General features: G+C 68.8%; 43 protein-coding genes and 2 pseudogenes (1 of these 45 cut by a window edge). 22 read left to right on the top strand and 23 right to left on the bottom strand.

Annotated features, from left to right (window positions below):
• The 5 genes from ACFZDK_RS23155 to ACFZDK_RS23175 form a co-directional block, all read left to right on the top strand.
• A partial coding sequence (locus tag ACFZDK_RS23155) for a serine hydrolase (RefSeq protein ID WP_390975142.1) occupies nt 1–1860 on the top strand: 1860 nt, incomplete at its 5' end.
• A gap of 208 nt (nt 1861–2068) precedes the next feature.
• Nucleotides 2069–3913: an MFS transporter gene (locus ACFZDK_RS23160; protein ID WP_390975144.1), complete on the top strand. Its 1845-nt coding sequence runs from the start codon at nt 2069–2071 to the stop codon at nt 3911–3913.
• 302 nt (nt 3914–4215) lie between these two features.
• On the top strand, nt 4216–4566 hold the full coding sequence (locus ACFZDK_RS23165) for a hypothetical protein (RefSeq protein WP_390975145.1): 351 nt from the start codon (nt 4216–4218) through the stop codon (nt 4564–4566).
• A gap of 144 nt (nt 4567–4710) precedes the next feature.
• The gene (locus ACFZDK_RS23170; RefSeq protein ID WP_390975147.1) at nt 4711–5568 is read left to right on the top strand and encodes a hypothetical protein; all 858 of its coding nucleotides are present in this window, start codon (nt 4711–4713) and stop codon (nt 5566–5568) included.
• Nucleotides 5569–5792: 224 nt separating this feature from the next.
• Nucleotides 5793–7454, top strand: a complete 1662-nt coding sequence (locus ACFZDK_RS23175) for an N-6 DNA methylase (protein WP_390975148.1) — start codon at nt 5793–5795, stop codon at nt 7452–7454.
• Between the two features lie 26 nt (nt 7455–7480).
• On the opposite strand, the gene ACFZDK_RS23180 is transcribed toward ACFZDK_RS23175, so the two are convergent.
• The 5 genes from ACFZDK_RS23180 to ACFZDK_RS23200 all read right to left on the bottom strand — a co-directional run bounded on the left by ACFZDK_RS23180 (nt 7481) and on the right by ACFZDK_RS23200 (nt 15609).
• Entirely contained in the window at nt 7481–9613 is a 2133-nt protein-coding gene (locus ACFZDK_RS23180; protein WP_390975150.1) for a UvrD-helicase domain-containing protein, read from the bottom strand.
• Between the two features lie 39 nt (nt 9614–9652).
• On the bottom strand, nt 9653–10864 hold the full coding sequence (locus tag ACFZDK_RS23185; RefSeq protein WP_390975152.1) for an McrC family protein: 1212 nt from the start codon (nt 10862–10864) through the stop codon (nt 9653–9655).
• Nucleotides 10861–12687 (bottom strand): DUF4357 domain-containing protein, encoded by a 1827-nt coding sequence (locus ACFZDK_RS23190; RefSeq protein ID WP_390975892.1) that lies wholly within the window; start codon nt 12685–12687, stop codon nt 10861–10863. The genes ACFZDK_RS23185 and ACFZDK_RS23190 overlap by 4 nt, the downstream gene beginning before the upstream one ends.
• A gap of 100 nt (nt 12688–12787) precedes the next feature.
• The gene (locus tag ACFZDK_RS23195; RefSeq protein ID WP_390975153.1) at nt 12788–13195 is read right to left on the bottom strand and encodes a hypothetical protein; all 408 of its coding nucleotides are present in this window, start codon (nt 13193–13195) and stop codon (nt 12788–12790) included.
• Nucleotides 13192–15609, bottom strand: a complete 2418-nt coding sequence (locus tag ACFZDK_RS23200) for an AAA family ATPase (protein WP_390975155.1) — start codon at nt 15607–15609, stop codon at nt 13192–13194. The genes ACFZDK_RS23195 and ACFZDK_RS23200 overlap by 4 nt, the downstream gene beginning before the upstream one ends.
• A gap of 253 nt (nt 15610–15862) precedes the next feature.
• On the opposite strand from ACFZDK_RS23200, the gene ACFZDK_RS23205 reads away from it, so the two are divergent.
• The 3 genes from ACFZDK_RS23205 (at nt 15863) to ACFZDK_RS23215 (ending at nt 17061) form a co-directional block, all read left to right on the top strand.
• A complete protein-coding gene (locus tag ACFZDK_RS23205) occupies nt 15863–16147 on the top strand; it encodes a hypothetical protein (protein WP_390975157.1) in 285 nt (94 codons plus the stop codon).
• 294 nt (nt 16148–16441) lie between these two features.
• Complete coding sequence (locus ACFZDK_RS23210; RefSeq protein ID WP_390975159.1) at nt 16442–16801, top strand: DUF6247 family protein; 360 nt, start codon at nt 16442–16444, stop codon at nt 16799–16801.
• Nucleotides 16798–17061 (top strand): hypothetical protein, encoded by a 264-nt coding sequence (locus ACFZDK_RS23215; RefSeq protein WP_390975160.1) that lies wholly within the window; start codon nt 16798–16800, stop codon nt 17059–17061. Before ACFZDK_RS23210 ends, ACFZDK_RS23215 begins: the two co-directional genes overlap by 4 nt.
• A 37-nt stretch (nt 17062–17098) precedes the next feature.
• Here the strand turns inward: ACFZDK_RS23215 and ACFZDK_RS23220 are convergent, their stop codons facing one another.
• Together ACFZDK_RS23220 and ACFZDK_RS23225 are read right to left on the bottom strand one after the other, a co-directional pair.
• A complete protein-coding gene (locus ACFZDK_RS23220) occupies nt 17099–18367 on the bottom strand; it encodes an McrC family protein (RefSeq protein WP_390975162.1) in 1269 nt (422 codons plus the stop codon).
• On the bottom strand, nt 18360–20453 hold the full coding sequence (locus ACFZDK_RS23225; protein ID WP_390975164.1) for an AAA family ATPase: 2094 nt from the start codon (nt 20451–20453) through the stop codon (nt 18360–18362). Before ACFZDK_RS23225 ends, ACFZDK_RS23220 begins: the two co-directional genes overlap by 8 nt.
• A gap of 140 nt (nt 20454–20593) precedes the next feature.
• On the opposite strand from ACFZDK_RS23225, the gene ACFZDK_RS23230 reads away from it, so the two are divergent.
• A complete protein-coding gene (locus tag ACFZDK_RS23230) occupies nt 20594–20821 on the top strand; it encodes a hypothetical protein (RefSeq protein ID WP_390975166.1) in 228 nt (75 codons plus the stop codon).
• Nucleotides 20822–20850: 29 nt separating this feature from the next.
• Here the strand turns inward: ACFZDK_RS23230 and ACFZDK_RS23235 are convergent, their stop codons facing one another.
• From ACFZDK_RS23235 to ACFZDK_RS23245, 3 genes are all read right to left on the bottom strand, one after another.
• Nucleotides 20851–21090 carry a hypothetical protein gene (locus tag ACFZDK_RS23235; RefSeq protein ID WP_390975168.1) on the bottom strand — a complete coding sequence of 80 codons (240 nt, stop codon included), beginning with the start codon at nt 21088–21090 and terminating at the stop codon, nt 20851–20853.
• 88 nt (nt 21091–21178) lie between these two features.
• Nucleotides 21179–22468, bottom strand: coding sequence for a PIN-like domain-containing protein (locus ACFZDK_RS23240; protein ID WP_390975170.1), 1290 nt, complete (start codon nt 22466–22468; stop codon nt 21179–21181).
• A gap of 147 nt (nt 22469–22615) precedes the next feature.
• Nucleotides 22616–23053, bottom strand: a complete 438-nt coding sequence (locus ACFZDK_RS23245; RefSeq protein WP_390975172.1) for an ATP-binding protein — start codon at nt 23051–23053, stop codon at nt 22616–22618.
• A 162-nt stretch (nt 23054–23215) separates the two neighbouring features.
• Here ACFZDK_RS23245 and ACFZDK_RS23250 point away from each other — a divergent pair.
• A pseudogene (locus tag ACFZDK_RS23250) lies at nt 23216–23347 on the top strand (transcriptional regulator); the annotation flags it as partial.
• Between the two features lie 224 nt (nt 23348–23571).
• On the opposite strand, the gene ACFZDK_RS23255 reads toward ACFZDK_RS23250, so the two are convergent.
• Together ACFZDK_RS23255 and ACFZDK_RS23260 are read right to left on the bottom strand one after the other, a co-directional pair.
• Entirely contained in the window at nt 23572–23739 is a 168-nt protein-coding gene (locus tag ACFZDK_RS23255) for a hypothetical protein (protein ID WP_390975911.1), read from the bottom strand.
• Nucleotides 23740–23748: 9 nt separating this feature from the next.
• On the bottom strand, nt 23749–24135 hold the full coding sequence (locus tag ACFZDK_RS23260; protein WP_390975173.1) for a hypothetical protein: 387 nt from the start codon (nt 24133–24135) through the stop codon (nt 23749–23751).
• Between the two features lie 434 nt (nt 24136–24569).
• Between ACFZDK_RS23260 and ACFZDK_RS23265 the strand changes: the two genes are divergently transcribed.
• The 3 genes from ACFZDK_RS23265 (at nt 24570) to ACFZDK_RS23275 (ending at nt 26293) form a co-directional block, all read left to right on the top strand.
• The gene (locus ACFZDK_RS23265; protein ID WP_390975175.1) at nt 24570–25085 is read left to right on the top strand and encodes a hypothetical protein; all 516 of its coding nucleotides are present in this window, start codon (nt 24570–24572) and stop codon (nt 25083–25085) included.
• The gene (locus ACFZDK_RS23270) at nt 25078–25689 is read left to right on the top strand and encodes a hypothetical protein (protein ID WP_390975177.1); all 612 of its coding nucleotides are present in this window, start codon (nt 25078–25080) and stop codon (nt 25687–25689) included. The genes ACFZDK_RS23265 and ACFZDK_RS23270 overlap by 8 nt, the downstream gene beginning before the upstream one ends.
• An 82-nt stretch (nt 25690–25771) precedes the next feature.
• Nucleotides 25772–26293, top strand: a complete 522-nt coding sequence (locus ACFZDK_RS23275) for a hypothetical protein (RefSeq protein WP_390975178.1) — start codon at nt 25772–25774, stop codon at nt 26291–26293.
• A 542-nt stretch (nt 26294–26835) separates the two neighbouring features.
• Here ACFZDK_RS23275 and ACFZDK_RS23280 read toward each other — a convergent pair.
• Nucleotides 26836–26985: a hypothetical protein gene (locus tag ACFZDK_RS23280; protein WP_390975179.1), complete on the bottom strand. Its 150-nt coding sequence runs from the start codon at nt 26983–26985 to the stop codon at nt 26836–26838.
• Between the two features lie 37 nt (nt 26986–27022).
• On the opposite strand from ACFZDK_RS23280, the gene ACFZDK_RS23285 reads away from it, so the two are divergent.
• Complete coding sequence (locus ACFZDK_RS23285) at nt 27023–30811, top strand: Tat pathway signal protein (protein ID WP_390975181.1); 3789 nt, start codon at nt 27023–27025, stop codon at nt 30809–30811.
• A gap of 62 nt (nt 30812–30873) precedes the next feature.
• Here ACFZDK_RS23285 and ACFZDK_RS23290 read toward each other — a convergent pair whose 3' ends face one another.
• Complete coding sequence (locus tag ACFZDK_RS23290) at nt 30874–31512, bottom strand: SMI1/KNR4 family protein (RefSeq protein WP_390975183.1); 639 nt, start codon at nt 31510–31512, stop codon at nt 30874–30876.
• 152 nt (nt 31513–31664) lie between these two features.
• Here ACFZDK_RS23290 and ACFZDK_RS23295 point away from each other — a divergent pair, with 152 nt between their 5' ends.
• Nucleotides 31665–31853: a DUF397 domain-containing protein gene (locus ACFZDK_RS23295; protein ID WP_390975185.1), complete on the top strand. Its 189-nt coding sequence runs from the start codon at nt 31665–31667 to the stop codon at nt 31851–31853.
• A 97-nt stretch (nt 31854–31950) separates the two neighbouring features.
• Here the strand turns inward: ACFZDK_RS23295 and ACFZDK_RS23300 are convergent, their stop codons facing one another.
• The 3 genes and pseudogenes from ACFZDK_RS23300 to ACFZDK_RS23310 all read right to left on the bottom strand — a co-directional run bounded on the left by ACFZDK_RS23300 (nt 31951) and on the right by ACFZDK_RS23310 (nt 33675).
• Nucleotides 31951–32604: a methyltransferase domain-containing protein gene (locus tag ACFZDK_RS23300; protein WP_390975187.1), complete on the bottom strand. Its 654-nt coding sequence runs from the start codon at nt 32602–32604 to the stop codon at nt 31951–31953.
• A gap of 76 nt (nt 32605–32680) precedes the next feature.
• Nucleotides 32681–33180, bottom strand: a pseudogene (locus ACFZDK_RS23305) (hypothetical protein).
• Nucleotides 33181–33300: 120 nt separating this feature from the next.
• Nucleotides 33301–33675, bottom strand: coding sequence for a DUF6415 family natural product biosynthesis protein (locus tag ACFZDK_RS23310; RefSeq protein ID WP_390975189.1), 375 nt, complete (start codon nt 33673–33675; stop codon nt 33301–33303).
• 229 nt (nt 33676–33904) lie between these two features.
• On the opposite strand from ACFZDK_RS23310, the gene ACFZDK_RS23315 reads away from it, so the two are divergent.
• The 4 genes from ACFZDK_RS23315 (at nt 33905) to ACFZDK_RS23330 (ending at nt 36209) form a co-directional block, all read left to right on the top strand.
• Nucleotides 33905–34156: a hypothetical protein gene (locus ACFZDK_RS23315; RefSeq protein ID WP_166633294.1), complete on the top strand. Its 252-nt coding sequence runs from the start codon at nt 33905–33907 to the stop codon at nt 34154–34156.
• Nucleotides 34131–34652 carry a DUF6879 family protein gene (locus ACFZDK_RS23320; RefSeq protein WP_390975192.1) on the top strand — a complete coding sequence of 174 codons (522 nt, stop codon included), beginning with the start codon at nt 34131–34133 and terminating at the stop codon, nt 34650–34652. The genes ACFZDK_RS23315 and ACFZDK_RS23320 overlap by 26 nt, the downstream gene beginning before the upstream one ends.
• Nucleotides 34653–34658: 6 nt before the next feature.
• Entirely contained in the window at nt 34659–35513 is an 855-nt protein-coding gene (locus tag ACFZDK_RS23325; protein WP_390975193.1) for a Scr1 family TA system antitoxin-like transcriptional regulator, read from the top strand.
• 264 nt (nt 35514–35777) lie between these two features.
• Nucleotides 35778–36209, top strand: coding sequence for a hypothetical protein (locus tag ACFZDK_RS23330; RefSeq protein WP_390975195.1), 432 nt, complete (start codon nt 35778–35780; stop codon nt 36207–36209).
• Nucleotides 36210–36329: 120 nt separating this feature from the next.
• Here ACFZDK_RS23330 and ACFZDK_RS23335 read toward each other — a convergent pair whose 3' ends face one another.
• A complete protein-coding gene (locus ACFZDK_RS23335; protein ID WP_390975197.1) occupies nt 36330–36797 on the bottom strand; it encodes an ATP-binding protein in 468 nt (155 codons plus the stop codon).
• A 175-nt stretch (nt 36798–36972) separates the two neighbouring features.
• On the opposite strand from ACFZDK_RS23335, the gene ACFZDK_RS23340 reads away from it, so the two are divergent.
• Together ACFZDK_RS23340 and ACFZDK_RS23345 are read left to right on the top strand one after the other, a co-directional pair.
• Nucleotides 36973–37848: a Scr1 family TA system antitoxin-like transcriptional regulator gene (locus tag ACFZDK_RS23340; protein ID WP_390975199.1), complete on the top strand. Its 876-nt coding sequence runs from the start codon at nt 36973–36975 to the stop codon at nt 37846–37848.
• Entirely contained in the window at nt 37845–38039 is a 195-nt protein-coding gene (locus ACFZDK_RS23345) for a DUF397 domain-containing protein (protein ID WP_390975200.1), read from the top strand. The genes ACFZDK_RS23340 and ACFZDK_RS23345 overlap by 4 nt, the downstream gene beginning before the upstream one ends.
• Before the next feature lie 15 nt (nt 38040–38054).
• Here ACFZDK_RS23345 and ACFZDK_RS23350 read toward each other — a convergent pair whose 3' ends face one another.
• The 5 genes from ACFZDK_RS23350 to ACFZDK_RS23370 form a co-directional block, all read right to left on the bottom strand.
• Nucleotides 38055–39701 carry a coiled-coil domain-containing protein gene (locus tag ACFZDK_RS23350; protein ID WP_390975203.1) on the bottom strand — a complete coding sequence of 549 codons (1647 nt, stop codon included), beginning with the start codon at nt 39699–39701 and terminating at the stop codon, nt 38055–38057.
• 337 nt (nt 39702–40038) lie between these two features.
• On the bottom strand, nt 40039–41190 hold the full coding sequence (locus tag ACFZDK_RS23355; protein WP_390975205.1) for an EcsC family protein: 1152 nt from the start codon (nt 41188–41190) through the stop codon (nt 40039–40041).
• 33 nt (nt 41191–41223) lie between these two features.
• Entirely contained in the window at nt 41224–45246 is a 4023-nt protein-coding gene (locus ACFZDK_RS23360) for an Eco57I restriction-modification methylase domain-containing protein (RefSeq protein ID WP_390975207.1), read from the bottom strand.
• On the bottom strand, nt 45246–48200 hold the full coding sequence (locus ACFZDK_RS23365) for a helicase-related protein (protein WP_390975208.1): 2955 nt from the start codon (nt 48198–48200) through the stop codon (nt 45246–45248). The genes ACFZDK_RS23360 and ACFZDK_RS23365 overlap by 1 nt, the downstream gene beginning before the upstream one ends.
• 71 nt (nt 48201–48271) lie before the next feature.
• The gene (locus tag ACFZDK_RS23370) at nt 48272–54571 is read right to left on the bottom strand and encodes a protein kinase (RefSeq protein ID WP_390975210.1); all 6300 of its coding nucleotides are present in this window, start codon (nt 54569–54571) and stop codon (nt 48272–48274) included.
• A 210-nt stretch (nt 54572–54781) separates the two neighbouring features.
• Here ACFZDK_RS23370 and ACFZDK_RS23375 point away from each other — a divergent pair, with 210 nt between their 5' ends.
• A protein-coding gene (locus tag ACFZDK_RS23375) for a sigma-70 family RNA polymerase sigma factor (protein ID WP_390975211.1) crosses the window boundary here: on the top strand, nt 54782–57671 show its 5' portion. Its footprint extends 272 nt past the window's final position; the window shows 2890 of its 3162 coding nt (coding positions 1–2890); the start codon lies at nt 54782–54784; its stop codon lies off the right edge, out of view.

The raw sequence follows: 57671 nt of genomic DNA on the forward strand, positions 1-57671 counted from the left end.
GCGGCGACCGCCGAACCGGAAGACGCCAAGCCCGCAGGCAAGTCGGCGACCACGGCCGAACCCGAGGACGCCAAGCCCGAGGGCAAGGCGGCGACGGACGCGGTCGAGCCCGAGGACACCCGCCCCGACGACAAGTCAGCGCCTGCGGACGAGCCCGAGGACGCCGCCCCCGGCGACGGGCCCGCGGACGCCGATGGCGCGGAGGACCCGCAGGGGCCACCCGCGGCTGACAACGATGGCCGCAGGGGTGGTGCCGGTGGGGACACGGGCGCCGAAGGCGGAGCCGGGGCGGGCATCGACCAGCCGACGACCATGCTCAAGGCCCCCCGGCCGCCGCAGGTCGACCAGCCCACGACCACGCTCAAGCTGGGCGGCGGCACCAAGCCCAAGCCGAAGGCACCCGAGGCCGACGCCGAGCGCACCAGCAGGTTCGTAGCGCTCAAGTCGGACATACAGCCGGGCGCGAAGCCCGCGAAGCCGCAGCCGGAGTCCGGGGCCGAGCCCGCCTCCACCACCCGCACCACCGTCATCCCACAGGTCGGGCCGGAGCGCACCACCCAGCAGCCGCTTCCCCCGAAGCCCCCGCTGGACCTGCTCGCCGAGCTGACCAACACGCCCCCGCCGCCGGAGACCTCGGTCAGGACCCTCGTCCGGCGGGTCAAGATCTGGACCCCCCTGGTCATCCTGCTCTTGATCGTCTTTGCGGTCGTACAGAACGTGCGCCCGCTCCCCCAGCCCACCCTCGACCTCACCGCGAAGGACACGTACACCTTCGACGGCAGCAAGGTGGACATCCCCTGGCCCGCCGACGGCCAGGCCGCCCTCGACGTCCAGGGCATCGGCACGTTCGGTTCCTCCGGCGACCAGAAGCCCGTGCCGATCGCCAGTGTCGCCAAGGTGATGACCGCGTACATCGTGCTGCGCGACCACCCCCTCAAGAGCGGCGCGGCCGGCCCGAAGATCAAGATCGACCAGACCGCCCAGGACCAGGCGAACGCCGGCCAGGAGTCCACCGTCGACGTGACGGCCGGCGACTCGATCACCCAGCGTGAGGCCCTGGAGAGCATCCTCATCGCGTCGGCCAACAACGTGGCCCGCCTGCTGGCCCGTTGGGACGCGGGCAGCGAGAAGGCGTTCGTGGCGAAGATGAACGCCACGGCGAAGAAGCTCGGCATGACCAACACGACGTACACCGACCCCTCCGGCCTCACCGACTCCACCGTCTCCACGGCCGTGGACCAGGTGAAGCTGGCGAAGGCGGCGATGGCGAGCGAGCCGGCCTTCCGCGAGGTCGCCGCGATGATGTCGTACGACGACTACAAGGGCGTCAACCACGGCAACTGGAACCAGTTGGTCGGCCAGAACAACGTCGTCGGCATCAAGACCGGCACCACCACCTCCGCCCTCGGTAACCTGGTCTTCGCCGCGAAGAAGGACGTGAACGGCGAGACCCGCACGGTCATCGGCGCGGTGATCCGGCAGCCGGCCAACGCCAGCAACGGCAACAGCATCCTCAAGGCCGCCCTCAACGCCGGCGACGCGCTGATCCGGGCGGCGCAGGGGGCGCTGCGGTCGGCGACGATCTACAAGAAGGGCTCCGTCGTCGGGTACGTGGACGACGGGCTCGGCGGCCGTACCCCGGTCGTGGCGACCAAGGACGTCACCGCTGTCGGCTGGTCGGGGCTGAAGGTGAAGCTGACGTTCGCCGCCGACGAGGTACCGCACACCGCGAAGGCGGGCACCAAGGTCGGCACCCTCACCGTGGGTGACGGCTCCGGCTCCGCCGTCCAGGTGCCGGTCGCCCTGCAGAAGGACCTGACCGAGCCCGGCTTCACCAGCAGGCTGACCCGTATCGCCTGAGCCGCACAGGACCCATAGCAGGCATTCCGTCACGCACCCCGCCGATTGGCGGCCCACCCCGGGGCCGCACGGCGGGGTGCGTGCTAGCGTCACGAATCGGGGCAGGTCGCCGGTCGCCGGGACACGGCCGCGAACTGGACGGGAAGCGGCCGGTAACACCGTGGAACACGGCCGAGAACAGAAGACGGGACACGGGGAGTGCCTTCAGGTGGCCACAGCGGAGCCGACACGCGCCGACAACGCCGATCCGGGCCCGAAAGCCGGCCCGCGAATAGCCGTGCCGCCCGCGGAAGCGGACGGCACGGAGCGTAAGGACGGCGGTCGGCTGCTGCGCGCCGCCGAACCCCTGCGGCGGCGTCTGCTGGAACACCCGGTGCTGTCGGTCACGGCCCTCGCCGGCATCCTCCACATCATCTGGTTCTTCACGTTCGCGAACAGTGGCGGGGACCTCGCGGCACAGGACGCCTGGGCCGAGTTCGTCGGCCGGCACCCGGACTCGGCGTACAACCTCGCCTGGTACGGCGGGATGCACCCGGTGTCGTACAGCGTGGTGTCGCCGTACCTGATGTCGCTGCTGGGCGTCCGTACCACGATGATGATCTCCGGCACGGTCTCGGCCGGGCTGCTGACCCTGCTCCTGATCCGCAGCCGTGCGGTGAAGAACCCCTTGTGGGCCGCGCTCGCCGGGGTGTTCGCGCTGATCTGCAACGCGCTGTCCGGGCGGGTCACCTTCGGTCTCGGCTCGGTGTTCGCGCTGGCCGCGGTCGGGGCGGTGTTCTGCTGGCCGCACCGCTGGCGTTTCAAACGGTGGGCGAAGGCGCTGGTCGCGGCCCCGCTGGCGGCGCTCGCCACCATGTCGTCGCCGGTCGCCGGTCTCTTCGTCGGGCTGGTCGCCGTCGCGCTGTTCCTGCAGAAGCGGCGGCCGGGCGCCTGGGCGCTCGGGCTGGCGCCCGCGGCCGTGGTCGCGGTCTCCGCCTGGCTGTTCCCGTTCTCCGGCACCCAGCCGATGGGCATCGGCTCGATGAGCCTGCCGCTCGCCTACGGCCTGCTCTGCCTCTTCCTCGTCCCCAAGGAGTGGAAGACGGTCCGGCTGACGGCCGCCGTCTACAGCCTCGGGGTCGTCCTCGTCTGGCTGGTCAGCTCCCAGATCGGCTCGAACATCTCGCGGCTGCCGATGCTGTTCGCGGGCGCGACTCTGATCGCCGCCCTCCCGTACACGGTCCCGCGCTCCCGCAAGTACTACGTCACCGTCCTCGCCTTCCTCGGCTCCGCCGGCTGGATCGGCTTCAAGGCGGTCGACGACGTCGTCCATACGACCCCGACCGCGTCCTGGGCCCGCGAGCTGGCCCCGCTCGTCCACCAGCTCCAGCAGGTCGGCGCCGAGAAGGGCCGCGTCGAGGTGGTCCCGGCCGCCTCCCACCGGGAGGCGTCCGCGCTCGCGCCGTACGTCAACCTGGCCCGCGGCTGGAACCGCCAGGCCGACATGGAACGCAACCCGCTCTTCTACGACGACACCCTCAACTCCGCGAACTACCACGAGTGGCTGCAGCGCTGGGCCGTGCACTACGTCGTGCTGCCCAAGGACGACCCCGACGGCGACGGCGGGGAACGCGAGCGGGCGCTGGTCCGGCGCGGGATGCCGTACCTGAAGCAGATCTGGGGCGACGCCAACTGGCAGCTGTTCCGGGTGACCGACCCGACGCCGCTCGCCGAGCCCGACGCCGTGGTGGACAGCGCCGAGCAGGGCGAGCTGACCATCGAGGTCCGCAAGGCGGGGCGGATCCTGATCCGGATCCCGTACTCGCCGTGGCTGAGCATCGTCGACGCGGAGGGCAAGAGCCTGAAGGCGCCGGAGGAGACCGAGGCCTCCAAGCACCGGGCGGAGGGCAGACCGAAGACGTACGTCAACGTCAACGGCTGCCTGGCGGAGACGCCGGAGGACGCCAAGGGGGACAAGTGGACGGTGCTGCTCGCCCCGAAGGCCGGCACCTACCGGCTGGCGGCGCCGTACCAGCTCCCGCGCGGCACCCCGTGCCCCGACGAACTCAAGTGACCGGGCGGCGGTGGCGGCGGGCCTGCAACCGGCGGGCGGATCCGTGCGTCAGTCGTACGCACAGAGCGAGCAAGGAGCACGTGCCGAGCAAGCGCGGTTGTTCGCAGGGGACTTGAAGGCGGACGGGTCGGCAGGGGGCGCGCGGGCTGCCCCTGTTCGTGGCCACAGAAGTGGAACTGCCGGCGATCCCGGCCACCGCTCTGGCACGACCACCACCCACGGTCGCGCCTCAGGGAGCGTCTCACCGGCGCGCCCAAGGCCACTGCCGCCGCTCTCCTCCTCTCGGGCCCCCGGCTGGTCCCGTGGGCCGCGTACGACGGGCAGGGCAGCCGGTCCGGGCCGTGGTCACCGAGGTGACAGCTCTCTCCGACACCTCCGAGGAGACGGACGGCGGGCCGTTCGGGTACCGGGTCGCCGGCGCCGCGACCGAACAGGACCTGGGCAGGCTGCTGTACGGGCTGCCGGACCCGGCGCCGGTCGGCACGGTCGTCGAGGTCTCCGTGGTCCCGGGCGCGGCTGAATACCACCGGTCGGCGCGGAGCGACTCGACGCCGGCGGCACACCCGTACGTGACCGCTTTCGGGGTGATGACGGCCGTCCACCTGCTGGCCCGCGCCGCCGCGTGGGCCGGGTGGCCGCGCCGGCCCGGGTGATCCGAGGGCTCACCTCACCGCACCTCGTTCGCGTAGCGGCTGTTGATCCCGTCTGCCGGTTCGGTGCGCGCGCTCACCGAACTTCGGACGGAGTTGAACGGAATCCCTCTCCAAATCTGACGTCTAGTCAGGTAAACCGAACCCATGACAGATGACGCGACGCACATGGACGACACCCGTAGCGACCTGTACGCCGAACTGGCCTCCGTCGGCCCCTACGGAGCCGACCTCGGACATGCCCTGATCACCATGGTCGAGCCGCACCCGGGCCACGAGCGCCAGTACAATCGCTGGTACGAAGACGACCACTTCATCGCCGGTGCGATGGCCATGCCGTGGATGTACGCCGGCCGCCGCTGGGTCGCCACCCGGGACCTGCAACTCCTGCGCTACCCCGAGAAGTCCGCCGTCGCACAGCCAGTGACGGCCGGGTGCTACATCTCCGTCTACTGGATGACCGCCGGCCGCTACGCCGACCACATGCGCTGGACCGTCGGCATCAACAAACGGCTGAATCGTGACGGCCGGGTCTACCGGGACCGTACACACGTCTTCACCGCGTTCCAGGACCACACGACGACCGTCTACCGCGACGGCGGCCACGGTCCGCGCGACATCCATGCCCTCGATCATCCCTACGCCGGGCTCGTCGTCCAGGTCATCGACGCCAACTCCCCCGCCAGGCTCACGGACCTGCTCGCGTGGCTGCGCGACGACCATCTCCCGAAGCGGCTGGCGGGCTCCCCTGCGGCCATGGTGACCGTCTTCGCGCCGACCCCGCTGCCCCTGGACCGGATGACCTACGTCAAGCAGGTCGAGGGGGTCGGGACCCGGCTGACCCTCCTGTGGTTCCTCCAGCACGATCCCCGCGAGAGCTGGCGGGACCACTTCGCGGACCTGGACACGGCGGTGGCCGCCTCCGGCCTCGGGGACGTGCAGTTCGTCGCCCCGTTCATCCCCACCGTCCCGGGCACCGACCGCTATGTGGACGAGCTGCGATGAGCCCATCGGATGCCATCTGAGGCTTGCGTACACGCCCCGCATCGGACTCGAACCGCGCTGAAGCGCCCTCGCCACACATGATGCACAACCGCGGGCGGGATCGGCGACACGGTTTGCACCGCCCTCGCCCTCAACGAAATCCAGGTGGCGAATATAGATCTGTGTACGTTGTCAACATTTCCTCTTGATTGATGGAGTCGCGAGGTCCGTGTACGGTGACGTCCATGGCAGACCACCCCGCCCCGCCGGTCGGCGGCCCGCTTGTCACCGGCTCCGAGATCGCCAGGCTCGCCGGCGTGACGCGCGCCGCGGTCTCCAACTGGAGGCGGCGGTACGAGGACTTTCCCCCGCCCGCAGGCGGGGGTGCGAACAGTCCGCTGTTCGACCTGGCCGCAGTGCAGACGTGGCTGGACAAACAGCGCAAGGGCCAGGACGTCTCCGTGGAGGTGCAGCTGTGGCAGGCCCTGCGAGCGGCCTACGGTGACGACATGATCGGCGGGATGGCCGATGTCGCTCAGCTGTTCGCCGGGGCCGAGGGCGAGGCACCGGAAGCCCTGCCGACGGACGTCGTACGACTGGCCCGGCAACTCGGCGAGAGTGGATCACCCGGTGACGTGGTGAACGCGCTTACCGAACGCTTCACCGACTCCGTGCGCCGGGCCGGGTCAGACCAGGTCACCTCGCCTCGTATCGTCCAAGCGGTACGGCGCTTCGCCGGTAAGGTGCCTGCTGATGCGACCCTCTTCGACCCGGCGTGCGGTATCGGAACACTCCTGTTGACCGTCGGACCCGAGCACGGACCGACGCGATGTGGTCAGGAGGCCGACGCCCGCAGTGCTCGATTCGCGCAGCTGCGAGCCGATCTCACGGGCCGCGCCGACGTCGACATCGCCACTGGGGATTCCTTGCGTGCCGACCACTGGCCGGACCTCAGGGCCGATCTCGTCGTCTGCGATCCGCCCGTCGGAGCCACCGACTGGGGGCGCGAGGACCTGCTCCTCGACCCCCGGTGGGAACTTGGCACACCCTCGCGTGCCGAAGGTGAACTCGCCTGGCTGCAGCACGCCTACGCGCACACCGCACCCGGCGGCCGCGTCCTCATGGTCATGCCCGCCTCGGTCGCCTACCGCAAGGCCGGCCGCCGTATCCGGGCCGAGCTCGTGCGGCGCGGCATCCTCACGGACATCATCGCCCTCCCACCCGGGAGTGCTGCCTCGCACGCCCTCCCCGTGCACCTCTGGAGTCTGCGGCGCCCGCAGTCCCCGGATGACGCCGTCTCCAAGGTACGTATGGTCGACCTCACGGCGAACGATCCGGACGGCCCGCTGGAGCCGGGGCCCGACCAGACGGCGGACGTACCCCTGATCGAACTCCTCGACGACGCCGTGGATCTCACTCCCGGCCGTCACGTCGAGGAGTCCCATCGCGACTACGCGACCGAGTACCGGGCCCTGCGGCAGGAGCTGGCCGAGCAGGTACGACTGCTGGCCGACCTGCTGCCGACCTTGATGGGGGGCGCCGGCCCCAGTGCCCTGGAGGGGCCGTCCGTCAGTGTCGCCGACCTCGCACGTGCCGGACTGGTCGAGTACGGCGATCCGGAGCCGGTCTCGGTGAGCGATCAGCTCGACACCGACTACCTCCGGGGTTTTCTGCGCAGCACGGCGAACACCCGGCGGTCCACGAGCGCCAGCGGCACCTACCGGCTCGACGGCAAGGGCGCCCGCATCCCGCAGATGGACATCGCCGAGCAACGCCGGTATGGGGCGGCGTTCCGCGCTCTGCAGGAGTTCGAGGAAGGGGCGCGGAGGGTAGCCGAACTCAGCAAACAGGCGGCGGCACTGGCAAGGGACGGGCTCGGCAATGGAGCGCTCTCACCTGAAGAGTGACGTCCAGCCATGTCGCCGGGCTGCGATCACGTCGTCTGCGGAACGAATGGACTGGCTACCCCGCTCCACGACACCGCCAATGCCTCCCGCGCACGTGTGCACGCCACGAACAGCAGACACCGCTCCCGGAGCAGGTCCGAGTCGTGCTGCAGCGCGTCCACGGAGGCCGGCGTCACTTCGCGGGCGAAGGGAAGCGCGCTCGCCGTCGCACCGATGACGGCGACGCAGCGGAACTCCAGCCCCTTCATGGCGTGCATGGTTGCCAGTCGTACGCCATCCGTGTCCGGCCCCGGATTGTCTCTGACCCGGACCACCGGCACCCGGGCCGCTGTCAACTTGTCGTGCGCCTTGTCGAGCAGCACGTTGAAGCGGGCACACACGCCGATCTCCGACGGCCGGATGCCCTGCGCGATCCAGCTCCCGACGCGCTCGACGAGCGCTGCGATCTCCGCCTGTTCCGAGCCGTGCCCATCCACATGTGGACTTCGGCCGTGCAGGAGCGACCGGTAACCTGCCAGGGTGTCGCTGCCTTCGCCGCCGAGGTCATCGACCGACACCGAAGTGAGGATGCCCGTCGACCAGGCGAGGATCTCCTCCGTACTGCGGTAGTTGATGCGCAGGCGGTGCGTGCGCCCGGCCACCGAGATGCCGAGCGAGCCGAGTGAGACCTTCGAGTCGTAGATCCGCTGGTGCGGGTCGCCGGTGATGAACAGGTCGTCGCTGCCGGGCGCCACCGCGCCACGCAGGACGCGCCACTGGGCCGGGTGCAGGTCCTGTGCCTCGTCGACCACGACGTGGTCGTGCGTGGGTGAGGAAGCGGCCAGGAGCTCGGCCGCACGGGCGCACACCTTGAGGTGGGTGGTGACCTTCTGGTCACCCTGCATGGACTCGAACAGTTCGACGGCGGGCCACAACTGCTCCCGCCTGGTCAGCGACAGCGCACTGCCGCGACCGCGCCGGGAGGCCGCGCGGTAGTCGTCGAGGGTACGCAGGTCCTGGGCGAGGACGACGTGGCGGTACTCCTGGGCCAGGAACTGCTCCGCCCACGGCAGGCCGAGCTTCTTGACGATCCGCTGCCACACCTGCCGCTCCTCCCGGTCACCGATCGGGGAGGGCGCCCGTCCGTCGAGGCGGGTCACAATGCCGTGGGCGTAGGCGTTGACCGTGGTCACCTCGACGCGGGCGAGCAGCGACTCGTCGTCGAGAAGGACGGACAGGTTTTCCCGCAACGACGCGGCCAGGGCATTGGTGAACGTGGTGAGCAGCACGCGTGCGTCCGGGGAGCGGGTGAGCAGGTGCTTGACCCGGTGCAGTGCCGCGACCGTCTTGCCGGTCCCCGGGCCGCCGGTGACCTGAGCCGGGCCGCCGTACGACACCCGGTAGGCGACGCGGCGCTGGGAGGGGTGCAGGAACACGCGCCACGCCGCGAACGGCTTCTCCAGGATGTCGGCGAGCTCCTCCGGGCCAGTGACCAGGGTGATGCGGCTCGTGGTGTTGGCGATGACGACGGCCAGGCTCTCGTCCGGGTCGGGGCCCGCGTCGACGGGCCGCCGGACGGCGACCACGTCCCGGTACACCTCCTCGGGGCTGAACCCCTCCGCCAGGTACTGCAGCACCTCGCACTGGTCCTCCGGCAGCAGCGTCTCGAAGGCCCGCAACTGCACCTTGTCCACGATGGTCCGCACGGCGCGGAGAACCTGGTCGTCGATACCGAGTTCGCGCAGCACCGTGTCCGAGTACTTCGCGAAGAGCAGCGAGGCGGCGGCCGCGGCGGCCTTCTCCAGGGCCGGGGTCAGCTGCTCGATCGCCGTGACGTTGCGGACCTCCAGCGCCCGGGTCGCGGAGTTCGTCGTGTACAGCCGCTTCGCAGCCCAGGTGTAGGCGTCGTCGTGGGGGACGACGTTGACGAGCAGGAAGACGTCACTGCCGTCGTCCGGGGCGAGGACGACGCCTCTCCAGAAGTTGTTGATGCGGATGGTCCGCATGCGTGGATCGCGCGCGTTCTCCACGGACTCCAGGTGCAACCCCTTGTCCGCCTGCAGTTCGGGCACGGTGAGCTGCTGGAACTTCTGCATCGCCTTGCGTACGCCGGCTTTGACGGGCCGCTCCAGGACGTCGTAGCTCTCCCAGAAACTGTTGGCGAATGCAAGCTGCGGCACGAGGCGCCCTCCCCACCTGAACGGACACTCGGCAGTCGATCATACGAGCGGAGTGTTCACCAGCCCGGCGGCCACCTTCTCCACGTCTGAGAGCAGACTGGAGGGTTCCTGGTCGAGGTCAAGGGCGTGCTGATGGATGACGATGCCCGCGTGCCGCACCGTGTGGGCCGCGTGCGGGGCGTTGCCCTTGGCGTACACCAGGTGGCCTTCGCGCAGGCCAAGGGCGGTGCAGTACGCGAGCATCTGATAGAGGTCGGCATCCGGAAAACCGTCCCGCTTCTCGGCCTTGTACTTGGCGTCCACCACGGCGCACGGGGCGCCATGCGGCCCGTACAGCACGAAATCGGGCTTCATGCGGATCGCGGCCGCCTCGTCGAGGTGATGCGGATCCTGCAGCCGCGCCGAGTGCCCGAGGCCACGGCATGCCTCTCGCAGTGCCACCGTCACGAAGTCCTCGAAGAGCTTGTTCATGTCGAACAGGAACCCATCGACGCGCAGCCCGCCGGGCGCGTGCTCGACGGAGGCGTTCTCCAGAACGGTACGGGCGAGATGCAGCGCGTGCTGGTAGCGCGAGTTGAGCCGGCTCGGCTGCCAGGCAGGCAGCGGCTGGCCGCGCACGATCACCATGACATCGGCCAGGCGGGCACGCTGGTGGAGCAGTCCGCGACGCACATCGTGGGGTACGCCGGGCAACCGCAGGAGACGCTCGACAGCAGCGCGCAGCAGGCGGTTCTCCGCGATGTCGGTGGTGAACTCGTCGTACTCCACCTCCACCGGCAGCGCCGCTCCGAATCGCCGCCGTATCTGCTCGGCTTCCCGGATGCGGCCCCGGACGACCAGAGACGTCTCCTCGGTCGCGCGGTATCCCTGCAGGAGCCCCTGCCGCAGGGCCCGGTCGATCTGCCGCTCCACGGCGTGGGCGAGGGCGGGCAGCAGATCGCGGTGCCCGGTGACATCGACTTCCCCGTCTCGCCAGCCGCCCTGTGGGTCGAGGCTGTACCCGAGGAGGAAGAACAGGCGGGCGATGGAAACCTTGGGAGCGACGCGTACGGTGATCGGCCCGTCGCCCCCTGGCGTCGCGACCGCCACGGCACCGACCTTGCTACCGGCCCGCAGAGACCAGTGCCCCGAGACGTACGGATCGGGAGCCGCGTCCACGATGTCCCCAGCAGCCAGCGCTCGTCCGACGGCGTCGGACAGCGCGACGTGCAAGGCCGGTGCGTGCTCGATGAGTTCGACGACCCGGGTCACCCCGACGACTCCCGCAAGGCGCCGATCCCGTACCGCTTCGCGACGTCCACGCCGTCCCCGTAGTGGTACTCCTCGAGCAACGGCAGAATCTTGGTCCGCCACGTCCGCTCCAGTCCACCCTCTCGATAGACACCCCTCTTCATCAGGTAGGAGGGCCCGATGCGGAAGTCGGCGTCGTCGATACGGGAGTTGAGCGCGTCGAGCAGATCGGCCGGCTCGGTGGCGCGACCCTCGCGCATGAGCCAGCGGCGCAGCAGCCCGCTCGTCGGCTCGGTCCGCGGGGACAGTTCGACGAAGGCGAAGCGGCGGCGCATCGCCGCGTCGACGAGGGCGATCGACCGGTCGGCGGTGTTCATGGTGCCGATCACGAAGAGGTTGGGCGGCAGTGCGAAGTCATCGCCGGAGTAGGTCAGCCGGACCGACTTGTTGCGGTACTCCAGCAGGAAGTACAACTCGCCGAAAACCTTTGCCAGGTTGGCGCGGTTGATCTCGTCGATGATCAGGAAGTGCGGGATGTGCCGGTTGCCCTCGCGGGAGGCCAGATCGGCAAGCTCACGCAGCGGGCCGGCGGTGAGCCGGAAGGCGACCTCCCGGGTCTGCGGGTCCTCTTGCGGCCGGAAACCCTCGAAGAAGTCCTCGTACGCGTACGACGGATGGAACTGCACCAGCTTGACTTGCTCGGGCCCGCCGCCGAGGAACTCGGCGAGTTTCAGGGCGAGGTACGTCTTGCCGGTTCCGGGCGGGCCGTACAGCACCAGCTGCCGCTCGTCCCACAGCAGATCACGTACCTCACGCAGCCAGGCGGTGTCGTGCACGAGGAGCTCGTCGGCCAACTCGTCCGTGGGCTCGGGCAGCTCCAGCTCGCGCCGGGCGGTGAGTGCGGGGATCTCCACGCTCGGGTCCCGATCGGCGGCTTCGGCCTCCTCGATCAGGTCCTCGTCGCTTATCCCCAGGCCGTCGATGAGATCCTTCACCGCGGTCAGATCGACGACGTCATGCTGCGCGGAGAGCTTCTGCTGGAGCGCCTCGGGCAGGTCCTCGTACGCGTGCCCGTCGTCCGCCCAGTCCACCGGCCGGCGCAGATCCGACCGGCCGCCCTCGGAAGCGAGCTGCTCGGCGTCTCCCGTGATCTTGCCGATGTACAGCCGACCGCCCGAGATGGTGCACATGGTGTCGCCGGGCCGCATCCGGGAGAGGAACATGTGCATTTCCTCGACTAGCTGCACCTTCTGGTTGTACGTCGCGGTGGAGGCGTAGTCCTCCTCGACGGCGGTGCGCAGCCGGTCCTTGCTGATGCCCTGCTCGACGCCTTGGCGCAGGTGACGTACTCGCAGGGTCACCAGCCCCTCAGGCAGCCAAAGACGCCGGACGAGGTCGAGGCCGGAGACATTGGAGCCGCGCACCAGCCAGGCCCGGTTGGGTCCCCACCACACCTGGTCCAGGTAGTCGGAGAGCGGATGGCCGTCGGCGGTCTTCCACTCCAGCCATCCGTTGGCGCTGCGGCCGACCAGGATCTCGGCGGCGGCCGACGGCGAGTTGCACTCGACGTCCTCGACGAGCTCCATCCAGCCGGGCCAGGTCTCCGACTCCACGAAGACGTCGTCCTCGATCAGCCGCTGCCTCAGCCGGTACGACGACGGCATGCGCACCGGGAACGAGGGCACGACCTCCGGGCGCCCCGGCGACCCGGCCAGGACGACGAACTTCTGGCTCCCGTTCGTGCCCTTCTCGGTCAACAGCCGTCCCCGGGCCTCGGGGCCGCCGTTCGGCAGCTTCAGCCGGAACTCCGGGTACGGCGTGCCGTCGTCGGCCATGGTCACCATTTCCCCCATTCGTGCACAGTGCTTTCAGTGAGAAAGATAAGGGGCACCGCTGGCAATGGGTGCCCCGAGCGGGGTACGTACCGGGACGCGGCACGCCCCCTCAGGCGTCTCCCGTCGACGTGACGGAAGTCGTGCCCGGCCTGCCGCGCAAGGCGGCGAGGAGTGAGGTGACCTCCAGCAGCCGGGTGTGGATCTCCGCCGGTGCCGGGGGCAGTTCGTACCTGCGGTAGTGGCATGCCGCACTGAGCGCCGTCCAGGTGGTACGGCACCGGCGGGCGGTGTCGTGGCCCGCATACCACTCCAGGCACAGCATCCGGTGCTTGCCGATCCGCGTCATCGACGGAGTGAGCCGCTGCCAGTAGGCGTCCAGTGCCTGGTCGAGCGCCATGCGGAGCAGGACCGCGGCGGCACGGGCGCGCAGGCCGGGGCTCAGGGTGGTCACGGTGCCGGGCTCGGGCAGCAGGAGACGGCCGGCGGCGGTCACGAGGGTTTCCGGAGACGCGCTCATCGGACGCCCCCGGCACTCTGGTCCCCAGCGCTGCTCCGGATCGCCGCCGCGAGCGCCTTGGTCCGGCGGACGAGATCCTTGCGGTCGTCGACGGTCGGCAGAGGCGTGTGGGCACCTGAGTTGAAGGTCTCGATCAGCGTCCAGCCCCCAGGGCAGATCCGCTCGACGGCCGCACGGGCGTGCTGCTGCTCATCGCCTAGCAGGGCGAGGGACACGTACGACTTGGTGCGCTCAAGGTGCTCCACGCGCTCCTCGACCGCCCGCAGCCCGAGACCCTGCTCATCGCGGAGCCTGCGCCGAGCGGTCTCCAGGCAGGCGGCTTCCACCGCCACCCTGCACATGGCGGGCAGCACGTGATCGGCCACGTCCTGCGGCAGGTTGGGGTCGAGGGAGACGGCCCGCGCCTCCGCGAGAGCCTGGTCCACCGGGTCGGTGAGTGTTTCCACGTCCACCACCGAGTCGGTCTGGCGGCTCACGCGCAGGACGGTCGCCTTGATACCCAGGTGTGCGACGGCCTGCTGGAGCCGGGTGTCGTGGGTGAAGACGACCACCTGCCTGTCCTTGGCGCACGCGTCGAGCACCCGGGCCAGTCCCTCGACCTTCTCGGGGTCCATGGACTGCACGGGGTCGTCGATGACGAGGAACCCGAACGGACTGTCCGCGTGCGTGGCACGCGGCAGGAAGAGCGAGAGCGCGAGCGAGTGCAGTTCGCCCTGGCTCATCACGCTGTAGGCGGGGGCGGACATGTCGTCCACGGAGACGTCGAGTTCGACCTTGCCCCGACCGGGAGTGCCCGCGAGGGTGACGGATCCGAGCGTGACGCTGCTGTGCTCGCACAGCTTCTGCCACACCTCCTGGGACCGACGGGCGAACGGACGCAGCCGCTCGTCGCGCAGCTCGTCGATGATCGGCCGCAGCCAGGTCCGCGCCTTGCGCGCGTGCTTGCGCCGCTCGCGCGCGGCCTCGGCCGCCTCCTCCGCGCCGAGCCAGTCGGCGAGCTGTACGGCGAACGGCTGCCAGGCACCGTCGTGCTCGGCGAGCCGCCCGGCGGCCTCCTCCCGCACCTGCCGGCAGGCGTCGTCCAGGGCCGCCACGGCACGCTCGACGCGGTCCGCCAGCTCCCTGGGGTGAGTGACGTCCCGGCACTGGGCCCATTCCTGCCACACGGCCGTGAGCCGGGAGTTCTCGCCACGCAGCCACACCGGAACCGGCTGTACGAGGTCGTGCACGGCCCGCACGGCGACCGCCACCTCCTGCCGCGCGGCCTCGGCGCCGACGGCCTCCGTCTGGAGCCGCTCCACCTCCGCCCGCGCCTGCTCGGCCCACGCCCGGTCCAGCCGGTTCTCGGCGCCGCAGACCGGGCAGTCCGTGCCCCGCGAGCGCCGCTGGTGTTCGACCGCCGCCTCCAGCAGCCGGGCCAGGCGGCGGGCCTCCTCGGCGCTGCCGTACCGGGCCTCCTCGGCACCGGCGGCGGCCTCACGCAGCCGGGCGACAGCTCCGCCGACCTCCGCCAGATCCGGCCCGGTGAGGCTCGCGTGCTGTCGCAGCCGGGCCAGCTCGGCCTCGGCGGCCGGGGTACGGCTCTCCAACAGCGCGCGTACCCGGCCTAGGTCGCGCTTGGCTCCCGACAGCGCCAGGGCAGCCTCGCGGGCCCTGGGGTCGTCGAGCGCGCCCAGAGCGTCGAGGAGCTGCGCGGTGAGTGCGTCGGCGTGCTTGATCGTCTGCTCGCACTCGCTCGCGGTGTCCTTGACCCGTCCGTCGAACTCGGCGAGCAGTTCGAGCCCGAGGAGCTTGAAGAACGCGTCGTGCAGGCCGCCGAGCGTGCCGTTGATCATCGAACCGAGTTCGCTGTACGGCAGGAAGGGGCGGGCGAGGTCCAGCGCATCCGCGTCGACGACCTCCTCCAGCTTCCGCTCCGAGCCGTCCGATCCTTCGACCTGGGTGCGCGCCTCGTCGACCTTGGCCCCGAGCCAGGTCCGGCGCACGGTGACCGCCTCGCCCCGCTCACCGACGGCCAGCTCGACGCGGACCTCGGGGGTGACATCGGGACTGTGCAGGTTGCGCCAGCCCTTCTGCCAGTCCGTGGCGCGCCGCCCGTCCCACCGGGAGTTACGCCCCGTCAACGCGGTCTCGGCGGCTTCGGCGAAGCTCGACTTGCCGGAGCCGTTGGGACCCGCGACGACGATCAGGCCGGGCCCGGGCGGCAGTTCGAGGGTGGTCCGCGGACCGATGCCGCGCCAGCCGGCCGCGGTGATGGACCGCAGCTGCACGGGCCCGGCTCGCCCCCCGCTCCTCCTGGCCGGCTCGTCCGGGACCAGCTCGCGCAGCAGTTCCTGCACCTGCGGTGCGAGGCCGGAGTGGCGCAGGCGGTCGAGGAGGAGATCGCGCAGGGACACAGAAGGCTGATCGGTCATGGTCGGTTCCCGTTGTCGGGCGCGGCAGAAGGGGCCACGCGGACTACTAATGCGCCTTGTTGGCACTTCGAGCATGACGAAGACCTGTTAGCACTGTCAACGCATTTGCGAAATCGCTCGTATTCGAATTTGTGTACGCGTTGGGGGTGTCGGGCCGGTCACGCAAGCCCGCCAAGGTGACCGCACGCTGTCCGCGCACCTACTGATCACAGGAGACCGCGCCGCACCGAGCTGGGTGGTCACCGAGCAGCGAATGACGTTTCCGGCAGGCCGGGCCAAGGCGGCGCAGGCGTTGGGGCAGGGCGACGAGGTCTTCCTCTACGCCACGCGCGGTTGTTTCCGGAATCCGACGCGGGACCTGGGACGGGTCATCGGCAGGGCGACGATCGCGAGTCCCGTGCGCGTCCTGGACGAGCCGGTGGTCTTCAACGAGCGCTCCTACTGCGAGGGTTGCAGCCTGAAGGCGTCGAGGCCGGCCTCGTTCCGTGACAGCCTGGTCCTGCGTGACCTGGTGCCGCGGCCTGTCGGCCTTCCCTGACCCGGCGACCTGGAGCGTCCGTATGCGGCGGGCGTCGCTGACCCTGTCGACCCCTGACGCCGAACTCGTGCGCGTGAACTGGAACCGCTGCTGCGTCCGTACGGCGACCGCGCGAGTGGTGCCGCTGGGAACCGGCGGCGGCCTGACCCGTCCGCCCGGAGCACGGTCCCTCTGTGCGACGTAACTCGCTACCAGGAGTGATCGGCGCATGCCCGTGCGTTGATCCGGCCGTCGAACCGGCGCGGTGCGAGTACCGTCTAGACCGCAGCCAACGCCCACCATCGAACCGGGAGCATGACCGTGACCGCACTGCACGCGCAGCCGCAGCCCGGTGAGCCGCTCATCCCCATGCCCGCCCTGACCCCCGACGCCCTGCGTGCCGCTGTCGAAGAGCTCACGCCGAGCCGTATGCCGGCGTTCGTCCGTGATCTCGTCGACGCGACCACCAGCGCTCAGCAGGCCCAGTCCCTCGCACCGCTGCGCACCTTCGTCCACACGTGGGGTGTGTTCGTCGCGATCCAGCGCTACCCCTCACGAGCCGCTCGCCTGCGGCACCTGGAAGACGTGGTGAGCGGCGGAGTCGAGGATCCGGCGGATGCCATCACCGAGATAAGGAGGATCCACGCAGAGGCGGAGGCCGAGGCCGGACTGTGACCGACTGGAAGTGGGAGTACAACCCTAGCGAGGAGTACCTGACCGCCGGGCTCCCCGCCGGCGTTGTCGCAGAGGTGGAACGCATCGCCACCGAACTCGCCGCGTTGAGCCGCGACGTCGAGACGGCAGGGAGCAGACCCGAAGACAAACCCGGCGGGCTGAGAAACTTCCCGATCTTCGGCGGGCGCGGCTTCATCCAGTTCCTCGCCGTACCCCGGCACGAGTGCGTCTACATCTGCAACATCGTCTGGAACGGGTGACGGCGCCGCGGCGGACATCACTGCTCGTGTCCGCTGCTCAGTGCGGCGACGGTCCGCACACCGATGCGGCCCGCTCCGTAAGCCACGCGGCCGCTCGTTGAGGAGGCGCGTGGGTGTCGACGCCGATGACGTGAATGGTGCCGAGCCTGCCCCGCGAGCCGTCGACCCGGAGGACGCGATGAGCGTGGCCGCCCGGCTGGGGATGGACGATCATCGCGTTGGGGGCGTCGGCGGGGGCGTAGCCGACGCTGTAGGTGAGGAGTTGGTGGATGTCGGCGGCGCTGACACCGTGGCGGTCGTAGCGCTTGTACTTGGCGTCCACCGGCAGCAGTCTGCGGGGAGGCCGGTCCGGCGCAGGGAGGCTCAGGAGCAGGTCGGGGCGGAAGGTCGAAGCGTTGCCGAGGTCCCCGCGGACGGTGATGCCCATCTCGCCGCTGCTGGGGACGGCATGTCCGCCGCACGGGGCGGCGGCCTCAGCGCCGAGCCGTCGTACGACGGCTTCCCAGAGCGCGGGCATGGGCAGCAGGAGGCCGTCCGCCGTACTGCCCAGGTCGGTGAGCAGGTCGGTCACGCCTCCGCCGCGCAGCAACAGGCGTGCCCAGGTGTGGGCGGGACGGTAGCGGGCGTTGAGGCGTGTGTACCGGGTGCGGTCCAGGGCGCGCAGTGCCGCGTCCGGGGTGGCGGCCTGAGGGAACGCGCCTGCGACCCCGCACAGGTCGCGAGTCAGGTTGGAGTCGGAGGTAAGGGTGAGCGCCGCCCTTAGGGCGGTTCCCAGGACGCGGTTGTCCCAGATGTCGGTCTCGCGGTCGAAGGTGCGTATGTGCAGCTGGTCCAGTTGCCCGTACCGACGCGTGGCCTGGGCCGCGAAGTCCAGCCGCCCCCGCAGCACAGGTTCCACGCTCTGGTGACGTACGTAGTCGCGGCGCAGTCCCTCGCGCACCAGCTGCTCACACTGCTCCAGGAGGGCCGCGGCCACGAGGTCGGCGTAGCCTTCCTGGCTGGTGGCCCAGCGTCGTGACGTTGCCCGAACGGGCGTGGGCGCGTCCAGAGCGTAGGCGAGCCAGCTCATGAGCCGGTCGCCCGGTATGGCGAACTTGGGTTCGATGACGATGCGGACGCGGTCGAGGACCAGGACTCCGACACTCGAGTCCGCCCGGAGCCGCCATCCGGAGCGGTCGGGGCGCAGGGTGAGGTGCCCCCCTGCCTGGAGGGCGTGCAGGCGATCGACGTCCCGGGACGTGAGCTGTTCGAAGTCCAACGGAGCGGACTGGTACTCGCCGAGGCGGACCTCGGTGCGCTCAGGCATCGGGGCCCGGCTCACCGCCGCTGAACTCGGCGGCCAGCGCGGTGGCGAGGTCCTGAGGGGCCATGTGCACAGTGCGTCCGGTGTCCGCGTCGACCAGGCTGCCGAGGATGCGGTGGAGCAGGTCGGCACGGCCGAGGCAGTAGTCCTCCAGCAGCGGGATCACCTCATGGTGGAAGGCCGCGGCGAGGTCGTCCTCCGTGGCGATCGGCGCGCCGTCACGCAGCAGGTAGGCGTGTCCTATCTGGTGGTCGGCGTCGAGATGACGGGCGACGCGGGTGTTGAGGGATTCGAAGAACTCCGCCAGGTCCAGCGGGCCGATCGTGCCGGAGACGGCGTCCGGGTCGGGGCCGACGGAAACGAAGGCGAACCGGCGGCGTACGGCCGCGTCGAGGTGGCTGATGCTCCGGTCGGCGGTGTTCATCGTGCCGATGATCCGGATGTTCGGCGGCACGGAGAAGCTCCGCCCGCTGACGGACAGGGCGAGGGGCAGGCCGCGCTTGTCGAGTTCGAGAAGCGTGATCAACTCGCCGAAGATCCGGGGCAGGTCACCGCGGTTGATCTCATCGATGATCAGGAGGTACGTCTGCTCGGGATGTGCCGAGGCCCGGTCGCACAGGGCGTGGAACACCCCGTCGGTGAGGGCGAGTGTGAGCCCGGGGCCCGTGGCGCTCAGGTCCGGTTTGAAGCCCTCGACAAAGTCCTCGTAGCCGTAGGAGGGGTGGAAGGTCACCAGATGGACGTGCTCGCCGCGCAGAATCTCGGCCTGGGCCGCGGAACGTTGGGCCGGGTCGGCGTTGATGGCGTCCGCGCAGCCGGCCATGAAGAGTGCGGCACTGAGTGCGAGTCGGGTCTTGCCGGTGCCGGGAGGTCCGTGGAGGATCACCTGACCCTTGCGTTCCAGCGCGTCCAGTACGGCCCGGACGTCCTCGGGTGCCAGGTCGGTGGACGACGGGGCCGCCTGCGCTGCGGAGTCGGCTGCCCGCTGTGCGGTGAGCCTGGCGAAGAGCGTCGGGTCGACCTTGGCGAAAGTGGACCGCCAGCCGTGCTGGGGTCCTGACAGCTTGCGCGCATGGGAGACGTCCCAGGCGACCGGGACCACGTGTCGGTACTCCGCCCGTTCGGGGTCGAACCGATAGCCCCCGGTGACAGTGCCCGTGGCCAGGACTTCGTCCATCCCACGGTTGGCCACGACCCGGTCTCCGGCCTCCAGGTCCCGGAAGGCGAGGAGCCTGCGCGCGGTGGTGAGGCTACGACCGCTGCCGCTCGGCCAGTTCGCGTCGAGGGCTTCTCTCAGCTCGGTGTCGGTCTGATACTCACCCAGGTCACGAAGCTCGTCCCACCCTACGCAAATAAACCCGCCGTCGCGGCACTCCTCCCACAGGCGGGCGCGCTCGCCAGGGGCGATCTTCCAGATCGTGCGCGTCTGCGGACGCGGGTCGAAGTCCTGGTAGAGGAAGGTCATCACCTCGTTCCCGGTCCAGCCCGCGAACTCCGGTCGGGACCGCACTAGTTCGAGGAGCTGCCGGTTGCTGCGCCAGGTCGGTGAGTCGGCGCCCGACGTGCCGCCCAGCAAGGCGAGGAACTTCCGCAGGTGCCCCGCGGAGTAGACCGGGAGGAAGTGCTCGGGGAAGTAGGTGGCGAGAGTCTTGGTCACCAGCGCGGGCCCGAACCGAAGGATTGCGAGGTCGTCGACGGCTGCGAAGTCACCCCCGGCCACGGCGGTCAATGCCTTGAGGAACTCGGCTCGAAGAAGTTCCCACGCGTCCTGGGGCTCCATCCCGCGCAGGGGCGCCGCAAGCCGCCACTCGCCGGAATTGTGACGGTACATGATGTGCTTCGCGGCGCTGCCGCCCTTGATGCTGCCCAAGCACTGGGTGCCGAACTCCATGAGCCGGCAGTACGTCATCCCCGGCCCGGACTGCTCCAGGCCCAACGCGTAGCGCTCCAGGGGCAGCATGGGCCAATCCTCCAGGGGGAACTGGGCCAGCACCTGCTTGCGCTCCTGCTCCGCGCCGGCTTCGTCCTTGGCGGCGGTGCTCCGGTCGAACCGCGCCGCTGCTTCCCATATGTCCACGCCGTCGGTCATGGGGGTCATGATGCCGGAACGGTGATGGTTGCAGGGGGTGTAGGGCGTAGTCGGTCTGCGTGGCCGCGTCCGCCGCACCGGCCGGCAGGAGCCCCGCCGCCGCGTGCCATGCTGTGGCGGTCTTTCAGGGGGAGGGTGACATGACCGGGAAGCCACTGACGCACAAGCAGGCGCTCGCCGCAGTGATCCAGGCGCTGGGTGGCACCTGGGACACGGAACGTGCCGTACTGGCACTACGAGTCGCTGGGTACCGACCGGCGAACGACGAAGCCGCGGGCAAGGAAGCCCGCCGCAACCTGCGCGAGCTCGCCGACGACGGTCTGATCGTGAGGCCGGACTCGGACCAGGCCGTCTACCGGCTGGCGTAAACGTCACCGCGGGGCTCCGGCGCCGCCCGTCAAGGAGTGGCGGGCTCCTGAAAGCCGTTCGTTTCGATGTGGGCGATGGCCGACGGATGGGTGGTCAGCCACTCGCCGCACACTCGCCAGTGATGAACACTGCCGTCGCGGAACTTGGTGCGCACTTCTGCGACGAGCTTCTTGTCGCACTCGCCGCTCGTGGCCATGGAACAGATGACCTTGTCGTGTTGCTCGAACGCCGGCATGTACGGGTGGATCGACAGGATCGGAGAGCGCATCTCCCGCGCTGCTCCATGAGACATGGCGCGGAGAGTAACAACGCGGCTTCGCTGACCCCTTACGTTCCGTGAGATACCCGGTCGGCGGTCACGACTCGTCCTCGTCTCCCAGCTCGTTGACGAGTGGTACGAGGAGCGGGTGGACGGAGAAGCCGGACGCGCGGCCGCCGGGGTCTGCGTCGTATTCGGCCTTCAGGACCTGGACGGCCGACTCCGGGATCTTGCCCAGGTTGCGCAGCAGGCCGGTGATGCGGGTGACTGGCTTGGTGAAGCCTCGGAGGGAGCGGCCCTCGGGGTAGTGACAGATGTCGTAGACGCTCTTGGCGTCCGCGACACCGTCCATCTCGGCGGCGTACTTGATGACGGCGACCCTGTCCTCGTAGTTCTCGTACGTCAACCGGTCGAAGAGTTCCTGGAGCGCGTCGGTCGTCCAGCCGCCGTAGGCCCCGATCTCGATCCGCTCGACGCGTTCGATGTCCTCGACGGATCCCTCCCGGAGACCGAACTCCAGGATCGGCGCGGCGACTTCCAGGAACCGCTTGGGTGTGAGCATGAAGAGCCGTCCGCCGCCCCGGGTCCTCAGCTCCTTGGTCAGTTCAGGCCGGGGGCCGCGGTTGAAGCCCTGCTCCTTGCGCCACCAGTCCTCTTTGACGTCCGCCGTCACGAACAGCACGTCGCACTGCCGGTGGCCGGCCTCCCGGAGGATCTGCTCCCACACGAGATAGTCGGCGGCGGCCCCCACACCTTCCTTCGTCTTGTCCATGTAGCCCGGAGGCAGCCGCTTCTCGACGCGGCGCATGCCCTCCGCGATCGCCTTGTCGTGGTCCTCCGGGCTGAGCGCAGCGCCGACCCGGCCGTCGAGTGCGGGCTCCAGTTCCGCGATGACCGGATCGGTGCTCGTGTCGTGGGTGATGTTCTGCCACTCGCCCTCGCCGACCTTGACGATCGCCTCCTGCACGTCGTCGAAGACCTCGTTGAGCAGGCTGCGTAGACGGTCGGTCTCCTCCTCCGGCAGAGCCACGCGATTGGCCCAGGTGCGCAGGGTGCGTTCCGCCTGGTCCGCGTGACCGGCCATGTCCTCGGCGGCCTGCGCACCGGAGGACCGTGCGTCGCTGAGGGTGCTCTCGCGGTTCCGCCAGAACTCCACGAGGACCTGGTGAGGCACCCACAGCCGGTCCTCCACGGCGCCGAGCGCGCGCAGCAGGTCGCCGCGCGCCTGCTCGGTGTACCGGTAGAGGTTCAACAGGACGTTGGCGTCAGGGGCGACCAGACCGTGGGTCAGTACGGAGGTGAAGTCGTCGGTGGTCGGGGTCCGGAAGGCGCCGAAGTCGTCGAAGAGACCTCGGTTGTCCGCCCCGGCCGTCGTGTCCTCTGCCACTGCGCCCCCGTCATCGCCGTATGCCGCGTCCGAGGGGCGTACCGTCCCGTCCCCTCGCGTTCGCCTGCCGGGACCGTAGCGCGTCGAAGAGGGCCAACGGGAGTGAACGGGCAACTCTCGCCGACCTGTTGGCGGGGACGTCGCGTGTCAGCCGGAGCGGTGGCTCACCTCCGCCCAAACGGTCTTGCCGCCCGGCGGCTGCGGTTCGGTGCCCCAGCGGTCGGCCAGCGCCCCGACCATGAGCAGACCGCGGCCCGTCTCGCTGTCTGTCGCCGAGTCGGTTGCTGCGACGGGGAGTTGCCCGTCCTTGGCGTCGGTGACCGCGACGCGGAGGAGGCCGGTCGTGGTGTCGAGGGTGAGGACGAGGCGGAAGTCACGGCCCTGGACACGGCCGTGCAGAGCCGCGTTGGCTGCCAGTTCGGCGACGATCTGCTCGGCTCGCTCGGTCACTTCGGGTGACAGGTCCCAGGCGCGGAGCTGGGTGGTGGCGAGGAGGCGGGCGAGGCGGGCGCCTCGGCGGGTGGAGGACAGAAACTGGGCGAACGTCGCCATGGTGCCGGTTGGTTGGGGAAGGATTGCGCTCATGAGGCCACCGTGGCGGGCGCGTGGGGGCGCGTTCCAGGAGCGAGGCCCGTACGGTGCGTCAGTGTACGGACTCAATCGGTGAACGGTACGGCTATCTTGCCGTCACGCTGGGTGAGTCGATCGCGGGGACCGGCGCGCGTACGAACCTGGAGGTGGTCGGGTATGACGAACGGTGTCGGTGAGAGTGACGGCGACGACTACCTGACGGGCCGCGAGGCGGAGCGGGAGCCCGATCCCTCCGACAGTCTGCGGACCCTCGGCGTCGTCGTTCAGGCTCTGCGGGAGCATGCCGGGACTCTGAACCCTGGCAGGGATCCCGCCGGGGGCGAACAAGGGCCATGGATGAGCGCATCAAGTCGTACGGCGACGTTATGGGAGGCCCGTGACCCCTCGCGCCTGCTGGCCTTCGCCGCTGCTGCAGGAGCCGACGAACCTCTCCCGACGGAAGTGGGCCCTCCCCGCGAGATGTTCCCGTGGAGAGGGCCCAGTCGCGCTCGGTGCTCGCATGACCAGTGGCTCTACCTGCTGTTCTTCGCCGGCCGACGAAGAACGTCCCTGAGCCGCCACCACAGCTTGCGGGCCCGTGGGGTCTCAGCGGAGTAGCTGGTGCTGAACCTGATGTTGTCCGCGGTGCGGCCCAGGGGCGTGCCTTCGGGCGAGTACCGCGTGGGGGGTTGCTCGACCATGCATCTCTCCTACGGATTCGGAAACCTGGTCCCGCATCCTTTGCGCAGATCGTTGTTGGAGCGGGTCTTCGGGCCCCATCCGATCCCGCTGACGTACCCCTGCATCACAGGGCAATAGGTGTAGGTGCCGCCCCCATCGTTACAGTCCGTCGACCACCCGTAGTCGATGAAGCTGTTCGAGGTCAGCCCCGTGCCGTGCCAGTTGTCGTAGCCGCGCGGCCCGCTCCACAAGCTGCGCCACATCTGCGTCTGCAGCTTCTGCGAGCCGAACGAGCCTCTGCACGCCTGCGAGGTCTCCCACTGGACCACGCCCCGGCGCCGGCCCCATGGAAGGAGGCAGCGCACCGGGTGCGAGTTGAACTCCGCGCCGCGAGCCACCGTTGCGTGCTGGGACATCGTGGGTTCAAGGGCACCTTTGGGGCTCCTGTTTTCAGTCGTCCTCTTGAGGTGTGGTCCGTGTCGCGTTACTGGATGAAGGTCGTTGATACGCAACTGATCAGCTTCTTCTTGCGGTCACTTGAGTATCCCTTTGGCTGTAGATTGCTCATGTGCGGTTTATATGCCGCCTCTCGACTTTCCCTTGGCTTTTTCTTTAGTTGATAGCTTTCGGTCATGCGGTCCTCGGCTCACGGTTAATCCCTGTGAAAAGTTCCACGCCGTGACTACCTTGGCGTCGGCGTTCCGAACGTGTGAGCGGATCGGTGGGGCGATAGCCCCTCTCCCGGCACTCCGCAACAGGCTTGGATCGCGCTGCCAGCGGTGGGGAGAGTTCGTGCTGGAACGGCGCCATCTACCCACCCGTGACGTGCTTTTCCAAGGGGGGTTCACACATGTCGAAGCTGAGAGCAAGCCTGCGTGCTGTCACGGCTGCTGCGGTCCTGACCTTAGGCGCGATGGCCGCGCCGCAGGCGGTGGCCGTCGGCCAACCCGGCGTTTCGGTCTCGCAGAGAGCCGACGCGGCCACACGGGCCCTTGTCCAGGCCGACCCACAAGCCGCGGTCGCGGCGGCTACCGTCTGCGGATCCGGTTACACGCTGTTCCGAGCTGTTGCTCTTCCTCAGGATGTGGACCCCAGCCTGCGGCTGGCAACGCTGTACTCCTACGAGAACGCCGGGAAGGGGTGCGCCATCCTCGACAACAACGTCGGGAAGTCGCAGTACATGTACCTGCACGTGTGCAAGGTGGACGGCACCGGTTGCCACACGGACTCCGGAAGCTTCAGCGAGTACGCCGGCCCCGTTGACGTCGCCAGCTCTGTCTGTGCACCCGTGACAGCGAAAATGGGCCAGAGCTCCAGCACTTTGTACATCAACTTCACGTCCGAGTATATGTTCAGCTGTGACTGACCACCTGCCCGGCAAGAACCGGGCCTCCGCGCACTTCCTGTTAATAGTCTTGGCAGTGGCACCACTTACTCTGGCTGCCTGCGGTACCCAGACGAGCCACCAGCCCGACGGCTCCTCCTCGCTGCCGTCCTCGGTAGCTGCCGGGGCAGCACCCAAGCCGTCGGCCACAGCGGACAACCTCAGCAAGGCAGCGCAGAAGGCAGCTGCCCAGCGCGCGGCCGCCGCCCCCAGCGGAGATCCCGTCAGCCCGACGAACACCGCTGTCCCGGGCCCCGGTGACTACGGGTTCGGCAAGGCCACGGCCGCAGCAGCGGGGGGCGAGGTCGTCGTGTACACGCCGCGTTTGGAGTCGGGACGGGTCGTCGTACCGCTGACCATTCAGAACACCGGCGACAAACGGATGACTTACACAGTCACCGTGACAGTCGTGGGCGGCCAGCGGACATCCCCCTTCTCTGTGACCGCGAATGCCGACGGTGTTTGGCCGGGAACCACGTGGCCGACCAAGGTGGACATCACGGCTTCCGGCCTCGAAGAGACGGCGAAGGGTTCGAAGATCGGCTTGAAAGTCGTCAAGGACGACCCGTTCGGCAACGCCCAATGACTCGTCATGCGCGCCTCGCACCTGGTGCGGGCTGCCACGGGCACTCCACCCCTTTGTAGTTCCGCAACCGGTAAAGGAACCCATGCAGCCGAGTGCGTCATTGCCCTCGGCTGCATCCAGGGAGTCGTCGCAGGCGTCGGAGCCGACAGTCTCGTTCTCGCAGAACGGTAAGACCTGGGTCCTTTACTACAGCAATACGGAAGTGGATGCCATGCCCGAGGGCGACGGCGTGTTCACGACCGTCACGATCCTCGACGGCGTCGGCAAGCCTGCCCAGTACGACATCGATGTCAGCATCGGCGGCGGTGTCGACTGGACCGCCTCAAACGAGTTTCGCATCGAAGGCATGGCCACCCGCGGCGTCAAGAGCCAGGCCAGTACTGCAGGCGGACCACATCTCGCCCCATTCCGCAGCAATCGAAGATCTACATCGGCGCGCCGGATACCTACTGAAGGTGCGGGCGACGGCTTCCTCGGGCCCGGATCGGCCGCAGGGACGCGCGGCTCTCACGCCAGACAGGTGGCAGTGGACGCACGGTGCCGTGACCACCCGGTCCGTTCCGCTGAAGCCACAACTGCAACAGCTGTGCTGACCATTGACTGAAAGGACAACCGGCAGATCATGCGCTCTCCATCACAGAGAAGAAGGAGGAGGGGACAGTCATCCGCGCTGGTTATCGCCGCAGCAACCGTGTTGATCGCTTCCACCTTCACCACGAGCGCCGCACAGGCGGCGATACCGAACCCACCGAACAAGTCGGCGCAGAAACAGGCCGTCACACCAGAGAAGGAACCCGTGTCGGCGGTCCCCCTGAAGGATCGTGACACCGTTCTCGGAAGAGGCTGGAAAACCTCCGCAGACCGGGCCGTGACCGCCGTCGCCGACAGCGACGGCCTCCATCTCTTAGTTGCCGACAGCAGGAACGGCTACAGCTGGAAGACGGCTGCCGTGCTGAGCGAGCCCCAGCTTCCGGCCGACACCTGGATCGGCAACAGTTGCGTCATGGACGACCACCACGCGGCCGTCGTCTACGCGCCCCGCACCTTCACCAACAAGCCCGACCTGATGATGGGCGGCGCGTTCACCGCGATCGTCGACCTGGACGACGGCAGCATCACCAAACTGCCGATCACCACATCCCTGGCCTACTTCGACCCCACGTGCAACCCGGCCACGCACACCGCCGTCTTCACCGCACTGCGCGACACCAGGACGCGCCTGGTCACGGTGAACACGAAGGGCACCACGATCGCGGACACCACCGCGAAGGGCGAGATAACCTCCGCCGTCCCCACCAGGGACGGTGTAGTCGCCGCCGCCGGGAACCGGCTGGTGCACGTCGACCGCAAGGGCAGGACAGCCCAGCTCGCCGCCACGAAACACGCTCCGTACGACATCCATGTGACCGGTGACGGCACGGTCAACTACATCGACCGCACCGGCGACACCGACGCCAACATACAGACCTACGCGCATGGCAAGAAGACGACCGTCGCGAGCGGCAAACTCACCGCGATGAACCTGCGCCAGGGCACCGACGGCACGGTCTACCTCATAGGAAAGGCCCGCCACGGCAAGAACTACGCGGCCGGCGGCATCAAGGCACTGAACGTCTCACCCGACGCGGAACTCTCCACCCGCGGGCGCCTCGCCGTCGATCCGGTCATCTCCCCGGCCGTGCGGGCGGGCGTCGACAACGTCAAGAACGCCGGTCGCGACTTCACCGGCACCGCGACCAAGGAACCCGCGGCCGAGACGGCGACTGGCCACAGCAGCCATGCTCTGACCATCACGGGCACAGTTGTGAGCACGGGCCGGCACACGAAACAGCAGATCGCCGAACCCGGCGCCACTGCAGGCGGTAGGCCGTCACCGGCACTGACCGGCTCCCCGAAGCCGCAGCTGTCCACGATGAGCATGCTGACCACGGCCGACGACGATGCCAGGGCACACGACCCGGTCGACACCGATGCCTGGTGCTCCGTGCCCCGCAACGACGTCAAGACCCAGGCTCTGCAGCCGACACCGAACCAGGTCGAATGGGCCGTGGACATGGCTGTCCGGAACGATCTGCGCTCCGGCTACCTCACTCAGGGCGGCTGGCGCTCGCAGACGGGGCTCTCCACCATCGATCCCCAGGGCCTGTTTCCCGCTCCTACGCTGAACACCGGCAGCGGACAGCGCATACCCGCCCAGGTCGAACTGGGCATCCTCGCACAGGAGTCCAACCTGTGGCAGGCCGAATCCGGTGCCATTCCTGGCCAGATGGGCAGCCCGCTCGCGGCCGTCGACGGCTACTACGGCCATCACACCGGGGGAACCCTCGACGACTTCTGGACCATCCACTGGGACAAGTCCGACTGCGGCTACGGTGTCGGCCAGGTCACCGACGGCATGCGCAAGGCCGGATACGAGAAGCCCGGCGAGACCTCCCGCCCGGTCAGCACGCAGCGCGCGATCGCCATCGACTACACCACCAACATCGCGGCCTCCCTCTACATCCTCGCCGACAAGTGGAACGAAGTGCACCAGTCCGGCCAGACGATCGCCGTCAACAACGACGACCCGGCCAAGCCCGAAAACTGGTTCACCGCCGTGTGGAACTACAACCTCGGCTTCAACAAGAAGGCGGACGCCGGAACCAACGGCAACTGGGGCCTGGGCTGGTACAACAACCCCGCCAACCCCGTCTACCCCGCCTCCCGGCTCGCCTTCCTGAACACCGACCTCGACCCGCTGGCCGCCAGGGACGCCGCGCATCCCCAGAATTGGCCCTACGAGGAAAAGGTGATGGGGTGGGCCGCCTGGTCACAGGACACAGGCCACTCCTACGCCACCTCGGGCCGCCAGGACTGGCCCGGCGAGTCCGGCTTCTCCTCCGCCGGCTTCTACCCTGCCACCTGGAACGGCACCACCGGAACCGTCATCGACCCGGCCAGCGGGAAATACCGCCGGGCACACATCTCACCGTCGCTCGACGCGTTCTGCAACACCAAGAACAACTGCGACGCGGCCAACCCGCCCGACTGCCCCGACGCCGCCTGCTACGCCCAATACTGGTGGCACGAGTCCAACGTCACGTGGAAGTCGGACTGCGCCACCAGCTGCGGCTTCGAGCACATCAAGTACCTGACTCTGGTCAGTGAGCCCGGCCGCGGCTACCGCCTGCAGTACGGCACGCCCGTGTGCTCCGGCGCCCCCTCGGGGGCGAAGGTCGTCGAGTCCGTTCCGGCGGGAACCGACACCTGGAGCGACTGCGGAACGACGGCGACAGACGGCTCGTTTCAGTTCACCTTCTATCCCGACCCGAACGCGACTGGGCCGGGGCTGGGGCAGTACGCCGCGAAGGCCGACCTGCACCAGATCGGTGGCGGCTACGACGGCCACTTCTGGTATGCCCATGAACGTTCCCCCGATCAACTGGGCGGGGAGCACGGCAAGATGACCGTCGACGGCTCATGGAAGCTGAGCGGGCCTCTCGACAAGAACCAGGCCATGGTCTACGTGAACATCCCGGATACGGGAGCGCAGACCCAGGGAGCGGTCTACGAGGTCGTCACCGCCCTGGGCATTGAGAAGGTGACGATCGATCAGTCCGCGAACTCGTCCAACAGGTGGGTCCCCCTCGGCGCTTTCCGGTTCAACGGCATGACCCCCGAGGTAAGGCTTTCGAACACCACCAGCAATGGAACCGCAGACAAGGACATAGCCTGGGGTGCAGTCGCCTTCGTTCCCGGCGACTTCGACGTGCCCGGGGGCAGGATTGCAGGTCTGGAACTACCTGATCCGGACGACAACGCACCGGACGTCGACTTCATCGATGACGACCAGCAGAAGCAGCCCACCCCCGTCGGTCTGGAGTCCAATCCGCTGTTCCACTCGCTCACAGGGGACGACTCGTGCTCCGGGAGCCTGAAAAACGGTCAGGGTCGTCAATGCGTCACTTTCAGGCCGCTGGCCAAGCCGACGACAACGGTGGGAGTCACCCCTGCCGTCAGTGTTCCCTCCACGACCCTGGTCCCATGGTGCGCTCAAGTAGGTCTGACACAGACCTACACGATCGAACGCCGTGAGGGGTGCCTGGCGTTCACCACGGTGGTCCACTGGACGAAGAAGGACCCAGACGGAACCGTGGAGACCGCTTCCGCCGCATTCAACGTGTTCGTCGAAACCAAGACGGCGAACTCGGCGACGTTCACGGAACGCATGTCGATCGTTCCCGTTGATATGGATTCCGTTCTCGGCGCCGTATCAGTGGACTACTGGGATACCCCGTGTACCCCTGACTGCGACACGACATACACGACGAACTGGAGTGACGCGACGTGGGCCAGCGTGGTTGACAACCACTGGGCCAGTGCGACGAAGGCGAACACGTGGAACACGCCGACAGATGGCACGTCCCAGGAGTTCGATCGTGGAGTGTATCTGAGCTTCAAGGCCGACAGTCCCGAATGGAAGGGCCTCGTTCCGGTCGACAAGCCAGAGGTATCCCTGTTTGATCAGGTCCGCTGTGACAACGGGGTATCAGTCCCGAACTCAACCGGTTGCATCTTCGCCAAGCACATTCCGACATTCACCCTGAACACCGCGAAATACCCCGCTGCTGCCGCCTACTACTGGCTGCTGAGGGAGGAGTTGCCGTCGCACCCGGGTAGCGAGGAACACGGGACACCGCTCCACCGGGAGAGGGACGGAACAGTGCGGGAAGCGAACAGGCGGAAGGTGTGCCCCACGTCATACACGCCCAACACCAAGGCGACACCCGAGGCGACGACGAACAGTCCCGACGGCAGGCAGTGTGACGAGTTTCCGTTCGCCGCGACGAAGGAGAGCGGTGGCCAGTCCATAACCAACGGAGATGAGTGCGTCCAGCTGTACGCCCAGAAGAGCGATAGCGACGGGAAGTGGCGCTTGTACCCGGACGGAGGATACCCACCGCCGACGTGGAAGGAAGTCTGTGGCCGGGCTTCGATGTCGGCGAAACAGAACGAGGCGGCGGGTCGGGGCCTCTCAGCCTTCTATACGAAGGCACGCATGGCCGACAATGACGCTTTCTACATCAAGGCGCCGTCAGTGGAGGGCTGCCGTCCCGATGAGATTTGCGTGGTCACCCCGTAATTCCTGATCCGCTTGGCAGGGCGGTGGTCCGAGGCGTCCGCGCTTCGGACCGCCGCTCTCGCCTACTCCCACCTTACGAAGGCATGGCCATCGCTCCTGGAGAGACGGGGTGTTACCGGATCGGCATAGCCGGGCAGGCGGATTTCCGTCCCCTCGGTCAGGGCGGCGAGGAGATCCCGGAACATGTGCGACAGGCTGTCCCACACCTTCACCGGGCCCTCCGTGTCCCCGGCTTGCAGGCCGTAGAGCACGTTTCCGAACCGGTCTCCATCACGGTGATCGACGATGAGCTTGCCTCCGGTGATGTCCGTGGCAATCGGAACCCATCGGACGTGGAAGGCGTATCCATACATCCCGTCATAGATATCGCGCAAGTCGGGATCTTCCGACTCGTTCTCGTCGACCCACTCCGCAATCGCTTCTTCCAGGGCTCGTTGACCTGCACGCATTCCCGTCGCATCGTGCAATATAAACCCTTCGGGGAGAATGACGCCGGGGCCGTTGTGACCCTTCGCTGCCGTGACGCCGTTGTGACGTTCCAGCCACGCCGCCAGATCGGGGTGTAGAGCGAACCGACGGTCGGCGATGGCATCGATGTCCTCCCGCGTTGCCGGTGAGTTCAGGGCGGCGTGGTCAGCGGGTGCATTTTCCTCCAGCCATGCGTCGAGGCGGTCGAGCACAACGTTGAGGTCGTCAGTCATGTGAGAACTCTACGAGTTACAGGTGTGGTTCGTCCCTGTCCCCGGCCCCGCGGTGCGGTGGCCTTTCGCTCAGCTCGCCGCCGGGTTCGGGAAAGGGATGGCGACCGCTTGTCGCTCAGGGGAAGCCGTCGGATACGCCGGGGGGCTCGGCTGTGCGTGAGGGCGGACGGGTGCGGTTGTGGGAGCGGGTTGAGTGCGTCCGCCAGGGTGACGACTGCGTCGAGGTCGCCCTCACCGTACAGGTCATCTGCGTACGGGACTCCAAGGACGTGACGCGCCCGCACTTCGCCGTCGGGCGTAAGGAGTGGGCGCGGTTCGTGGGGTTCGCGGCGGGGGCCTGAACGGCTCACGGTGGTGGCACTCGCGGGACCATTCCGCGGGCCATGAACTTGGCCCCGGTCGGCTGTGGAGGATGCCGGCCGGGCCGTGACGCGAGTGTCAGGTGCGGGCCTGGACGATGAGCGTCCCAATGTGCCCGGCTTTCGGGGCATCCACCTCCGTCGCCTCAGCGGACGTGAAACCAGCTCGGAGCAGGTGCCGCTCCCACACTGCGGGCCTGTAGCTGTACCGGTACGTGAACCTGGCCTTCCCCGCGAACCCGCCCTTGTACATGCCCTGCGGCCCGTAGGCGCCCGGGATGGCCGGCGGCTGGGAGAACACGAAGACGCCGCCCGGGACGAGGTGCTTGCGGACGAGAGGGAAGAGGCGGGACGGATCGGTGAACCAGGCCGCGCCGAAGATGGAGTACACGGCGTCGTACCGTCTCTCGTCTGCGGCGGGCCAGTCGAGGATCTCCCCCCGCTCGATCCGCACCCCGAGCGGCGCCCACTTCTCGCCCGCGAGCGCCACCATGCGCGGCGACAGGTCGACCCCGGTGGCCTTGACGCCTTGTTGTGCGAGGTGGGCGAGGGCGCGGCCGGTGCCGCATCCGATCTCCAGCACGGTCTCCGGGCTGCCGAGAAGTTCGGGTCCGGGGCCGTGGCCGGCGTACTGGGTCCAGCAGAACGACGGCTCGGCGTCGTCCTTGAACGCGGACTCGGCGTAGGCGTCCCACAGTTCGGTCTCGGCGGCGATGTCGTGCGGTACGGGCACAGCTGTTCCTCTGGTCGTCGGGATGCGGGAGCCCCGCCCTCGGGAAGCCATGAGGGCGGGGGCGACTGTAGCCGGGTCAGTGGCTGTCGGGGACCTTGTCGTCGCACGGTGAGCAGTCCGTGCCGTCGATGGCCCACAGCTCCTCGTCGATGGCCCAGCCCTGGGAGCGGAGGAAGTCGCCGGTGCGCAGGCACAGGCCTCGCGGCGGCGTTCGATGAACGGGGCGTGGTGCTTGAACCGACCGCCGTTGTAGAGGCGGCAGATGCCCCACCAGAGGGGTGTGTCGAGGATGAGCTGGTGGACGCCGATGTCGACGAGCTTGCCGACGCCCAGGTGGACGTCGGGGTTCTCGATGGAGCCCATGACATACACGACGGCGTTGCCGAGGATCCGTTCGGCCATGTCACGGACCATGGTGTGGTCGCGCAGGAGCAGGGCGACCTCTCGGTCCCACAGGCTCATGCCGGAGTCGAACACGTTGACGGTCAGCTCGGTGATGTGCGGAGCGACCGCGTTGAGGAGTTCCTTCGGGTCCCGCGTGAGCGTCCTCGCGGGCTGTTCGAGTGTGACGGTCATTGACCTGCCCTTCTGGGGTGTCGTTGCCGTGCTGTGTGGTGCAACCCGCCCCGGTTGCTCGACCTGTCCAGGGTTGGGGAGCCTGGGCGGGAGTTCAGGGGTGTCACGAGGCCGGGAGGGTCACCGGCCGCCGAGGTTCTCGTAGTGGTCGCACAGGGCGACCACGGAGCGGGCCAGCTTCATCGACACGGACATGCGCACGGGGCTGCTGCCGTCGGCACCCAGCCGGAGCCGCATGCTTGCTTCACGCGCACCGGCCAGGGCGCACTCGCGCGGGATGTCCCCTTTCGGGAACCCGGCGGCCAGGCCCTGGACAGCGGGGATGAGACGTTCGATGTGGCCGCGCAGGGCGATCCGGAGCGTCTCCAGGTCCTCGGGGCTGATGGGCTTCGCGTCGAAGGCGAGGATCCGGTCGGCGGTGGAGCGCATGGTGGCGATGTCCGGCGGGTCGTCGAGGTCTGCCGCAGCGGGTAGGCGGGCGGCACGGTTCGGCACGTCGACTCCTTCGCAGTCGGCCACGCCCGGGGCCGTTCGCGCGGCCGCCGGGTTCCCTCGTCAGCCCCGACCGTAGGAGCCCCTCCATTGGGAAGGCCATTAAGTTGCACCGAATTACATGCAGTTTGAGAGTGCTGGTCATGAGCGATATGTGCTCTTGACCACGCTACGCACGCGCACGATGGTGGTGTAAATCGCTGCAACCGACCAGCGCGGGAGGCCAGCCACCATGAACATTCAGTTCGTCGGGATCGACCCGGAGACAGACGAGGACGGATGCCCCACAGTCTGGGTGGACACCAGCACGGACGATCTGCTGATCCAGAGCTACCAGGCCGACGACGAGACGACCGCGACCTGCGACGCGTTGTCCCCGGCGAGGGCGCCGATCCCGCCCGGCGAGACTGTCATCAGGATCCCGGCCCGTATGATCCCGATCATCAGGAAGGCGTGCGATGAGCTCGATCCCGGAGTTCGCTGAACTCCTCGCCGACACCGAGCAGTCGGCCGCCCATCTGGAGATGAGGGACGCCTACTTCACCAACCCCCGCTTCGAGGCCTGGCAGGACGGCCGGTGCGTGGACTGGGACGACCGGGGTTCCTGGTGGCGTCCCTACCACCAGAACATCGCGGACGCTGTCGCCCGCGGCGTGCGCGTGCGGCGCGTAAGGATCGTGTCCGAGCCGGTCACCGACTACATCGCGTGGGAGCACTACCAGACCCGCGCCAACGTGGAAGCCGGCGAGGATGTGCGCTGGCTCCCCCGGCACCGCGCGTGGGACCTGCTCGTACCGGGCACCGACCTGTGGATCTTCGACGGGCGGCTGATGCGGATCCACCACTTCTCCGGCGACGGCGAATGGGTCGGCAAGGAACTCTGCGACGAGCGCAGCACGGTCTCCCAGCACGCGGCCGCATACGAACGGATCTGGGAACGGGCCACCCCCCACGACCAGTACGAGGTCAAGGTCAAGTAACCGTCCATGTCCACATTCCCCACGCCCAGCGTGCAGGAAGCACGCGCAGCTCTCGCGGCCCGGCTGCGGGAGCTGCGCCTGGACGCTGGCATCACCAGCAAGGAACTCGCCCGTCTCGCGGGCTGGTCCGTCGCCAAGTCTTCGAGGATCGAGAACGCCGTCACCGCTCCGGCCGACGCCGACGTCCGCGCGTGGTGTGCGGCCTGCGGCGCGCACGACCAGGCGGACGACCTCATCGCGGCCAACCGGCAGGCCGACTCCATGTACCTGCAGTGGAAGCGGCTCCAGCGGACGGGCATGAAGCAGTTGGCGGAGACCTCGGCCAAACTGTACGAGCGCACCCGCCAGTTCCGCGTGTACGCCTCCCACGTCGTGCCCGGCTATCTGCAGACACCCGGCTACGCGACGGCGCTGATGCGCACGATCGCGGACTTCCGCGGTACGCCGGACGACGTGGCCGCCGCGGTCGAGGTCCGCATGCGCCGCGCGCGCGTCATCCACGAGGGAGACCACCGGTTCGCGACCCTGGTCGAGGAGAACGTCCTCCATCATCGGGTCGGCGATCAGGACGTGATGGCCGGCCAGCTCGGCCACCTGCTGGCCGCGATGTCCCTGCCGTCCATGTCGCTCGGCATCATCCCGGCCGCGGCCTCGCGGGAAGCGGTCATGTGGCCGCTGGAGCAGTTCACGGTGTTCGACGACTCGCGGATCCACGTGGAGTTGCTCGCCGCGAAGGTGACCGTCACGGCGCCGGGCGAACTCGACATCTACTTGCGGGCGTTCGCCCGGCTCACGGAACTGGCCGCGTACGGGGCTGATGCGCGGGCCCTGATCGTGAAGGCCATCGACGCCCTGAGCTGAACCCGGTCGCGCGGAAGCCCCCAGACCGGCCGTCACGGTGGTGCTGGGGGCATGCGCTGACCGCCGACATCGACGCGTTGACCGCCGCCGGGACCTGATCGAGTCCCGCCGCCACGGTCCGCTACCCGAAGCACCCGGTGCACACAGGACATCCGTTGCCGCACTGAGCGGTCAGACCCCGGCTATCGTGATCGCTATGCGTCCACGCACCTGCTGATCATCGGAGACCGCGCCGCCCTGAGCTGGGTTCTGACCGAGCAGCGCATGGCCTTTCCGGCCGGTCGTTCCAAGGCGGCCCGTGCGCTGGAGGAGGGTGACGAGATCTTCCTCTACACCACACGGGGCCGCTTCGGTAACCCGACGCGTGACCTGGGACGTGTCGTCGGCCGGGCCACGGTGGCCAGTTCCGTGCGGGTCCTGGAGGAGCCGGTCGTCTTCGGAGAGCGATCCTTCACGGAGGGCTGCCGCCTGGCGGTGTCCGGCCTCGCCCGGTTCCGGGACGGACTGGTCCTGCGCGAGCTGGTGCCCAGGCTGTCGGTCTTCCCCGACCCCGCCACATGGAGCGTCCGCTTGCGGCGGGCGTCACTGACCCTGCCGTCGGGCGACGCCGACCTGGTACGTGCGGAACTGGGGCCGCTGTTGCGCCCCTACGCCGAGACGGTCGAGCAGTACCGCTGGCCGCCGGTGTCGACCTGAGCGGGGGACACGCGCCGTACGGGCGGGCCGGCTCCTCAGGTCGGTCACGACACACCATGCCCGGACGAGGCTCGGGAGAGCCTGCCGGTCCCTTCGACAGGAGGATGTGAGGCGGCGAGGTCATCCGCGGCGCGGGGCGTCGCCCGTCCCGGTGGTCCTGCTGGTCGGGAGGGTGGCCCAGACGGTCTTACCGCCCGGCGGATGCGGTTCGGTGCCCCAGCGGTCGGCCAGCGCGCTGACCATGAGCAGACCGCGGCCGGTCTCGCTGTCGGTCGCCGAGTCGGTTGGCACGACGGGGAGTTGCCCGCCCTTGGCGTCGGTGACCGCGATGCGGAGGAGGCCGGTCGTGGTGTCGAGGGTGAGGGCGAGGCGGAAGTCGCGGCCCTGGACGCGGCCGTGCAGGGCTGCGTTGGCGGCGAGTTCGGCGACGATCTGCTCGGCCCGCTCGGTCACGTCGGGTGACAGGTCCCAGGCGCGGAGCTGGGTGGTGGCGAGGAGGCGGGCGAGGCGGGCTCCTCGGCGGGTGGAGGACAGGAGCTCGGCGAACGTGGTCACGGTGCCGGGTGGTTGGGGAAGGGTTGCGCTCATGGGGCCACCGTGGCGGGCGCGAGGGGGCGCGTTCCAGGAGTGACGCCCGTACGGTGCGTCAGCGTACGGGCACATTCTGTGGACGGTACGCGGGGTTTTCCGTCACGCTGGGTGCCGTCGAGCGTGGGGCGACGGACAGTGCATGGTGCGTGTACGGAACGGGAGGTGGCCGCGTATGACGGGCGGCATCGACATCATGGCCGACGGGGAGCCAGCCGGCGGTGAGCCAGATCGTGAGCCCGACCCCTCGGACAGTCTGCGGACGTTCGGGGCGGTGGCCCAGGCGCTGCGCGAGCACGCGGGGTACAGCAGGGCCGAGTTCGCGGGGCTGGTGCGGTACTCCAAACACACTGTGGCCTCAGTGGAGTTGGGGCGACGGCTGGCCGACGAGGCGTATGTCGAGCGGTCCGAAGAGCTGCTGGGGAACACGGGGGCGTTACGGAAGTCGTCGAAGTACGTGACGCGGGGGCGGGGGGATGTGGGGCTGGCGGCTTGGTTCCGGCAGTGGGCCCGGCTGGAGCGGGTAGCGGTGAGCCTGTACACGTACGAGTGCCGGTTGGTGCCGGGGTTGTTGCAGTCGGAGGGGTACGCGCGGGCCCTGTTCGAGAACCGGCTGCCGCTGCTGACCGAGGAGCAGACGGAGGCCCAGATCGAGGCGCGACTGGAGCGGCAGCGGATGCTGCACGACCGTCCGACGGTGCCGTTTCACTTCATCGTGGAGGAGTCCGTCTTCCGGCGCAGGCTGGGGGGGCGTGACGTACTGCGGGGGCAGTTGGACCTCGTGCTGGAGCTGACGGCACCCCCCAATGTGATGCTCCAAGTCATGCCGACCGAGACCGAGTTCCATGCCTGCATGGACGGTCCAGTACGGCTGTTGGAGACGCCGGAAGGGCGACGGCTGGCGTACTCCGAAGGGCAGGAGAACGGTCGGCTGATCTCCGACCGCAAAGAGGTGCGCGTCCTCCAACAGCGCTATGACACACTGCGCTCGCAGGCCCTCAACCCCAAGGACTCGCGAGGTCTGCTGGAGCGACTTCGAGGAGAGCTATGAGCACGACGGAACTCGTCTGGTTCAAGTCCAGCTACAGCGGCAGTTCGGGTGACGACTGCATTGAGATCGCCGTCACCGAGCAAGCCATATGCGTCCGGGACTCCAAGGACGTGACTCGCCCGCACTTCGCGGTGGGGCGAGATCACTGGACGGAGTTCGTGGCATTCGTGGGTTTCGTGACCGAGGCCTGATCTCTACCGTGCCCGTCAAGTCAGGGTGTTGCGCAGGTGCGGGCCAAGGTACCCCACGTACACCAGGCCTGTCTCCGGTCCGTCGTCGTAGAAGTGCAGGCGCGGGGCGATGGTGTTGCCCGAGCCGATGCGCAGGTGCGCCTGCATGAAGACCTCACCGGCGGGGTCCACCGACTTGGGTACGGGAAGCATGCGTTCCCGGCGGAGCTTGTCCTTGCGGGCGACGGTGTCCGACTCTCGCATCGCGACCTTGGCCGCCGGGAACGGGTAGGCGTGTGACTTCTCGCTCTTGCACCAGCTGAGGAAGTCGCCGCCTGCGGTGCCGTCCGCTGAGGCCTTGGCGAAGTGGTTCAGGGCGAGGAGAGCGTCCCAGGCGACGTGGAGCCAGTTGTCCACGGACTGGCTGTCGAGGTCGCGGGTGATCTTCTGCTTGCCGGTGAAGGAGAGGTGCGGGAGTTCGCCGAGGCGGTCGAGCAGGTCGGAGAAGGTTTCCGGGTAGACGATGTCGGGAGCCGGGGGCTCGGCGTTGGCGGCTCCGAACTCGCCGGCATCCCTGAGCTGTTCCTGCAGGAAGCGGACGCGGCGCTGGACGGCCTGGAACTGCTCGTACAACTCCTCGTTCTCGCCACGGAGTTCATCTGCGGCACGGTCCGCCTTCTCTAGGTCCGCGTTGAGTCCGCTGATCTCCTGGGTTCGGGTCGCCTCGATCTGCTCGGCCTCCTCAAGGAGCGCGTTGAGAGTCTTGTTCTCGACGGTCAGCTTGTCGACGTCGGAGCCGTGGGCTTGCTGGCGCGGTCTGGTTCGCTGGATGGGCAACGATGCGAGGACGCCGGGCAACTGCTGTCGCAGTGCAAGGCGTTGGGGGAGGACGGCGAGGGTCTTTGCGGCACGGTGTACGTCCGCCTCAAGGGTTCGCCGTGACATGACCGGGTGGCGTTGGGCGTCCGGCTTCCAGGCGGGGTCTAGGCCAGGGAGGTAGGTACGGATGCCACCGCCGAACACCGGGTGGAACTCGAGAGCTCTGTTGAAGGCGGGCTGGGCCTCGGGCGAGAGGACGTAGAGGATGGCGAGGCCGGGGAGGTACTTGCAGGCGGTCTCCACTGTGGTCTCGGCGTAGGTGTCGGCGTTGGCGCCGTAAGGGACGGTGGCGACGACGACGGGGAGGCGGCGCTGCTCATCGCAGAGTTCTTCGATGACCTCCTGGACGTCCTCCGGCTCGATGAAGGTGGGCTTTGCCTTCACCTCGGCGAGGCCGTCCCTGGCGTCGAGGGAATCGAGGAGGAGGCGTGCGATACCGGGCGTGTTGGCGCGGGTCGGAGACCTGTCGGGGGACGTCGGCATGTGCTCGATGTCGACCTGAAGCCAGGTGCGCTCCTCGGTGTCCCGATGATCCCGGCGGATGGTGAGCGTGGACTGCCAGGTCCCGACTTGCGGGGACGGAGTCTCGCGCATGCGCCAGCGGGTGTAGGCGCCACGAAGGCCTGACGCCGAGTCACGGTCGAGCGTGACGTTCACGGCTATGTCGTTGCGGCCCTCGTCCAGCGCGGACGTGTCGTAGCGCTTCTGTTCCAGCCAGGCGTAAAGCTGGCGTTCGGTGAGGGCGGAGGTGGTGACGTAGTCCTGCGGGGTCGATATGACCATGCGGTAGCCGCGGGGTTCCATCGGCTGTCCCTTCGACGTGGCCGGTCAACGCTGACCGGCCGCCCGGTTGTCTCTTAGAGGGGATGTGGATGGGCTTTCGGGGTGGCGGGGACGTGGCCTGGGAGTGAGGGTGAAGGTGTAGTCCTCGCCTGCGGCGAGCGGGGTCGCCAGGGTGACGCCGACGGCGGCCATGCCGTCGTGCTCGGCGACGTTCAGTTCCTTCGTGCGGTAGGCGCCGGACTCGGCCTTGTCCCTACTGAAGTGTGAGGAGTGGGCGCGGTTCGTGGGGTTCGCGGTGGGGCCAGAGCCGCGTCCGTCCCGGCGGTCGCGTGATGACGTTCACCGCCAGGACACCGGGTCAGTGGAGGTCGGGTCCGCCCGCCTCGGCTATCTCGTCGAGCAGACTGATCTCCTCGTCGGCGTCGTCCGGGACATCCGGGCCGTCCGGGCTGATGTCGGGGAAGGATCCGGCTGCCTCCTCGTCGGCGAGATGCGGGTACTTCTCCAGGAGGAACCGCCGCCGGTACGCCATCTCGGCGGCGTCGACGATCCCCTCCAGAGTGGCCCAGTTGAGGGCGCTTCCCACGGCTATTCCGAATGCGGGGACGGCCTTGCCGAGGCCTTTCTTGGTGAGACGGAAGCCGAACGCCTTGGCGAACTGCTGGGAGACCTTTGTGACGACCGACTCGCTGAGGACTTCCCACGTCTTGCCGCGGAAGAGTGCTTGGGTCAGCCGCGAGATATCGGCCATCGCGGCGTTCTTGGCGGTGGCCGAACTTGCTGTTCCGACGTTGACGACAGACATCACGAAGAGCTTCTCGGCAGGCTCTTCGGGGTCGTAGCCGTGGAACAGCGAGACCTGGCCGACGGCGCGGGACGCGAGTCCGAGGACGGCAGCGGTATCGGCGGCGAAAGCGCCTGCGATCGCGCCTCCCGAAGGGGCTGCCGCGGCGCCGGCCGAGGCGACGATGACGAGCTCTCCTCCGGAGATCACAAGTCCCGCACTCGCTCCCGAGAGCGCAGCCGCGGCCGGGTAGTACCAGCTCGCTCCCCGTCCACGGACGGCGTCGATCTGCTGGAGGTCGAGGCGGCGCAGGTCAGAGAGCGACGCGACGTCGTGCCCGCGCTTCTGGTGGAGCGCTACCACCCGCTTGGAGGAGAGTCCCGCTCGCGAGACTCGTCCCACCGTCCGGCGTATGGACTGCACAGCAGTGCCGCTCCAGTCCGGCAGAGCATCGGCGGCCCCGCGCGCCCCGGCGCCGACCTTCTGAGCGCTTTTGGCGACGAATTCCTGCCCACGTGAAACCGCCGATTGGGCCCGCGGGTGCTTCTCCAGTTGCTTCGCGGCACGCTTGCCGAGCCCCGCGACGCCGTTGGCCACATGCTCGCCGGCGTTACTCATCGCCCGTGACAGCGGGCGGCCCTTGAACTGCTGGATGGCACGCCATTTCTCAAGCTCGTAGTCCGAGGGAAGCCGATCGGGCTGCTGTGGGTACTGCGGGTCGCTCATGGTCCGTGGCGCTCCTGTCTCTGGGGCGAGCTGTCAGGCGGGGTGGCGGGGGCCGTGGCCGGGGGGCGGGGTGAGGGTGGAGGTGTAGTTCTCGCCTTCGACGAGCGGGGTCTCCAGGGTGAGGCCGGCGGCGGCCATGCGGTCGTACTCGGCGAGGATCAGTTCCTTGGTGCGGTACGTGCCGTACTTGGCCTCGTCCTTGCGGCGGACGATGGGGAAGGTGTCGAGGATGTAGTCGACGTCTTCGCGGGAGATGCCGTAGAGGTGGAAGAAGAGGGCATCGAGTTCGGCGCGAATCCCTTGGCGGCGAGCATCGTTCCACTGGAAGGGGTTGCTGGTGTCACCAACATCTCTAGCGAACGGTTGCATGTCGTCCGCAGTGTAGGTGAGTTCGAGAACACGAGGCACGATAAAGGAAGCATGAAAGGCCAACTTTTCCGGAACGGGAGCAGGCAACTGTTCCAGCAGGAAGAACGTCAAATTTGTGCCACCGTTCTTCTGTCGCAGCACATAGTCCATCGCGAAGGAAGAGGAGCACGCGAGCAAGGCTGGTGCGTTGGCTGGTACCCCGGGAAGCATTAGGTTCGCTGAATCGCCTAGGCCGAAGCGTGGAAACGCAGCAGCAATGAGTGTGCGCTCATCGGTTGAACGGCAGATTTTGCGTACGGCGACCAGCCAATCCCTGTCCCACTGTGCAGGGGGCAGCTTGTCGCGAATTTTCCGCTCGTCGATCCAGTAGCGCGGCGTGGGGGAGAACGGTGCGCATTCCTTTTCGGTCAGATTGACATCACGGGTGCTGCCGTCGGACTCATAGGTTGCCCATCGATGGTCAAACTGATGAAGCATCTTGGCCTCGTAAACAGGTAGCAATGTTGCGCCTGCACTGCTGAACCTGGCGCCTTGCCTATCCCAGCCAGAATTCAGCTCTTCGTGCACATGGAACGATCCGGAGTCGTCCGACATGTGGAACATTCGACCCAAATGGAGTTTCCAAGGGTTGCCTGCGGCGCTCTCGGAAAGGATGAGGACAGGGAGGCGGCGGTAAATATCCAGCGTCACTTCGGCATCGCGACGGCTGCGGAACACGGGGCAAGTTCCACTATTGGGATTGAGGAGGCGGATCTCCTCGGGTGTGAGAGTGAAGGCCTTGTTTTCGTCGTTCAATTCCGACGGGTCATGCATGAAGAAGGCAAAGCGTGCAGCAGATTCTCTCTGGGATGCCCCTGTTAGTGCGAGGATGCAGAATTTGAACGAGCGGTGGACGCCTGGGAACAGAGGTGCCGCATTCTCAAAGTCGTACAGTGCCGCAAGCGAGCCGCTCCGTACCAGATCGCTGAAGAAATGCTGCGTCGTCGCGTCGGTTGCGATGCCTGTCGGGACAATTACGCCCATCCGGCCACGCGAGCCAATGAGGTTACGGTTACTTTCTGAGAAGGCTGCATAAGTGTTCACGGTTCCAATTCCGGTCAGCTTATACTTCCCGGAACTGCGAATGAAGTGTGCCTCGCCGTCCCCTCGGCGCTTTTCGTCGGCGAATTCGCGTGCCAGTTCCGGATTCGAGAGCGGCAACTTCTCGATCAGTTTCCGGCGTTCATTGGCGTTCTTGGCTTTGGTGATCTCGACGTCACGTTGCGCGAAAAATTCCTGCTCCAGGAGCTTGATTCGCTCCCACGGAGGGTTTCCCAGGATGCAGTCGAATCCACCTGCCCAGCCGGTTGCTTCCTGGATACCCTGACCCGTTTCCGGAACTGAAAAAACTTCCGGGAACTCCAGATGCCAGTGGAAGAACCGATACAGGTTCCGGAGGCGCACGACCTCGTCGTGCGTGGAACGCGGCGCCGCGTCGCTGAACGGGTCCTGGAGATTGCGGAAGACTTCCTCCGTGAGCGCGAGTGGGGCGTCTGCCGTCTTGTGCCACACGAACGCTGAGCACCATGCGTCCGCCACATGCAAGGCGTGCACGTACTCCGCTGAATGGGACCAGTTCTGGTACGCGGCCTCCTGCTCTCGTACATCGGCCAGGCTGTCGGAGGAGGCTCCCGTAATACGCCGCAGGCCCTCGGCGAAGGCCGTGTTGGCGACTCTTGTCTCTCCGCCCAGGTCGAACAGGCCGCGCTGGCCGCCGCGTTCCAGCTTGTTCTGCTTCTCCAGGGACTTCGCGATCTTCTTGTCGTCCCCCTCAATCGGCTTGAAGGCGGCGTCCGGGATGCCGTTTTTCAGCAGCGCTGGAGTCGTACCGATCAGACCATTGCCGTGCTTCACATGAGCGTCCAGGAAGCTCAGCGGCTTGCCCGGCTCCAGGGCCTCCAGCCACAGCGACACCTTGGCCAGGTCCACGGCCATGGGGTTGAGGTCGACGCCGTAGATGCAGCGGGCGACGACCTCGTGCAGGGCGTGGCGCACCGCGTCCAGTGTGGGCTCCGGGTTGCGTTCCCGGACCGCCGCGACCTGCTTGGCGATCCTACGGGCCGCCGCCACAAGGAAGTGTCCGGAGCCGCAGGCCGGGTCGCAGACCGTCAGGGAGAGCAACTCGTCGACGATGGCCTCGGCCGGATCGGCGGCGCCCGATCGCGCCGCCGCCTCCTCACCGCGCTGGACGGCACCCTTTATCACCGGGTCCAGCGTGGAGTTCAGCAGGCATTCGATGAGTGAGGACGGCGTGTAGTAACTGCCCGTTGTCTTACGAGTGTTGCCCGCGACCTCAACCAGCTCGAACGTCCGGTTCGCCGCACTGTACTTCGGCTCCAGCTCCAGCAGCGACTCGTATACCGACCCCAGCTCCTCCGCGTCCAAGTGCCGGTAGTCCACCGCCCGCCAGCGGCCCGAGCTGCCGTCGCGGACCTGGGAGAGGTGCCGTACGGCCGTCAACAGTGCCTCGTTCGAGAGCTTCAGGTCGCGCAGCGGGGCGTCCGCCTCCGTGTCGTTGAACAGGCCGCCGAGGCCAGGCAGGCCCAGCTCGGGGCGGCCCTTCTCGTCGCCGAGTGCCGTGAGGACGATCCGCAGGGCCTCGTACAGGTCACCGTGCGCCGTGCCCCGGCGCTTGCGCGCATGCGCCCGCAGCCTCGCCGACGAGAAGTACGTCTCATACCTCTCGCGCGCAATACCGTCCGCCCCCGGCGACAGCAGTGCGTCACGGTCCTCAGCGACGAAGACGAAGAGCAGGCGGTACACCATGCGCAGCAGGGCGGCTTGGAGCGCCTTCGGGCGGACGTCCTCCCGCAGCGCCGTGTTCTCCGGGTGCCGCAGGAAGCCGGTGCCCAGCGCGGTGATCGCCTTCTGGACGCCCTTGCGGAGCTGGTCCAGGGCGCGCGTGCCCGAGGCGATGGCCTCCGTGCGCCATTTTTCCAGCCAGCAGGACGACGGCGCCGCCCCCTCCGCCACCTCGAACCGCGAGGCGTGCAGCAGCCGGTACAGCAGCACGAACTCGCTGAACAGCTCGCCGTCGAAGATCGCTTCGAGGTCGAACTCGACGTACGACGCGGTGGCGAGCGCGCTGGAGTCGCGCAGCAGGCGGACCTGGCGGCCGTTGGTCAGGACGCCCCACAGGTGGGCCTCGGTGCGGTTCAGGCACTCCTGGAGCATCGACTGCGGCGGGACCGTGCCGGCGCCGCCCGGTCGCTTGTCCAGCTCGGCGTTCCATGCCGTCTGGTGGATCAGGGCGTGGTGCCAGCGGTGGGAGACCGGGAACTTCTTCTCCGCGTCGGAGTCGGCGGTGATGCCCGCCGGGCCGATGTGCGTCAGGCGGCCGAAGCCCAGTTCTCGCCAGAGCGGGGTCAGCCAGTCGTTCTCCGCGAGCCCGGTGGGGTCGCTCGCCGGGACGCCCGTCTCCCGGTCCTCCGGCAGGCGCTTGCGGACGTCGCGCCACAGCGGCTTGAGATACTCCCAGCTGCGTTCGGCCTCGTCGCGCACCGAACGGGACGACGGCAGACCGTAGTCGGCGGGCTTGGAACCGGGGACGTCCTTGCCCTCGGAGATCCGTACCAGCATGTCGGCCGGCAGCAGCCCCCCGACCGTGTGGACGGCGGTGAACACCTGGTTGCGGGTGGTGGCGGACATCAGGCGGACACTCCAACCGAAACAGAAGCGGCGGCGGGCAGGTAGACGTAGGCGCCGAGGATGTCGGCGGGCTTCTGGGCGGTGACCGACAGACCCCGGACGATCTCGCCGGAGGCGGCCCGCACGCGGCGGTGGGCCGCGTCCAGTTCGGCGGCGAGCTCGTCGCCGTACGTCTCCAGATAGCCGTTGACGTCAGGCAGTTGGCCGAGAATCCGCGTCGTCGTGCGCTCCCCGAAGTGCGGGTCGGTGTTCTCCGACGCCGTCGCCTCCAGGAGGGCGGCCGCCTGTTCAGGCGTCAGCCACGCCCCGTTCTTCGGCGCGCCCTCGAAGGCCAGCAGGCGGGCGTCCTCCGCCACCAGCTGCCGTTCCCCGCTCCGCGACGGCAGCGTGAGGTGGAAGCGGTAGCGGACCAGCAGCAGTGTCGTCCTCGTGCTCACCGCGTCCGTCGTGATCACACCGCAGCGGCGGGCCGGGCGGGCGCCCTCCGCCTGGGTGTCCAACGCGGCGTTGAGCACATGGGACGCGAGCGCGCCCACCACCGGGTCCGTGCGGACCAGGGCCGCCTCACCGCGCGCCACCGCCGGGTTGCCGCGGAACGGGATCTCGCGGTCCTTCTCCACGACCTCCGCCCCCACCACCGGCGCCAGGGCGTCCCGCAGGCCCGCCGGGGTGCCGCCGACCTGGGCGGTGAAGTCCCCGGACTCGCGGCCACCGCCGTCGGCGCCCCGCAGCACCCCTCCCAGCGCGCCCAGCGCCTCCCGTACGAACGTCCGGATCTCGCCCGCCCCGCCCAGCGCCTCCCGGATCGACGCGACCTCGCGGGCCACCTCCTCCGGGTGGATGGAACGCTGGGCGAACCGGGAGCGGGACTGCCGCTCGCGTTCCGCCGCCGAGTTCCAGTCGCTGTCCAGCTTCGCCGTGCTCACCTTGAAGGCGTCCGCGCTGAACAGCGCGTCCTCGTTCTCCCGGCCGCGCATCAGCAGCCACTCGACGATCGCGTCCGTCACGCCCGTCGACAGCTCGTCGGGGACGGAGACCGAGATGCCGAGGTCCTTCTTGATCTGGCGGTGCTTCTTGATCAGCACCTCCAGGACCTTGCCGTCGATGCCGTTGTCGTCGCCGTAGAGGGTGATGACCCGGACCTCGTCGCGGCGCTGGCCGTAGCGGTCGACGCGGCCCTCACGCTGGTCGTGGCGGGTCGGGTTCCAGGCCAGGTCGTAGTGGACGACGGCGTCGAAGTAGTGCTGGAGGTTGACGCCCTCCGAGAGGCAGTCCGTGGCGATCAGGACCCGGCGGGCCGCCGCGTCCTCGCCGGCCTCCGCCGCCAGCGCCTCGATCCGCTCGATGCGTTGCTGCGGCGACAGCTCGCCGGTGACCGCCTTGACGACCGTCTTCGCGCCCAGGGGGCCGCGCTTCTTCGTCTCCGGGTCGTTCGCGAGCTGCTCCCCCAGGTACTTGGCCGTCGGGATGTAGCGGCAGAAGACGATCGGGTTGTAGCCGTCGGCCAGCAGCGCCTTGAGGTGCTTGATGAGCGCCTTCAGCTTGAGGTCCTTCTCCGGACCCTTCAACTGCTCGGCCAGTTGCGCAAGTTCGGCCAGCTGCGACTTCACCGGTCCCTCGTCCGTCTCCGCGCCCGGCGCGACGTCCATGCCCTCCATGGCGTCACTGTCGGCAGCGTCGCTGTTCAACGGGGCGCCCAGCTTGTCGGCCTCCTCCGCCGATGCCGCGATCGCCGCCGCCGAACGGGTCGTGAGGGTCTGAGCGGCAGCCGCCGGGGACGACACCAGTGAGCGCAGCAGGGCGATCGCCGACCACCAGGCGATACGGGCCTCACGCTTGCCCTGCCCGCCCGCCTGCTCGACGCGCTCGCTCGCGTAGGCGATCGCGTCGTCCAGCAGGGCCCGGTACTCGGGGGACAGCTTGTACGTCTCGTCCTTGAAGAAGCGGTCCGAGGGGAACGCGGTGCGCTCGGCGAGGGAGTCGTCCGCCAGGCCGTCCTCCTTCGTGAGGTACTGGCGTACGTCCGCCCGCTTGCGCGCCACGAAGTGCTGGGCGAGCAGCTTCCTGCCCGACTCCGACTCCAGGTTCACGTGCGCCAGGTCCGGCTTGACCAGCCCGAGGAGGTTCCGGAACGCCGACTCCTTGCCGCTGTGCGGGGTCGCCGTCACCAGCAGCAGGTGACGCTCGGCGTCCGCCGCCACCCGGCGCAGCAGTTCGTACCGCAACTGGCTCTGCGCGCTCGCCGAGGTGTCGTCGGCCGCCACGCACGTGTGTGCCTCGTCGACGATCACGAGGTCCGGGCAGTGGCGTACGAAGTCGTCGCGGTGGCGGGTGGACTTGATGAAGTCCGTCGACACGATCACGTTCGGGTACCTGTCGAACAGGGACTGGCCCAGGTCCAGGCCCCGCTCCAGGCGCGACACCGTCGAGGACAGCACCAGCTCCGCGTCGATGCCGAACTTGCTGCGCAGCTCCTGCTGCCACTGCTCGGCCAGGGCCGGGGAGCAGAGCACGGCCAGGCCGCTCGCCTCGCCCTGCGCCAGCATCTCGCTCGCGATGAGGCCCGCCTCGATGGTCTTGCCGATACCGACGTCGTCCGAGATCAGCATGCGGACCGTCTTCTGGCGCAGGGCCATCAGCAGCGGCACCAGCTGGTACGCGCGCGGTACGACCGCGATGCCCGCCAGCGAGCGGAACGGGCCCGCGCCCGAGCGGAAGCCGACCCGCAGTGCCGTACGCAGCAGGCCGGCCGCCCGCTGGTCGCCGCGGTCGGCGGGCTCGGGCGGGGCGAAGCGGGCCTCCTCGACGGGCTCGAACGGGAGCACGGCCGCGATGTCGTCGTCCGAGCCGCCGAGCGGGCGCAGGACGAGCAGGTCGGGCTCGCTCTCGGGGAGTACCACCCACTCGCGGCCACGGGCCTTCACCAGGGATCCGGCGGAGTACGTGAATGCCATAGCGATCTTCAAATCCTCTTGGTGGCGGTCAGCGGGCGGTCGTCGTCGGTCGTCAGTCGGTCATCGGCCGGTCAGTGGGCGGCCGGGGAGCCGAAGTAGCGGGTGTTGGCGGCGGCGATGGCGTCCCAGTCGGCGCCGTGCGGGAAGCGGACCACGTCCCAGGTGGCGTCGAACAGCCGCTCCTCGGCGTCGGCGTCGCGCAGCGCGCTCTCCTCGGCGTCGGGGCCGTCGACGAACACCGCGACGTTGGCGCCCGGGAGCCGGTAGACGAAGTCCGGTGCCGCGTTCGCGTCCGTGAGGAAGACGTCCTTCTCGTCGGGGAGCCGCAGGCCGCGTGCCTTCACCCAGCCCAGGAAGTCGCCCTGTGCGGCCAGTTCGGCCAGTGCGGACGCCGACTCCTCGACCGGCGTGGGATCAGCGGGGGATGCGGCCAGCAGTCGCCGGTACTGCTCCGACCGGGACTCGCCGCGCGACTCCCGCTGCGCCGTCGCCGACGCCAGCCGCACCAGCAGCGCGGCCACCGTGTGCCGGTTGATCTGGGCGTGGTCGAGCTGGTTGCCGTAGGTGAGCAGGCACTCGTAGCAGCCGCGCGCGCAGGCACGTCCCGGGCGGTGTTCCTCGTCGCCCTCGTCCTTGCCGTCCTCGGAGAAGTGGCAGATCTCCAAGGCGCGGCCGGCCGCCTTGGCGAAGGCGTCGTCCTCCGCCTGGAGGCGGCGCAGCACGCCGGCGCCGCCCTCGGCGGCCTCCATGAAGAGGATGCGGCGCCTCGGGCCGTCGTCCGGCGGGAGCAGCTCGCTGGACAGCTCGGCGTCCTCCAGCTCGAACGCGGCCTCGATCCCCCGCTCCAGGGCGTACATCAGCGTGAGCGCGATCGGCTCGGGCAACGCCTCGTCGAGGGTGACCACGAGGATGTTGCGGCGGTCCTCCACGAACGGGATGACCCGCTTCTTGCGGCGCCGCTCGTTGCCGTCCGCGTCCACCACCGGCAGCTCGCTGGAGTCGCCGGACGCCTCGGACGCGTCCTTGTCATTCATCCAGCGACCGTCGGCCAGGTCCAGCCAGTAGCCGGGCGGCTCGTCCGTACGGGCACGCACCCGGCCGGTGTTGGTGATGCGGACGGTCGCGGAGTCGCCGTAGGTGATCTGCGCCAACTGCCCGTCGGGGTCCGCGATCGTCGCGTTGAGGCGGCCCTTGCGGATGCCGTGGTCGTGGAAGCGGTACGACGTCTCCAGCCGGAAGCCGGCCCGGCGCCGCTCCTCCTCGTCGGAGGAGATTCGCTCGCGGCGGGTGGTGTACACGGTGTGCAGGTGCAGCAGGCCGTAGGTCGCGGCGCCGAGCGTCTCGTTGCAGAAGCCGCAGCGGTCCTCGCGCTCCTTGGGCTCGTGGTGGTAGCCGCAGTTCGTGCAGCGGCGGGCCTCGCCGGTGGTCAGCTCGCCGGAGGAGTCTGGGGGCAGCTGGATGCGGGTGACCTGGTAGCGGGCGCCCTCGTGGTAGATCAGCGAGCCGGGGCCGAACTCGCGGATGGCGAGGAAGCGGGGCCGCTGGAGGTAGTCGCCGTCGCCGCGGCGGCGGCCGATCGTCGGGATGTACGCGGCCAGCGGCAGGCGCGGGAAGCTGTAGCCGGGCAGGAAGCCCTCGGAAGCGAGGTAGCGGTAGGGGTTGAAGTCGGAGAGGACCGACTTGCTGTCGACGCTCTCGTTCATGAGCAGGTTCAGCTGTGTCTCGGCCTCGCGGCGGCGGGCGTTGGCGCGGTTGCGGTCGCCCTCGGTGAGGCTGTAGTCGAGGCGCCGCTTGTTCTGGACGTACTGGTCGTCCAGGGCGGCCCGGAACAGGCTGCGCCAGCGGTCGAAGGCGCGGTCGAAGCGCTCGGCGACGGTCCGTACCTTGTCGTCGATCCAGTCGTCGTGCCACCACGTGGTGTCCGCGAAGTCCCCGAACAGCGGGCCGAGGACGCGCAGTGCCGCGTTCACCGTGCGCCGCTGGGCACCGTCGTCGTGCGCCGCGTCCCGGATGTCCGGCAGCAGGTGCAGGGCCGGGTCCGGGCGGTCGCCGGAGTCCGGGTACGACACGTCGAGCACCTCGGGGAGGGAGCGGCCCAGGCGCAGGCCGGCCTCGGCGATCCAGATGCCCTGGAGGTGGGAGAGGACCAGGTCCTCGTTGGCCAGGTCCAGGCGGGGCGGGGCCACGGCGCCGGCCACCATGCGCCAGGGCTGGCGGAAGTAGTACTGGTCGTGGCTGTTGCCCGTGGCGCAGTACGTCGTGACGAGGGCAGGCTGGCCGCTGCGGCCCGCGCGGCCCGAACGCTGGGCGTAGTTGGCGGGCGTGGGCGGCACGTTGCGCATCATCACCGCGTTGAGCTCGGAGATGTCGACGCCCAGCTCCATCGTGGGAGAGCAGTACAGGAGCTTCAACTCGGCCTTGCGGAAAGCCTCTTCGCGGGCCTCGCGGTCCTCCGGGGACACCTGGGCGGTGTGCTCGCGGGCGTACAGGCCCGACAGCGCGTCGGCCGTCTCCCGGTACAGCCTGAGGAAGAACGTGTTGATGCGCGGGCCGTCGCCGCTCTGGTAGGTGCGGGTCAGCGGGTCGTGCGCGCCCGACTCGCCCTTGCCGGCGCGCCAGACGAGCGACTGGGCGGCCACCCGGTAGCCGGTCGCGGTGGCGGACGACGTCCGGCGGTAGCGGCCGGCCCGCTGGGGCGCCACCTCCACCTCCTTCACCAGGCCCGCCTTGGTCAGCACCTTCAGCAGCTCGGCGATGATCAGCTGCAGGTCGTCCTGGTCCAGGTCCCGGAAGGTGCGGTCCGCGCGGCGCAGGTACTTGCCGAACTTGCCGCGCGCCGAAAGGAACAGGCTCGAACGGTCCGTGCCGGGCCGGGAGGGGTACGGGTAGGCGGTGCCGACCCGGGGCTTGTCGGCGGAGGACAGCACCCACGGGTCGACCAGCCGCTCCTCGCTCGCGCGCTGGAGGGAGTCGAAGGTGTCGTCACGGAAGTACGACACGTCGATGGCGAGGGAACGGCGCATCTCGTCCAGCAGGGCCTTCGTGATCTCGGCCCGCAGCGCCGGGTCGGCGTCCCGCAGCGCCTGGTGCGTGCCCTCCCAGCGGTCCTGCTTGGCGGCGACCCAGCCCAGGTCCTCGTAGTCGATCTCCAGCAGACCCGTCTGTTCCAGGTTGGGCATGGTGATGCGCCAGCCGCGCTCCAGGTCCAGGTAGAGCCGGAACGCGATCACGTCCCGCAGCGTGCGGGCCGCGTTGCGGGCCAGCGACGGCGGCAGGTCGGCCTCGCCGGTGTAGTCGACGGGGGAGATGGCGAGGGCGTTGGTCACCGCCGAGGCCAGCTCCTCGTGGTGCAGGCCGTCGTCGCCGGTGTCCAGCGCCGCCCGGTACAGCGCGCCGCGCAACTGGGTGATCTGCACGAAGTCGTTGAAGTGGCCCGCCTGGAGGGAGGCGTCCTGACGGTTGTCGACGAAGGTGAGGAGCTTGCGCGCCTTCTTGTCGAGGGCCTCCTCCGGCACCGACCTCAGCGAGCGGACGATCGACGCCGAGACCAGCGAGGTCGCGGAGGAGCGGCCCTCCTGGTCCAGCGTCGCCAGCTTGGCGAAGTCCCGGCCGCGCGTCTGCTCGTACGCCACACCGCAGTGCAGGCAGAACAGGAACGGCGACGGGATGAACGCGGCCTTCAGCTCGCCCTGGCCCTCGCGGCCGAACGCGTCGACGGTGACGGCCTTCGGCACCCGGTCGCGGTAGGCACGCTTGACGACCTCCTGGCCCTTGTCGTCCAACTCAAGCCAGGATTCCGGCAGTCGGCGGTCGTCCACCGCGTACTGCACGTTGGACGGCCACTCGCGCTCGTGGTCGACGTAGAGGTAGCCGTCGCCCTGCCGGCCGCCGGTCGCCGAGGTGTCGCGGCGGGCCTCGTAGCGGACCTCGCCGTCCTTCTCCGTACGCCACACCGTCAGGTACTCCTGGCCGCACTCCCGGCAGAACGCCAGCGGCATCAGCGACTTGCCGCCGCTGCCCGGCTGTTCCAGCTGGTAGGAGCGGGTGAGGTGGCGGGAGGACTTGTCCTCCAGGGTGACGTAGACGGTGTCGCCCTTGGAGAGGAACTGGTGCAGGCGGAACGCGAACAGCGGCCGTTCGTTGCGCGGGTTGAGTGCCTGCGAGCCGGCCTCCAGGGTGGCACGGATCGCCTCCGCGCACATCTCCTCGTCGACGCCCGACGTCTCGTACAGCTCGCGCGCCGCGGCCTCGATCTGGGTCGGCTGCCGGCGTACGAGGCGGCCCGTGGCAGCGTCCTCGACGAGGCCGAAGCGGTCCTCGATCCAGCGGGCCAGAGGGTCCTGTGCCAGGTCGTCGTAGGCGCGCGGGGCGGGGGAGGTGAGGCGTTCGGCCGGTACGGTGGCGGGCGCCTCGCCGGTCGCCCGGACCAGGGTCTCGCCGATGACGTGCTCGGGGCGGACCGTCGTGCCGAACAGGGTGCTCGCCACACCGGCGACCACCTGCCGCTGGTCCTCCAGCGTGCCCTCCGTCGACATGGTGGCCGACGTGCCGATGCACTGCAGGTTCTCCGCCTGGCAGGCCTCGCGGACACGGCGTATCAGCAGCGCGACGTCGGCACCCTGGCGGCCGCGGTAGGTGTGCAGTTCGTCGAAGACGAGGAACTCCAGGCCGCGCGCCATCTTGATGAGGCTCGCCCGGTCGGCCGGGCGGGTCAGCATCAGCTCCAGCATCACGTAGTTGGTGAGCAGGATGTCCGGCGGGTTGTCGCGGATCTCCTTGCGCTTCGCGTCGTCCTCCTGGCCCGTGTAACGGGCGAAGGTGACGGGCTCGCGGCCCGCGCCGTAGCCGTCGCGCAGGTACTTCTCCAGCTCCCGGAGCTGGCTGTTGGCGAGCGCGTTCATCGGGTACACGATGATCGCCCGCACGCGCTTCGGAGCGTCCGGGCCCTCCTCGTCGCGCTGGTGCAGCACCTTGTCGACGATCGGGACGATGTAGGAGAGCGACTTGCCGGAGCCGGTGCCGGTCGTCAGGACGTACGACGCCCCGGAGGCGGCGGCGTCGATGGCGTCGCGCTGGTGCCGGTGCAGGAGCAGCGGCCGGCCGTCGCAGACGGTGCCGCCCTCGGTCTTCTTCGCCTGGAAGATGCGGGCGCACTCGGGGTGCAGCACCTTCTGCTGGGCGAGTTCGACCACCGTGCCGCCGCCCTGGAAGAACGGGTTGAGCGACAGCCAGGGGTTCGGCCACTGGGACTTGTCGTCGAGGTCCTTCTCGACGTAGGCCTTGATGCGCTCGTCGCGGATGACGGTGCCGCCCTCCGTGAAGGAGCGGTAGTCGCGGATGAGCGCCTGGTGGACACCGAAGACGTCCATGCCGGCGCCGGAGCCGGTCACCGGGGCGGGCGGCTGTGGGGCGATCACCGGGGCCGGGGCGGTCTCGCGCAGGGGGAGCGTCGGGTCCCGCTCGCTCCAGACGGGGACGAGGCTGGTGCCGTCCGACGGCGGTACGGCGAGGGGGAGCAGGGCGTCCCGTACGGTCACGGCGTCGGCCGGGCGGTTCGCCGGGTCCTTGGCCAGCAGCCGGTCGACGAGACGGGCGAGTTCGGCGGGGACCTCGCTGCGGATCGCGCGGACGGGGCTGGGCTCCTGGTGGACGTGCCGCTCGGCGAGCTCGTACGCCGACTCGCTCGTGAACGGAGGGACGCCGACCAGCATCTCGTACAGCACACAGCCCAGCGCGTACAGGTCGGCGGCCTGGGTCACCTGCTTGGCCTGGCACTGCTCCGGCGCCATGTAGCGGGCCGTGCCCACGCTGACGCCGGTGCTGGTCAGGCGGGTCTGGTCCGGGTCGTCGACGATGCTGCCCATGCCGAAGTCGAGCACCTTGACCGTGCCGCCCCGCGTGAGCATGACGTTGGCGGGCTTCAGGTCCCGGTGGACCACGCCCTTCGCGTGCGCGGCGGCGAGGCCGGCGGCGATCTGCGCGCCGATGGCGGCGACCCACGCGACCGGGAGCTGCGACTCCTCCTCGATGAGGTCGCGCAGCGAGTCGCCGTCCAGGAACTCCATCGCGAGGTAGGGCAGATCGTCGCAGTCCGCAGCGATGCCGCCGGCGACGAGCCGGGTGAGGTTGGGGTGGTCCCGCAGCGTCCGCATGATGGCCACTTCGCGGGCGAAGCGCTCCACGGCCTTGGTGTCGCCGCTGGTGTCGATCCGGCCTCCGGTGCGGCGACGCAGGATCGTCTTCACGGCGACGGTGCGTTCGTGCGAGTTCTCGGGAGCGTTCAGGTCCTCGGCCTGGTGGACCTCGCCCATGTTGCCTCTGCCGATGACGCGCCCGATGCGGAATCTGCCGTCGACGAGCTCGTGGGTCACTGCCGCTCCTCTGCCTACTGCTCGCGTTCTCGCGGTTCCGAGACGGAACGCGCCCCCTGATCTGCTGCCGCACGGACCATGGTGTCAGAACGGACAGTGAGGCAGTCATTACAGTACACGAGGTCGATCTCATTTCATAGGTGTTCAATCCGTTGACATCGTCAACGTGCCACCCCTAGTCTCGCTGTGAAGTGAGCGGGGGTGGGTGGCATGCAGGATCGAACCGTCGGCGAAGTGGCCGCGCCCGGCTTGAGGGCCGCAGTGGGAGAGCTGCTTTCCCGGTTGAGGCATGCCGCTGTGAACGGCGTCGTGCCCGAGTCGGTCTTCGCGCAGAACGTGCGAACCCTGGGTCTCGGCCAGGCCGAACGAGACCGACTGCGGCACGAGCTGGCCCGAATGGGCCTGCATGTCCAGGACGCACGTGTACATGTAGACGCGGACTCTCCGAATGCGGAAAAGGTTGCACGAATTCGTGAAGAAAATGTGTTCCCCGGTGCCGACCTGGTGCGAGCACTGCTGCTGCGCTACGCGGACACCGACGGATACGTGACCTCCAGAGCGGTGGACGGCGTCGCCCGGCTGGCAGGACTCGGTGCACGGCAGACTGCTGCGCTGAGGACCTGGGCGAAGGTGCGCGACACCGATGGAAGCGCTGCGACGAACGATCCCCGCACGGAGGGGACTCGGCCTGAAGGCGAGGGGGGAGAGCCGTCGGCCTCAGAGAAGCCGGAGGCCGGGGCGGAGGGCCGGGACATTGCCGCCGCCGTCGTCGCGGCGCTGGCCGTACTGGAGGAGGACCGCTTCCGAAGACGTCCCGAAGACTCTCTCCTGAAGGCCGAAGCCGAGGTCGGCCTCGCCGTGCTGCTGCGCGGCGGCGCGGAACGCATGGGGAAGGAGCCCGACGCCGAGGAATTGAGCAGACTGCCGTCCGGTGATCTGAGGATCAGGGCCCGGGACTGCCTCGTCCTGCACAACCAGCGCCTTGTGCACTCGCTCATCCGCCCCTACCTGGAACAGGGGCTGGACTACGAGGACCTGTTCCAGGTAGGGGTGCTCGGCCTGATGCGGGCAGCCTGCAAGTTCGACCCGGCGATGGGCAACAAGTTCTCGACCTACGCGACCTGGTGGGTGCGGCAGCAGATCACCCGGGCCATCGCGGACGAAGGCGCTCTCATCCGGATCCCGGTCCACATGCACGAGCAGATGCGCAAGGTGGCTGCCGCGGAACGCGCCCTCGCCTCGCAGGGGCGACCCACGTCGGCCGTCGACGTGGCGGTGCAGTGCGACATGACCGTGCAGAAGGTGGAGGAGATCCGGAGACTGAGCCGACGTACCGACTCGCTCGACCGGGTCGTCGGTGACGGTGCCACTCTTGGCGACTTCGTCGGGGAAAGCCAGGCCGTGCCGTCGGTGGAGCAGGGTGTGGTGAACGCGCTCCTGACGGAAGACGTCATGGCCGTCGTGGGTACCTTCGCCGCGCGTGACGCCCGCGTCCTCGTCCGACGCCTGGGTCTCGATGGCGACGAGCCCTCGACGCTCGACGAACTGGGGCGGGAGTTCAGCGTGACCCGGGAGCGCATCCGGCAGGTGGAGAGCAAGGCCCTCCTGGTGTTCAGGGCGCGCCTGCGGATGGCCGGAGTCGTCGGCGCGTACGGCGGCGGGAATGCTCAGGAGGCCGTGGAGGACGGTGAGCAGGCCCCGTCGACGAATCGGCGTGCTCCTGGCAAGGCGAAGCCCGTTGCCTCGGTGGACGAATCGTCATCCCGAGCCGGCGGCGGCCTGTTCCAGGTCGATGAGCTGTCACACCCGAACGACGGGGAGGAGGCCGCGGAGGTGGAGGAAGGTGAGAGGGAAAGGGTCAAGAGCACGCACGACGGTGTCGTGGAACCCCCGCCTCCGACCACGGTCGTTGAGGCCGCCGAGCGAGAAGAGCCAGAAGAGCCCGACGAGCCCGAGTCGCCCGAGGAATTCAGCCCGGCCGAGTCGGCGCAGCGCACCGCGGACTGGGGGAAGGCCCTGCGCCTGGGTGCGAGGTTCGAGGGCGGCATCGACTGGCTGGCCGAATACGCGCTGCTGGCGCTGGGACAGGCCCAGCTGACGGTGATCCTCGGTCCGCGTGCCACTGCGGACGTCGTACGCGCCGCGCTGGAACGCAGAATGCCGGATCGCCAGGTGCTCACGGCTCTCGAAGTCCTGCAGCGTGTCTTCGACACGCTGAGAAAGGCCCGGCTCCGGCCCGAGGACTTCTTCGAGCGGCCGTCGGAGGCACTGGTCGGGCTGACCCCCTCGGCATACCTGGCCAGGAAGCCGCTGGTGAACTCGGAATCCCGCTTGGCCGTGCGTGACGCGCTGCGGGAACTTGCTGCGGGCATCCCGAGCCCACAGCCGCCCGGGGAACGACGACCCGCGTCCGATGCGCACCCGGGCGGCGCGTCCCCGGAGGCCTCGGGCAGTCAGGCCACGATGCCGGAGGGCAGGTCCGGCGAAGCACGGCCGCCCGCCCCCGCGACAGCCGACGGGGAGAGCCGGACCGAGGTGATCCCCCGCCGTGGTGCACCCTCGGATGAGAGCGGGGACAGCCACCACCACGTGCCGGGACACGATGAGGCAGTGGACGGCGAAGGTGGCCCCACCGCAGCGGACACAGAGCCGTCCTCTGAAGACCGGGATGAGAGCACACAGTCCGTCGCCGTCCAGGAAGAGGAGCAGGGGAGCACTGACGACGGGCAGTTCGTCGCCGGGCTCCGCCGTGAGCACGAGGCTGAGCTGGAGCGGGTGCGGCTCGAACACCAGGAGCGCCTCACCCAAGAGCGCGAGGCGCGGCGGGCCGTCGAGGCACGTGCCGCCGCCGTAGAGGCGGACACGCAGCGGCAGCTCGACGCTCTTGAGAACGCCCTGCTGCGGCGTATGGACAAGACGCTGGCTCGCCGCGAGCAGTTTCTGCGTGCCGAAGCCGGAGCGCGGATCACGCTGCTCAAGCAGGAACAGCACGCGGTACACCAGGGACTCGTCCGCCAGGTGGAGCAGGCGGAGGCATCCGCCCGGGCCGCCGCCGAGGACGCGGACTTTCACCGGAAACGGGCTGGGAAAGCGGACCAGC

The sequence above is a fragment of the Streptomyces sp. NPDC007901 genome, assembly GCF_042959465.1.
In the GTDB taxonomy this organism is placed as follows: domain Bacteria; phylum Actinomycetota; class Actinomycetes; order Streptomycetales; family Streptomycetaceae; genus Streptomyces.

Excerpts from the sequence above, each read along its gene's own strand:
- ACFZDK_RS23340 (WP_390975199.1), top strand. The coding sequence starts at position 36,973 with ATGACGGGCGGCATCGACATCATGGCCGACGGGGAGCCAGCCGGCGGT.
- ACFZDK_RS23275 (WP_390975178.1), top strand. The coding sequence starts at position 25,772 with ATGCAGCCGAGTGCGTCATTGCCCTCGGCTGCATCCAGGGAGTCGTCG.
- ACFZDK_RS23205 (WP_390975157.1), top strand. The coding sequence starts at position 15,863 with ATGACGTTTCCGGCAGGCCGGGCCAAGGCGGCGCAGGCGTTGGGGCAG.
- ACFZDK_RS23195 (WP_390975153.1), bottom strand. The coding sequence starts at position 13,195 with ATGAGCGCGTCTCCGGAAACCCTCGTGACCGCCGCCGGCCGTCTCCTG.
- ACFZDK_RS23350 (WP_390975203.1), bottom strand. The coding sequence starts at position 39,701 with ATGGAACCCCGCGGCTACCGCATGGTCATATCGACCCCGCAGGACTAC.
- ACFZDK_RS23260 (WP_390975173.1), bottom strand. The coding sequence starts at position 24,135 with ATGTCCCAGCACGCAACGGTGGCTCGCGGCGCGGAGTTCAACTCGCAC.
- ACFZDK_RS23360 (WP_390975207.1), bottom strand. The coding sequence starts at position 45,246 with ATGTCCGCCACCACCCGCAACCAGGTGTTCACCGCCGTCCACACGGTC.
- ACFZDK_RS23170 (WP_390975147.1), top strand. The coding sequence starts at position 4,711 with ATGACAGATGACGCGACGCACATGGACGACACCCGTAGCGACCTGTAC.
- ACFZDK_RS23265 (WP_390975175.1), top strand. The coding sequence starts at position 24,570 with ATGTCGAAGCTGAGAGCAAGCCTGCGTGCTGTCACGGCTGCTGCGGTC.
- ACFZDK_RS23330 (WP_390975195.1), top strand. The coding sequence starts at position 35,778 with ATGGCCTTTCCGGCCGGTCGTTCCAAGGCGGCCCGTGCGCTGGAGGAG.
- ACFZDK_RS23335 (WP_390975197.1), bottom strand. The coding sequence starts at position 36,797 with ATGAGCGCAACCCTTCCCCAACCACCCGGCACCGTGACCACGTTCGCC.
- ACFZDK_RS23235 (WP_390975168.1), bottom strand. The coding sequence starts at position 21,090 with ATGCGCTCTCCGATCCTGTCGATCCACCCGTACATGCCGGCGTTCGAG.
- ACFZDK_RS23225 (WP_390975164.1), bottom strand. The coding sequence starts at position 20,453 with ATGACCGACGGCGTGGACATATGGGAAGCAGCGGCGCGGTTCGACCGG.
- ACFZDK_RS23355 (WP_390975205.1), bottom strand. The coding sequence starts at position 41,190 with ATGAGCGACCCGCAGTACCCACAGCAGCCCGATCGGCTTCCCTCGGAC.
- ACFZDK_RS23290 (WP_390975183.1), bottom strand. The coding sequence starts at position 31,512 with ATGACTGACGACCTCAACGTTGTGCTCGACCGCCTCGACGCATGGCTG.
- ACFZDK_RS23325 (WP_390975193.1), top strand. The coding sequence starts at position 34,659 with ATGTCCACATTCCCCACGCCCAGCGTGCAGGAAGCACGCGCAGCTCTC.
- ACFZDK_RS23315 (WP_166633294.1), top strand. The coding sequence starts at position 33,905 with ATGAACATTCAGTTCGTCGGGATCGACCCGGAGACAGACGAGGACGGA.
- ACFZDK_RS23220 (WP_390975162.1), bottom strand. The coding sequence starts at position 18,367 with ATGCCTGAGCGCACCGAGGTCCGCCTCGGCGAGTACCAGTCCGCTCCG.
- ACFZDK_RS23365 (WP_390975208.1), bottom strand. The coding sequence starts at position 48,200 with ATGGCATTCACGTACTCCGCCGGATCCCTGGTGAAGGCCCGTGGCCGC.
- ACFZDK_RS23245 (WP_390975172.1), bottom strand. The coding sequence starts at position 23,053 with ATGAGCGCAATCCTTCCCCAACCAACCGGCACCATGGCGACGTTCGCC.
- ACFZDK_RS23190 (WP_390975892.1), bottom strand. The coding sequence starts at position 12,687 with ATGGTGACCATGGCCGACGACGGCACGCCGTACCCGGAGTTCCGGCTG.
- ACFZDK_RS23320 (WP_390975192.1), top strand. The coding sequence starts at position 34,131 with ATGAGCTCGATCCCGGAGTTCGCTGAACTCCTCGCCGACACCGAGCAG.
- ACFZDK_RS23200 (WP_390975155.1), bottom strand. The coding sequence starts at position 15,609 with ATGACCGATCAGCCTTCTGTGTCCCTGCGCGATCTCCTCCTCGACCGC.
- ACFZDK_RS23210 (WP_390975159.1), top strand. The coding sequence starts at position 16,442 with ATGACCGTGACCGCACTGCACGCGCAGCCGCAGCCCGGTGAGCCGCTC.
- ACFZDK_RS23175 (WP_390975148.1), top strand. The coding sequence starts at position 5,793 with ATGGCAGACCACCCCGCCCCGCCGGTCGGCGGCCCGCTTGTCACCGGC.
- ACFZDK_RS23345 (WP_390975200.1), top strand. The coding sequence starts at position 37,845 with ATGAGCACGACGGAACTCGTCTGGTTCAAGTCCAGCTACAGCGGCAGT.
- ACFZDK_RS23255 (WP_390975911.1), bottom strand. The coding sequence starts at position 23,739 with ATGGTCGAGCAACCCCCCACGCGGTACTCGCCCGAAGGCACGCCCCTG.
- ACFZDK_RS23230 (WP_390975166.1), top strand. The coding sequence starts at position 20,594 with ATGACCGGGAAGCCACTGACGCACAAGCAGGCGCTCGCCGCAGTGATC.